Raw genomic sequence first — 56,980 nt, 5'->3', positions numbered from 1 at the left:
GCTCTCGTTGCCCATTCGCTCGGCCGCATTGATGTAGTCGGCAAGACCTTCGACGCACACAGGTCAACACTCGACGCGCTCGGCACCGTCACCTACCTCGGTGCGGACCATGGCCTGACGTCCCTGTACGACGTGGCCGGCCTGGCGATGATGTGGAGCGTCCTCAACGCCTGGCTCCAAGGCACTGCCCTGCTCAGCACGGCCGGCGTTGATACCTCGACGTATGCGCCGTTCACGCGGCAGATCGCGGCCGGGGTGGCCGAGTGGCTGCCTGGGTACGCCAAGCAGATCGACAGCGGTTTGTTCCCGGCCGATGTGTCGGCCCTGGAGACCGACGTACGGGCCATGGCGCACCTGATCGAGGAGAGCGAGGCGGTGGGTGTCAACGCCGAACTGCCAAAGTTGATCAAGGCGATGGCCGACCGCTCGATCGCCGCCGGACACGGTGAAGAGCAATATCCCGTGCTGATCGAAGAGTTCGGCAGACCCCGTAACGACTGACAGTCCCGGCACCGCGATCCGTGCCGGTCGAACTGATCGTAGGTTCATGTCATGACGACCGTTGACGACCTGGACTACGAGTTCCGTGTGCCGCAGGTGCCCCGGCCTCCCGTGGGACGGGCGCTTCGACGACCACTGACGGCTGAGCGGTGGCCGTACGGCCGGTCGGGCGGGCGTGGAATCGGTGGGAACCCTCGAGCGTTGAGGAGGGTGGGCTTGGACGCCGGCGGTGTGCGAGCGGAGTAGCCCGAGTGACCGAGCTGAGAGATATGGGAGGGTCGTAATGGCTGCGCAGACGCAGAGGGCCGTGCTGGCCGGCGGATGTTTCTGGGGGATGGAGGAGCTGATCCGCCGCCTTCCGGGCGTGACGGCGACCCGGGTCGGATACACCGGGGGTGACGTGCCGAACGCGACGTACCGCAACCACGGCACGCACGCGGAGGCCATCGAGATCCTTTTCGACCCGGCGAAGACCGACTTCCGCGCGCTCCTGGAGTTCTTCTTCCAGATCCACGACCCGAGCACGAAGAACCGCCAGGGCAACGACATCGGCCTCAGCTACCGCTCGGCGATCTACTACGTGGACGACGAGCAGAAGCGGATCGCCGAGGACACGATCGCGGATGTGGACGCCTCTGGCCTGTGGCCGGGCAAGGTCGTCACCGAGGTGGAGCCGGTGGGCCCCTTCTGGGAGGCCGAGCCCGAGCATCAGGACTACCTCCAGCGCTACCCCGAGGGCTACACCTGCCACTTCCCGCGCCCGGGATGGAAGCTGCCCGCCCGCGCCGAGGGCTGACGGCGAGGCGGCCCGGCACACGGAGCGGGCCGACCGGCAAGCCTCCGCGGCCGGGCCGTGTACGCGGCGCACCCATGGAGAGATCCGTCAGCGTGCGTCGCGTAGCCGAAGAAGGTACGTCGCGGTCAGCGCGACGGCACGGTCGCCGTCCTGCGACAGCTCCCTGAGGGCACGTGAAGCCGTGCCCCCGGGGATGTCCGCCAGGGCCTGGGTCAGCCGTGCGCGGGCCGGCGCTTCGGTGGTGTCGTCGACGAGGCGGTCCACGAGTCCGGTGGCGATCCGGTCCGCCGTCGCGGTGTCGCTCGCCAGCACGCCCAGCGCATCGGCTGCGTCGGTGTCGTTCCTTCCGTCCACGATCATGTCGATGAGCGACGGGACCGCCTCGGCCACCTCCCGCGTGCCGAGCGCCAGAGCCGCATGGCCGCGGACCACGGCATCGGGGCTCGCCAGGGCGTCCCGCAGCAGGGCGGTGGCCTCGTCGCCGGGCATCCCGGCCAGGGACCGGGCGGCACGTTCCCGTACCGCGGCCTCCGGTGAGCCGAGGCCCTTGGCCAGCAGTGCCGTGCCGTCGTCGCCCGATCGCGCCAGGGCCCATCGAAGGGCTCCGGCGACGTTCGGCTCGCTCTCCCTGAGCACCGCCTCGACCAGGGCCTCCACCGGCACCGGAACCTCGTCGGCCGAGGACAGCGCCGCGCGCTGACGTGCGGCAGCGCTCTTCGATCCCAGCGCCTGGAGAACTGCGACGGCCTGGAGGACGTCCTCCCAGCCGGCGGGTTCCACAGCGTCGATCCGGCGGAGCCTCGTCAGCAGATCGGTCTCGGCCGCGATGCGTTCGCGCGTCTGCCGGATGAGGTCGTCGACGAGCGCCGAGGGCGTGAAGCCGGGATCGTCGAGCGCGCGTCCGATCTCACGCAGCGACAGGCCCAGTGACCTCAGGCTCTCGATGTGGAAGATCCGCCGGATGTCCTCACCGGAGTACTCCCGGTAGCCGGAGCCCGTGCGACCCGACGGCCGCAGCAGGCCGAGCGACTCGTAGTGCCTGAGCATGCGGGCACTGACCCCGGACCGTCGCGCCACCTCACCGATCAGCACTTCCTACTGTCCCTCCCGGCCGGACCCGCCGAGGGCCACGGCGCGCTTCGCCTCTTCGATCGCGAACTCGAATCCGGCATCCGGATCCCGCAGCAGCCGCTGCGTGGCGAGCGCGTGCGTGCGCACACGCCGGTCGGGGGCCGTCGCCGCAGCGCGCAGGGCCGGCAGCACGACCTCGCCCAGCGCGACCAGCGCCCGGCTGAGACTCAACTGAGTGTCCCGCTCACCGCGCCCGAGCTGTGTCGCCAGTACAGCGGCCAAGTCGAGCTCCTCGCCTTCCGGTACGAGCACGACCGCGGCCCGCCAGGCGCTTCGCGCCGTCTCGTCGTCGGCGTCGGACAGAAGCGACCGGGTGATCGCCGGCCACGCCCGCCGGTCCCCGATCTTGGACAAGGTGTGCAGGGCCTGACTGCGTGCCTGCGCATGCTCCGAGCGCACTTGGCGGAGCAACTCGGGGAGCGTCACGGACACCGGGTGACGGGTGAGCGCCCAGGTCAGCATGTCGCGGACAAAGAAGTCGGGCTCGACCCCGCATCTCTCGACGAGCTTGCCTACGAAGCCCGGGTCCGGCGTCGTGCCGACTTCCAGAGCCGACCGCAGCCGCACCGACGAACGGCCGTCCTCCAAGCCCTGGAGCGCGCGTATCGCATCCGCGTCCTGTCTCGTGGTCATCGGGACCACCTCCTCGACGAGCAGTGAACGCCTTGTCACCGTGTCAAGGTCAAAGCCCCGCCGGCCGACTTCGCGCCCGCGCCGGCCGTCACTGCGGCAGCCGCTTGACGACGAGGTCAAACGGCGCCTGGTCCCCTACGGCGCCGCGCGCGGCGTACGTTTCGCGGAGCAGCTACGCCTGGGCGCCGCCGAACTCCGCATGGCGGACGTACGTCAGCAGGTCGCCCCCCTGCGATCGACGGCGGCCGCGTGGCTCAGTGCGGCAGGGTCGCAGGGCTTCCGCCGTTCGCCTCGTAACCTGCCACCGCCAGTGCGCGGTAGACCGCGAACTCCGCGGCGGGGTCGGCGGAGAGCGTCCACGGGAGGGCGCCCACATGGCCGTCGACGTGTATGAGCTGGTCCATGGCCTCCGCCCAGCGCTCGCCGCGGACCAGGAAGAAGACCAGCAGGTGGCGTACGTGCGCCAGCATCGGGTCGCCGGGGCGGGCCGCGTGCGCCGCGAACAGTGCGCCGTGGATCGCCTTCGTCACGACCTCGCTCTGGTAGAAGCCGCTGACCAGGTTCACCTCGGGCAGGTGCTCGAAGACTGCGAAGAGCGGCATGGCGGCGAGGAGGGAGCCCTGGGGCGCGCGGGCCGCCGCCGCTTCCGCGAACTCGTTGGCCAGCTCGCGGGAGCCGTGCCACTTCTCGCACCAGTAGTGCAGGGCCGCCAGGTGGGCGCCCATGTGGGCAGGGGCGCGGTCCAGGATCTTCAGCCAGAGCTGCTCGAACTCCGGACGGGGGTAGGCCAGTCCGCGGGCCACCGACAGCTCGATGATGTACGGGATCGGGTCACCGGGGGCCAGGAGGGCCGCCTCGCCGCACGCCGACCTCGCCTCCTCCATGATGATCCGGAACTCGTCCGTGCCCGGCGTCGCCGTACGCCACGCCTGCTGGACCAGGAACTCCGCGTGCACGGCCGCTCCGCCCGCGTCCTTGGGCTGCTCGGTCCGCCACACCCGCAGCCACTGCCCGCCGGGCGCCTCACTGACGCCGCCCGGGCGCTGCTGCAACTCCAGCGCGGCGGCGCCGGCGAAGGCCTGGACGCGCTGCCAGCGCTTCTCGCCCTCCGCCTCGGTGCCGGCCAGGAGCTGCGAGGCCGCGCGGTAGTCCTGGGTGCGCTGCACCAGGTCCAGGACGTCCAGCAGGTCCTGATCGGGGCCGGGCATGCGGATGTCCAGCTCCTCCTGCAGTACGAAGCCGTAGTTCGCCGGGTCCGCGGCGTCGGGGTGGCCCGGCGGGACCTGCTCGATCATGCCTCGCCTGCGGCGCATGAACGGCACCAGCACGAAGCCGATCATGAGCACCGCGACCAGGACCCAGAGAATCTCCATGCCTCCAGCGTTCCAGACGCCACCGACAAATGGCCAACGAGGTCGGCGACCTGTGGAGAAAGGGTTCTGTGGGGACCGGCGGCGCCTGCGGAAGGAGGGGTTGGCCGAGGTCGCGCCAAAGGTGTCCGTACTCCGTCCGGCATCAGGACCGTTCGCGCACTACGCTCGGTGCCCATGAGCGACAGGCACATCAGTCAGCACTTCGAGACCCTCGCGATCCACGCGGGCAACACCGCCGATCCCCTCACCGGCGCGGTCGTCCCGCCGATCTACCAGGTCTCGACCTACAAGCAGGACGGCGTCGGCGGCCTGCGTGGCGGCTACGAGTACAGCCGTAGCGCCAATCCGACCAGGACCGCCCTGGAGGAGAACCTCGCCGCCCTGGAGGGCGGCCGTCGCGGGCTTGCGTTCGCGTCCGGACTGGCGGCCGAGGACTGCCTGTTGCGTACGCTGCTCAGCCCGGGAGACCACGTGGTCATCCCCAATGACGCTTACGGCGGCACGTTCCGGCTGTTCGCGAAGGTCGTCGCCCGGTGGGGGGTGGAGTGGTCGGTCGCCGACACCAGCGACCCCTCCGCCGTGCGGGCCGCCATCACCCCGAAGACCAAGGTGGTCTGGGTGGAGACCCCCTCCAACCCGCTGCTCGGCATCACCGACATCGCCGCCGTCGCGCAGATCGCCCGGGACGCGGGCGCGAAGCTCGTCGTCGACAACACCTTCGCCACGCCCTACCTTCAGCAGCCGCTGTCGCTGGGCGCCGACGTCGTCGTGCACTCGCTGACCAAGTACATGGGCGGGCACTCGGACGTCGTCGGCGGTGCGCTGATCGTCAGCGACCCGGATCTGGGCGACGAACTGGCCTTCCACCAGAACGCCATGGGCGCGGTCGCCGGGCCCTTCGACTCCTGGCTGGTGCTGCGCGGCACCAAGACGCTGTCGGTGCGCATGGACCGGCACAGCGAGAACGCGACGAAGATCGCCGACATGCTGACCCGGCACGCGCGCGTGACGCGCGTTCTGTACCCGGGCCTGCCCGAGCACCCCGGTCACGAGGCCGCCGCCAAGCAGATGAAGGCGTTCGGCGGCATGGTGTCCTTCCAGGTCACGGGTGGCGAGGAAGCCGCTGTCGAGGTCTGCAACCGCGCCAAGCTGTTCACACTCGGCGAGTCCCTGGGCGGCGTCGAGTCCCTCATCGAGCACCCGGGCCGCATGACCCACGCCTCGGTGACCGGCTCGGCCCTGGAGGTGCCCGCCGACCTCGTCCGCCTCTCCGTGGGCATCGAGAACGTCGACGATCTGCTGGATGACCTCCAGCAGGCTCTCGCCTAGGCCGGGGCCCCGGACGAAGGGCTCACCAGCCGGTCAGGGGTGGAGTCGTCTCCGACGGCGGCTCCACCCACGGCTGGACCATCAGCGCCCACACCACGAACGCCACCGCCGCCGCGAACAGCAGCAGGTACGTCAGCCGCAGAGTGATCTTCCTGCGGCGCAGCATGTGGCCGCCGCGCCGTACGACCTCCGGGTACAGCTCGGGTGGCACCGGCGGCGGCGTGCGCTCCATGATCCGTCGGGCGGCCGCTTCCCGTTGGACGCGGTTCACGGTGACACCGCCTTCGCTCCCAGCACGGCCGGTGCGGGTCCGCGCGGCGGATGCAGCAGCGTCGCCGTCGCCCGGTCGCAGATCGCGTGGACGCGTTCCCTGGGCAGGCCGAGCAGCGCGGCCGTCTGCTCCTCGGCCACGCCCTCGTACAGCCGCAGGACCAGGATCAGGCGTTCCTGCGGGGAGAGGCTCGCGAGCGGGCCGGTGGCGTGCGTGCGGGCCCGGCCGAGGGCGCCCAGGCCGCCGTACTGGTGCCAGGCGGCGCGCGAGAAGCGGGTGGCCAGGTACTGGCGGGTGCGGTCGTAGGGGTCCTCGCCGCGCAGTCGGTCCCAACACGCGTACGTGTGCGCGAGGGACAGCGTCAGCAGGCGCCGCGCGCGCGGGTTGTCGTCCCGCGGCTCCGCGGTGAGCAGCGTGGCGGCATGCAGCAGCCGCCCGGCCGCGCCCGCGACGAAGGCCTCGAACTCCCGATCCCGGCGGGCGTCCTGGACCGCCTTGCGTCGTCCCACCGCCCCTCCCGCCTGACCGCGCCCTGAGGAACCGGCCCCGGCCCCGCGCGTGACGCGACGGTCGCGCACGAGGAGGACCCGGTTTCATATGAGGCCAGCGACGGCCCGGGGTCAAGAGCCGGGAGCGGATCATCCGTACACGCGTACGTGCCGGACGTGTATCGCCGGAGCGCGGGCCACGTCCCCCCGCCCGATCCGGTCTCCGGGCCCGGCGGTGTGTGCCGGCCGGCCCGGCTCAGGACCCCGAGTTCGGCTCCGTGCCGGTGATCCCCTGGGCCGCCATGCGCGTGGACAGCGCGACGTTGAAGCGGGTGAGGAGCGCGCAGAACGTCTCGCGCTCCTCGGGCGCCCAGTCGTGCGTCAGCTCGGCCATCAACTGACGCCGCGACGAGCGCACTTCCTCCAGTCGCGACTGCCCGCGGGGCGAGAGCTGGAGCACCACCGCCCGTCCGTCCTCGGGGTGCGAGGTCCGCTTGACGAGCCCCGTGTCGACAAGGGGTGCCACCTGCCGGGTGACGGTCGAAGAGTCGATCCCCATGCTCGCGGCGAGCGCCTTGACCCCCATGGGGCCTTCCTTGTCGAGGCGGTTGAGCAGCAGATATGCGGCGCGGTCCATGGAGTTGCGCACCTGCCCGACCCCACCGAGCCGGGTCTGTTCGGCACGGCGGGCGAACACCGCCACCTCGTGCTGCAGCGTGTCGAGGAGACCGCTGTCAGCGACGGTCGTCATGTCCATCGACATTTCAGGTGTTGTGGGCATGGCCGGGGGCTCACTTCATGAAGGGGGTGCTGGGTTGGGGGACAGGGTACGCGGCCCGGAGGCGGGGTGTACCGGCGCTGCGGAAACCCATCTCGGTGCTTGGTCACACCCGGGCCTTGAGCCTGTGAACTGCGAGACTTGTGTCATGAGCTACAGCACGGCTGACTCCTTGCCTCCCGTCACGCTCGACGACGTACGCGGCGCCCAGAAGATGCTCACGGGCGTGGCGCGGGTGACGGCGATGGAGGGCAGCAGGCACCTGTCCCAGCTCGTGGGCGCGCCGGTGCACCTCAAGTGCGAGAACCTCCAGCGCACGGGATCATTCAAGCTGCGCGGCGCCTATGTCCGGATCGCCGGACTTCTCCCCGAGGAGCGCGCGGCGGGCGTCGTGGCGGCGAGCGCCGGCAACCACGCGCAGGGTGTCGCGCTCGCGTCGTCGCTGCTCGGCGTGCGTTCGACGGTGTTCATGCCGAAGGGCGCGCCGCTGCCGAAGATCAGTGCGACGCAGGACTACGGCGCCGAGGTCCGCCTGCACGGGCAGGTGGTCGACGAGACGCTGGCCGCGGCGCAGGAGTATGCGGACGAGACCGGCGCGGTGTTCATCCACCCCTTCGACCATCCGGACGTCATCGCAGGTCAGGGCACGGTCGGCCTGGAAATCCTCGAACAGTGCCCGGAGGTGCGCACGATCGTCGTCGGCATCGGCGGGGGAGGGCTCGCGGCGGGCATCGCGATGGCGGTGAAGTCGCTGCGGCCCGACGTGCGCATCGTGGGCGTGCAGGCGGCGGGCGCGGCGGCGTACCCGCCCTCGCTCGCGGCCGGGCACCCGGTCGCCGTCGAAAACCCGGCGACGATGGCCGACGGCATCAGGGTCGGCCGGCCCGGTGACGTGCCGTTCCGGATCATCGGCGATCTGGTGGACGAGGTCCGCACGGTCTCCGAGGACGAGCTGGCCACCGCCCTGCTGCTGTGCCTGGAGCGGGCCAAGCTGGTCGTCGAGCCGGCCGGGGCGAGCCCGGTCGCGGCGCTGCTCAGCGACCCGGGAGCCTTCGACGGCCCGGTCGTCGCCGTGCTGTCCGGCGGGAACGTCGATCCGGTGCTGCTCCAGCGCGTCCTGCGGCACGGAATGGCCGCGCAGGGCCGCTACCTGGCCGTACGTCTGCGGCTGACGGACCGGCCGGGCGCGCTCGCGACACTTCTCGGGGTGTTGTCAGTGGTGGACGCTAACGTCCTCGATGTGAGCCACGTACGGACCGACCCGCGGCTCGGGCTCACGGAGGCGGAGGTCGAGCTGCACCTGGAGACGAAGGGTCCCGTGCACTGCGTCGAGGTCGGCCAGGCCCTGCGCGAGGCGGGCTACACCGTCATCGACTGAGGCGCGAGCGGTCGCGCCGAGGGGCGATGCGGAGGGCGAAAGTCCAGGTCGGAGGCTCTTTGTCACTCATTCGGGTAACTGTATTGAGAGACGCGATACATCGCGTTATGGTGTGTCTCGAAAATCCACCGCTGAGACGAACGAAAAGTGCCAACCTAGTTTTTCCGAAGCTTCCCCCATGACGTGGAGACTCATATGCCAGGCGCCATCTATGCCGAAGGCCTGGTGAAGACCTTCGGCGACGTAAGGGCTCTGGACGGTGTGGACCTCGATGTACCCGAGGGCACCGTCCTGGGTCTGCTCGGGCCGAATGGCGCGGGCAAGACGACGGCCGTCCGCTGCCTGACGACCCTGCTGCGGCCGGACAGCGGCTCGGCGGTCGTCGCCGGCATCGATGTCCTGAAGAACCCCGACGCCGTCCGCCGCTCCATCGGCCTGTCCGGCCAGTTCGCGGCGGTCGACGAGTACCTCACCGGCCGCGAGAACCTCCAGATGGTCGGCCAGCTCTACCAGATGAAGGCGAAGGCGGCGAAGGCCCGCGCGGGCGAGCTGCTGGAGCAGTTCGATCTCGCCGACGCCGCGGACCGGCCCGCGAAGACCTACTCCGGAGGCATGCGCCGCCGGCTCGACCTCGCCGCGGCCCTGGTGGTCTCACCTCCCGTGATGTTCATGGACGAGCCGACCACCGGCCTCGACCCGCGCAACCGCCAACTGCTGTGGGAGGTCATAAAGCGGCTCGTCTCGGGTGGCACGACGCTGCTGCTGACCACCCAGTACCTCGAAGAGGCCGACCATCTCGCGCACGACATCGCCGTCGTCGACCACGGCCATGTCATCGCCACGGGCACCTCCGACCAGCTCAAGGCCCGCACCGGCGGCGAGCGCGTCGAGGTCGTGGTGCACGAGCGCGACGACATGCAGACCGCTTCGGAGGTGCTGCGCGGCTTCGGCAAGGGCGAGACCACGGTCGAGGACCACATGCGCAAGCTCACCGTGCCCGTGACCGGCGGCGCCAAGCTACTCGCCGAGGTCATCCGCGAGCTCGACACCCGCGGCATCGAGATCGACGACATCGGGCTGCGCCGGCCCACCCTCGACGACGTGTTCCTGTCCCTGACGGGCCACCTGGCGGAGGTCAAGAACGGGGAGAGCGACAAGAAGGAGGCCGCGAAGTGAGCGCCATCAACGATTCCGCGGTCATCGCCCGCAGGAATTTGATTCGTATGGGCCGGATTCCCGAGATGCTCATTTTTGGGCTGATCCAGCCAATTATGTTCGTGGTGCTGTTCACCTACGTGTTCGGTGGCTCGATCCAGGTCGGCTCGTCCAGCTCCACCCAGGCTTACCGAGAGTTCCTGATGGCCGGCATCTTCGCGCAGACTGTCACGTTCGCCACGGCGGGTGCGGGTGCGGGCATCGCCGACGACATGCACAAGGGCCTCATCGACCGCTTCCGCTCCCTGCCGATGGCACGTGGCGCGGTGCTGACCGGGCGCACCTTCGCCGACCTGGTGCAGACGGCGCTCACCCTCGTCGTGCTGGCGGTCGTCGCCGTGATCGTCGGCTGGCGCACGCACGAGAACCTCGGCAAGGTACTCGCCGGGTTCGGGCTGCTGCTGCTTCTCGGTTACGCGTTCTCGTGGATCGGCGCCCTCATCGGCCTGTCCGTGCGCACTCCTGAGGCAGCGACCTCGGGCGGCCTGATCTGGCTGTTTCCGCTGACGTTCATCTCGAACGCCTTCGTGGACGCGAACCAGATGCCCACCTTCCTGCGGCACATCGCGGAATGGAACCCGTTCAGTGCCACCGTGCAGGCGTGCCGCGAGCTGTTCGGCAACCTTCCCCCGGGCTTCCAGACGCCAGACGCCTGGCCGATGCAGCACCCCGTGTGGGCCTCGCTGATCTGGTCGGTCGTGATCATCCTGACCTTCCGCACGCTCGCGGTCCGCAAGTACCGCCGGGCGACGGGCTGACGGCTTCCCGATCCTTTTGGTCAAGGTCGGCGACCGCATGACGAGGCCCCCGGCGCCGGGAGGCGGCCGGGGGCTGAAGGAAGTCCGGTGCTGAAGGTCCGGGGCGCGGGGTCAGCCGTTGTAGGGCTCGGCCTTGAGGATCTTCACCGAGGCCGACTTGCCGTTCGGCAGCTCGTACTGGGCGTCCTCGCCGACCTTGTGGCCGATCACGCCGGAGCCCAGCGGGGACTGCGGCGAGTACGTCTCGATGTCGGAACTCGCGTACTCGCGCGAGGCGAGCAGGAACGTCATCGTGTCGTCCTCGTCGCCGTCGAAGGCGATCGTCACGACCATGCCGGGCGCCACCGCACCGTCCGCGGACGTCGGCGTCTCGCCGACCTTGGCGTTCTCCAGGAGCTGGGTGAGCTGCCGAACACGGAGCTCCTGCTTGCCCTGCTCCTCCTTGGCGGCGTGGTACCCGCCGTTCTCGCGCAGGTCGCCCTCCTCGCGCGCGGCCGCGATCTTGGCGGCGATCTCCGTGCGCGCAGGACCAGACAGGTACTCCAGCTCGGCCTTGAGCTGGTTGTACGCCTCCTGGGTCAGCCAGGTGACGTTCTCGCTGGTCTGGGTCACAGGTGCTCCTCGTCGGTACTGGGAATACAAAGCATCGCCCTACCCAGAAGGATGTTCCTTCATGGAAGGGCGAAACCACGAGCCTAACAATTCAAAGCCCGAAGGGGGAGGACATAAGCCATCAGAATCACATCAACGCAGGTCAGCGCCTACGTATTACGGACCGATCCGGTCGGAGTCGACCAATGTCGGTCGGATTCGCGCGGTTGGATCAGTCGGAGTGGCAGCCGAGCAGTTCGGCCGTCGTCCCCTGGGACGTCGTACGGAGCGTGACGACCTTGTCGATCCGGGTGGTGTCGCCGTCGAAGCGGAAGTCGGCCCGGCCCACCTCGGCACCGCTCTCCGCCTGGGAGCGCAGGGTGCAGTAGCCGGAGGCGCCGGCGTCCTTGCGGACCTCCAGATGCACCTTCACCGCGTCCTTCTGGGCGTCGAACTCGATGACCTCGGCGCTGATCTTGTTCTGGCCGACGTAGTAGTAGGCGAAATAGCCGATCAGTGCCAGGAGCAGCGCGCCGAGGGCGGTGCCGACGACCTTGAGCGTGCGGTCGGCGCGCGCGTCCGAGGAGCGGCCGTAGCGGCCCTCGGGCAGCCGCGTGCTCGCCGTACTCATGATCGTCCTCTCCGCCGGGGCGGGACGGATGTCCCGAAAGAGGGCCCGCGGGCAGTACCGCGGAATTATCCGCCCCCCGATTCGGTCACTATAGAAGCCGCCGATCGCGCCGGTTGACACCGGGCGCCGACTACGAGGATTGAGTCTTGACTGACCAGTTGCGACTGATGGCCGTGCACGCCCACCCCGACGACGAGTCGAGCAAGGGCGCGGCCACCATGGCGAAGTACGTGTCCGAGGGGGTGGACGTGCTGGTCGTGACCTGCACGGGCGGGGAGCGCGGCTCCATCCTCAATCCGAAGCTTCAGGGCGACAAGTACATCGAGGAGCACATCCACGAGGTACGCAAGAAGGAGATGGACGAGGCCCGCGAGATCCTCGGGGTGAAGCAGGAGTGGCTCGGCTTCGTCGACTCCGGCCTGCCCGAGGGTGACCCGCTGCCGCCGCTGCCCGACGGCTGCTTCGCCCTCGAGGACGTCGACAAGGCGGCCGGTGAGCTGGTGAAGCAGATCCGTTCGTTCCGTCCCCAGGTGATCACCACCTATGACGAGAACGGCGGCTACCCGCACCCCGACCACATCATGACCCACAAGATCTCGATGGTGGCCTTCGAGGGCGCGGCGGACGCCGAGAAGTACCCGGAGGCGGAGTTCGGCCCGGCCTACCAGGCGCAGAAGCTCTACTACAACCAGGGCTTCAACCGCCCCCGCACCGAGGCGCTGCACAACGCGATGCTGGAGCGGGGCCTTGAGTCGCCGTACGGGGACTGGCTCAAGCGCTGGGACGAGTTCGAGCGCACCGAGCGCACGATCACCACGCATGTCCCGTGCGCGGACTTCTATGAGATCCGCGACAAGGCGCTGATCGCGCACGCCACGCAGATCGACCCCGACGGGGGCTGGTTCCGCGTCCCGATGGAGCTCCAGAAGAAGGTCTGGCCGACCGAGGAGTACGAGCTCGCGAAGTCCCTCGTCGATACCTCCCTCCCCGAGGACGACCTCTTTGCGGGCATCCGCGACAATGCCTGACATGAGCGCAAGCGCAAGCCTGGCAATGACACAGCTCGCCACCCTCGCCAAGGAGGTGGACGAGAACAAGGTCACCCCCGGCGTCCTCGGTTTCATCGTCTTCGCGGTGATGGCACTGGCGGTCTGGGGCCTGATGAAGTCCATGAACCGCCACATGAACCGGGTCGAGTTCATGGAGACCCCGGACCCGAAGGCGGATTCCGGGGACTCCGCCGAAGCGGCCGGCGCGGCGAAGCCGTAGCAGGGCTGAGGGCGAAGCTCCCCGGGGGCCCGGCACACCTCAGTGCCGGGCGGCTGTGGCCACCCCCATGACTTCGCGTGCGTGGCGGTTCGGCACCATGCCGAGCCGCCAGGCCTGCCAGCCCTCCTCCAGGTTCACGCCGCGTTCGAGCAGCAGCTCGTACGCCTCGACGTAACCGTCCAGCTTCGCGTCGCGCAGGGCGTGGCCGGTGCGGGAGAGCCGGGCCAGTTCCTCCTGGGCCACCGCCGTGCCGACCTCCACCCCGCCGGGGGCCGCGTACGGCAGCAGGGTGCAGCGCAGGAAGCGGGCCCAGTCCTCGCCGCGCCGGTCGCCGTAGGACGCGAAGAGGCCGATCGCGTCGTCGCACAGGGTCAGCGCCTGCTGGGTGCGGGTGTTCCCGGCGTCCACCACCGCCAGCTCCAGGCATGTCCATGCCTCGCCGTGCGCGACGCCGATGCGCTGGAAGTCGGCCCGGGCGTCCACCAGGAGCTGACGGGCGAATCCGGAGTTGCGCAGGGAGCCCGTCTGGGCGGCCCGCTGGTCGCGGGTCACCCGCGCCGAGTGGTGCCGGGCGCACGCGAGCCCGTACACGTCGCGCATCCGCGAGAACATCGTCCGCGAGCGCTCCAGCTCCCGTACCGCGAGGTCGAGGTTGCCCGTCTCCTCCAGGGCCTGGCCCAGGTAGTAGAGGGACCACGCCTCGCCGCGCGCGTCCTCGTTGTCGCGGTGGCGGGAGGCCGCCCGGCGCAGGCCGTCGACTGCCGGGGACGGGTCGCCGGCGACCAGGCGGGCCCGGGACAACTGGGTCAGGGCCCAGGCCTCGCCGCGGGCGTCGCGCGTGCGGCCGTACAGGTCCAGGGCCGCCCGCAGATCCTCGTCCGCCCGCGGTACGTCGCCCATCCGCAGGCCGAGCTGGCCGAGCTGGAAGTGGGCCCACGCCTCGCCGTGCAGGGACTCGCCGGCCCGGTGCAGGGACAGGGACTCGGTCAGCAGGTCCAGGGACTCGGCGACATGGCCCCGGTCGCGTTCCACCGCCGCCAGCGCGTGCATGGTCCAGGCGCGGTCCGTCGCCAGCTCGGGCGCCGACTGGAGGTCCAGGGCCTCACGGAGTTTCGTCGCCGCCTCGGTGAGGTTGCCCTGGTGGTGCAGGGTGATGCCGAGGGAGCACAGGGCACGGGCCGCGCCCGCGTCGTGCTGGGCCTCCATGTAGAGCTCGACCACCGAGGTCAGGGTCGTGCGGGCCTTGTCCAGTTCGCCGAGCTGACGGGCCGCGATGCCGGTGCGCCACTGCACCGAGCGGACCAGCAGGCCGTTGTCCTCCTCTCCCGCACCCGACTCCGTCTGAGCGGGGGACCCGCCACGTGCCAGCTCGCTGATCTCACCGAGGCGGTAGAGGTCGCCGCGCAGCAGGCAGTAGTCGCACAGGGCGCCCAGCAGGTTCAGCACGGCCGCCTGGTTGGCGTCCTCCGCGTGCCGGAGCGCCGCCGTGATGAAGCTCGACTCGTCGTCCAGCCAGCGCAGCGCGTCGTCCAGCGAGGAGAAGCCGTGCGGGCTGAAGCGGTCCGAACGGGTCGACATGTTGCCGTCGACCAGCCGCAGCACCGAGTCGGCCAGCTCGGCGTAGTTCACGATCAGCCGTTCCTGCGCCGCCGTGCGCTCCGCGGGCTCCTCCTCGTCGAGCAGGCGGGCCTGGGCGAAGGCGCGGACCAGGTCGTGCAGGCGGTAGCGGTTGCCGCGGACATGGTCGATCAGGCCCGACCGGGACAGTGCCTCCAGCAGACGGGTCGCCTCCGCCTGGTCCGTGGCCAGCAGGGATGCCGCCGCTGCCGCGCCGAGCGAGGCCCGGCCCGCCAGCGCCAGCCTGCGCAGCAGCCGCCGCGCCGCCTCCGACTGGTCGGTGTAGCGCAGCCACAGCACCCGCTCGATCGGCTCCACCGGGCCGTACGCGCTCAGATCCGTCGCCAGTGTGCGCGGTGAGCGCGGGCCGAGCGAGGAGCCCGCGATGCGCAGCGCCAGCGGCAGGCCGCCGCACAACTGCCGGATCAGGTCGGCCGATTCGGCGTCGTAGGGGCCCGAGGAATCCTCCGCCGACACGGTCAGCAGCTCCTCGGCGCCCGCCGCGTCCAGTGCCGCAACCGGGAGCTGGTGCACCCAGGCGGCGAGGTCGGAGGGCAGGTCGAGGGGCTTGCGGGAGGTGACCAGGACCAGACTGTCGGAGCGCTCGGGGACGAGGGTGCGGACCTGCTCCGGGTCCGCGGCGTCGTCCAGGACGACGGTGACCGGGAGGCCGGTGAGGTGCTGGTGGTAGAGCTCGCTGAGCCGTTTGACCTGCTGGTCCACCGACGAGCGCTCGCGGAACAGGAGCTGCTCGCGCGGGGCGCCCAAACGGTTCAGCAGATGCAGCAGCGCGTCTCTCGTCGACAGCGGCGGCTCCTGAGCGGTGTCGCCGCGCAGGTCCACCACGCACGCGCCGCGGAACTGGTCCTTCAGCCCGTGGGCCGCGCGGATCGCCAGCGCGGTACGGCCGCTGCCGGGCGGGCCGTGCAGGACGACGACCGTCGGCCTGGTCTCCGTACTGGCGCGGGCCGCCTGCACCCACTGCCCGATGCGGGCCATCTCCTGCCGCCGTCCCGCGAACGGACCCATCGGCTCCGGCAGTTGGGCGAAGGACTGCTCCAGCACGTTGCGGCCGCGCGCGGCGGCGCTCTTGTCCGCGCCCCTGAGCCGCGGCCCTGTCTTCTTCGGGCCGGTGGACGCGCTGAGCATCCGCTGCTGGTCGAGGAAGGGGCGGATGCCGCGGACCTCCAGCGCCGTCAGCCATTGCAGGCGGAGCTGTTGCGGGCCGCCGGGCTGGCCGACGGCACCGGCGCGCTGGTGTGCGGCGGGCAGGTGGGTGCCGGCCACCTTCGCGACGGTGGCCGCCGCGCCGACGACGCCGACGGTGACGCCCGCGCCCACCGCGGTGCTCGCGCCGGTGCCGAGCGCCAGGTCGGACACGACGGCCGCGAGCGCGGCGACGCCGGCCACCATCAGCGGTGTGGCACCGCCCTCGCGCGCGAAGCGCTGCCCGAACGTGAGCCGGCCGGCCTCCGCCTCGTCCAGCGCCCGGGTGTACGCCTCGTACTCCTCGGCCGCCGCCTCCGCCAGGGCGTCCAGCGCGCCACGCGCCCGCGACAGCAGCACCTGCCCCTCGATGCGGCCGCCCGAGCGCCGCACCTCCTCCTCCACGGCCCGGGCCAACAGCCTCTCGGCCTCAGTCCGATGGCTGTCCCGCATGTCACGTCCCCCTCCGGCGGCAACGGCGTTCTTGGTCAAGTGTGCTGCGGACGGGGCGTTGTGGGGAGAGGGCAGGGGGACGGGTGCCGAAGGTCGCGGGGAGGGACGGCGGCCCGCGCCACGCAGAAGGCCGTACCGCCTGTCCGTGCGCCGATCCGGGGGGACGGAGGACTCGAGGTCGCCGTCGGGTGGATGCCTGACGCGTGACGGCGGGGGTACTGCGGCAGGATGGACCCCATGCCGAACCGACTGGCTCACGAGACGTCCCCCTATCTTCTCCAGCACGCGGACAACCCGGTCGACTGGTGGCCGTGGTCGGCCGAGGCCTTCGAGGAGGCCCGCAAGAGCGACAAACCGGTCCTGCTCAGCGTCGGTTACAGCAGTTGTCACTGGTGCCATGTGATGGCGCACGAGTCCTTCGAGGACCAGGAGACCGCCGACTACCTCAACGCCCACTTCGTCAGCGTCAAGGTCGACCGCGAGGAGCGGCCCGACGTGGACGCCGTCTACATGGAGGCCGTGCAGGCGGCCACCGGGCAGGGCGGCTGGCCCATGACGGTGTTCCTCACCCCGGACGCCGAGCCCTTCTACTTCGGCACCTACTTCCCGCCCGCGCCCCGCCAGGGCATGCCGTCCTTCCGCCAGGTCCTGGAGGGCGTGCGCGGCGCCTGGACCGACCGGCGCGAGGAGGTCGCCGACGTCGCCGGGAAGATCGTGCGCGACCTCGCCGGGCGCGAGATCTCCTACGGCGGCCCCGAGGCCCCCGGTGAGCAGGAGCTCTCGGCGGCGCTGCTCGGGCTCACCCGGGAGTACGACCCGCAGCGCGGCGGATTCGGGGGCGCGCCCAAGTTCCCGCCGTCCATGGTGATCGAGTTCCTGCTGCGCCACCATGCGCGCACGGGCGCCGAGGGCGCGCTCCAGATGGCTCAGGACACCTGCGAGCGGATGGCCCGGGGCGGTCTCTACGACCAGCTCGGCGGCGGGTTCGCGCGCTACTCCGTCGACCGTGACTGGGTGGTGCCGCACTTCGAGAAGATGCTGTACGACAACGCCCTGCTGTGCCGTGCCTACGCCCACCTCTGGCGCGCCACGGGCTCCGAGCTGGCACGCCGCGTCGCCCTGGAGACGGCGGACTTCATGGTGCGCGAACTGCGCACGAACGAGGGCGGGTTCGCCTCCGCGCTCGACGCCGACAGCGACGACGGGACCGGCAGGCACGTCGAGGGCGCGTACTACGTGTGGACGCCGGACCAACTGCGCGAGGTCCTCGGCGGCGACGACGCCGACCTCGCCGTGCGGTACTTCGGCGTGACGGAAGAGGGCACGTTCGAGCACGGCTCCTCCGTCCTCCAGCTCCCGCAGCAGGACGAACTGTTCGACGCCGAGAAGATCACCTCGATCCGTGAGCGCCTCCTGCGGCAGCGCGCGACACGCCCCGCCCCCGGCCGGGACGACAAGATCGTCGCCGCCTGGAACGGCCTCGCCATCGCCGCCCTGGCCGAGACCGGCGCCTACTTCGACCGTCCGGACCTGGTGGACGCGGCCCTCGGCGCCGCCGACCTGCTGGTCCGGCTGCACCTGGACGATCATGCCCGTATCGCCCGTACCAGCAAGGACGGCCAGGTCGGCGCGAACGCGGGCGTGCTGGAGGACTACGCCGACGTCGCCGAGGGCTTCCTCGCGCTCGCGTCCGTCACCGGCGAGGGCGTCTGGCTGGAGTTCGCCGGGTTCCTGCTCGACCACGTGATCGCCCGCTTCGTCGACGAGGAGTCCGGTGGTCTGTACGACACGGCCGCCGACGCCGAGCGGCTGATCCGCCGTCCGCAGGACCCCACCGACAACGCCGCCCCCTCCGGCTGGAGCGCCGCGGCCGGCGCGTTGCTGAGCTACGCGGCGCAGACCGGCGCCGAGCCCCACCGCCGCGCCGCCGAGCGGGCGTTGGGGGTTGTGAAGGCCCTCGGCCCGCGCGTCCCCCGCTTCATCGGGTGGGGGCTCGCGGTGGCCGAGGCCGCTCTCGACGGGCCGCGAGAAGTCGCGGTGGTCGGGCCGTCCCTGGCCGACGAGGGCACAAAGGCGCTGCACCGTACGGCACTTCTGGGCACCGCTCCGGGCGCGGTCGTGGCCGTGGGAACTCCGGAGAGTGACGAGTTCCCGCTCCTCGCCGACCGTCCCCTTCAGCAGGGCGAACCCGCCGCATACGTCTGCCGTAACTTCACCTGCGATGCCCCGACCACGGACCCGGACCGTCTCAGAGCCGCGCTGAGCGGCTGAAACGGCTGCCATAACGGGGCACTTACGCAACCTGTGTTCGAATCGTTCACTCTCGGGGCTCGTTGTGATGAAACGCGCTCTTCATCGAAACAGCCTGCGGACTTCACAGATCCCCCCTAATCTCTCCACAGTGCCGCGGCAGGTGTGACTCACCGTCGCGACAGGGGGCATTGGGGATCTGGGGGGATCTGTTGCTGACGTCTGTCTTCATAGCCGTCGTCTCGCTGGCCTTGTTCTGGATGGCGGCTTTCACTCTGTGGTGGCAGATGCACGCGTGGCGTACGCCCGAAGTGCTCGCCTCCACCCGGTTCAGCAGACCGGACGGCGGCGAGCACCTGTCGTTCTCGCTGCTGCTTCCGGCACGGCACGAACAGGCCGTGCTGGACCACACCATCCAGCGGCTGCTGGAGTCCACACACACCGACTTCGAGATCATCGTCATCGTCGGACACGACGACCCGGAGACCACGGAGGTGGCCGAGAACGCCGCCTCGCGTGATCCACGCGTCCGCGTGGTCGTCGACACCCACGAGAAGAAGAACAAACCGAAGGCCATGAACACGGCGCTGCCGCACTGCCGCGGCGACGTCGTCGGGGTCTTCGACGCCGAGGACCAGGTCCACCCGGAGCTCCTCGCGCACGTCGACCACGCGTTCCGGACCACCGGCGCCGACGTGGTCCAGGGCGGGGTCCAGTTGATCAACTTCCACTCGAGCTGGTACAGCCTGCGCAACTGCCTGGAGTACTTCTTCTGGTTCCGTTCCCGGCTGCACCTGCACGCGCAGAAGGGGTTCATCCCGCTCGGCGGCAACACCGTCTTCGTGCGTACGGACGTGCTCAGGGAAGCCGAAGGCTGGGATCCCAACTGCCTCGCCGAGGACTGCGACCTGGGTGTCCGTCTCTCCAGCGTCGGCAAGAAGGTCGTCGTCGCCTACGACTCCGACATGGTGACCAAGGAGGAGACGCCGGGCAGCCTGATGTCGCTGCTGAAGCAGCGCACCCGCTGGAACCAGGGCTTCCTCCAGGTGTACCGGAAGAAGGACTGGAAGCAACTGCCCACCTTCGGGCAGCGGTTGCTCGCCCGGTACACCCTCATGACGCCGTTCATGCAGGCCTTCACCGGGCTCATCATCCCGCTCAACGTCGCGATCGCGGTCTTCCTCGACGTCTCCGTGACCGTCGCCTTCATCACCTTCCTGCCGGCCGTCACCGCGCTCGTCACCTTCGTCTTCGAGATCGTCGGACTGCACGACTTCGGCAAGCAGTACGGGCTGCGCGTCCGCTTCGTCCACTACCTGAAGCTCATCGTGGGCGGTCCCTTCTACCAGGTGCTCCTCGCCGGGGCCGCCGTCCGCGCCGTATGGCGTGAGCAGCGCGGCCAGAACGACTGGGAGCTGACCACCCACGTAGGCGCGCATCTCGCCGACGCCGAAGTGACCCGAGACCTCCGAGAGGACGTCCCTGCGTGACCTCCACCCTTCCCGCGGTGACCACTCCGAAGGTCCCCGCGCAGCGGCAGCCTGCGCCTGCAGCGCGTCCGACCGGTCGAACAACCCCTCCGATACGGCTGCGTTCGTCCCGGTCCGACCTGATCCTGTGCGGCGTACTCCTCGTCGCGATCCTCGTCGTACAGGGCTGGAACATCGCCGACTACCCGACCCTCAGTGACGACGAGGGCACCTACCTCGCCCAGGCCTGGGCCGTGCAGGACGGCCGGGGCCTCGCCCACTACACGTACTGGTACGACCACCCGCCGCTCGGCTGGATCCAGCTCGCCCTGCTGACCTGGATACCGGCGGCGCTCAGCCCCGAGTCGATGACCGTCGGCAGCATGCGCGCCGCGATGCTCGTGATCAGCGCCGTCAGCGCGGTCCTCGTCTATGTGATCGGGCGGCGGCTGTCGCTGCCGCGCTGGGCCGCCGGGCTCGGCATGGCCCTGTTCGGCCTGTCGCCCCTGTCGGTCGTGCTCCAGCGGGAGATCTTCCTCGACAACCTCGCGGTGATGTGGACGCTGGTCGCGTTCGCGCTCGCCGCCTCGCCCAGCCGTCACCTGTGGCACCACTTCGGCGCCGGGATCGCGGCCGCGACCGCCGTGCTGACCAAGGAGACGATGCTCTTCGTCCTCCCCGCGGTCCTCATCACCATGTGGCGGCACAGCCACCGCGACACCCGCAAGTTCGCCCTCACCGGCGCGGTCACGGCCTGCACGCTGATCGGCCTGTCCTACCCGCTGTTCGCCCTGCTGAAGGGCGAGCTGTTCCCGGGCAGCGGGCACGTCTCCCTGTGGGACGGCATCAAGTACCAGATGACCAGACCCGGTTCGGGCTTCATCCTCGACCAGGGATCCGGCTCCTGGGGCGTCCTGCAGTCGTGGCTCTACTACGACCGCGTCCTCATCGTCGGTGGCCTCGCGGGCGGCCTGCTGCTCCTGGTCACCTGGCGCTGGTCGGTCACCGCCCGGGCGCTGGCCGGCCCGTCGTTCGCGGTGGTCATCCTCGCCCTGGTGGCCATGCGCCCCAGCGGCTACCTGCCCGCCATGTACGTCATCCAGGCCCTGCCGTTCCTCGCCCTCGTCCTCGCCGGCGGCACCGCCTCCGTCGCCCACGCCGTACTGCGGCGATGGCGGTCCGAGGCCGAGCACCGGTACCTGACCGGCGGACGGTACGCCCTCGCGGCCGTACTCGCGATCTCGGCCGGCGCCTATGTCGTCCCGCGCTGGTACGACGGCGACCGCACCGCGGTCACCGCCGACGCCAACGCGCCCTACCAGGCCGCCTCCAAGTGGCTGTCCACCGAGGTGGAGGACCCGAAGGACACCCGGGTCCTGGTCGACGACGCGCTCTGGCTGGACCTGGTGCACGCCGGGTACAAGCCCGGGCTCGGCGTCATCTGGTTCTACAAGGCCGACCTCGACCCGGCCGTGACCAAGACGATGCCGCGCGGCTGGAAGGACCTCGACTACGTCGTCGCCTCCCCGACGGTCCGTCGCGACGCGGTCGACCTGCCCAACGTCAAGGCGGCCATCGAGCACTCGAAGCCGGTCGCCGTCTTCGGCCGCGGCGAGGACCGCATCGAGATCCGCCAGATCCAGACAGCCGCCGGAGGCGTGCGATGACCCAGGAATACACCGCCCCGGGAGAGCTGGGCGATCCGTCCGTCGAAGCCGTCGAGGTGCCCGAGCCGGGTGCCGTCACCATCGTCGTGCCGACCTTCAACGAGTCGGCGAACGTACGGCAACTGCTGCACCAGATCACCGAGTCGGTGCCGTCCCGGCTGCCCTGCGAGGTCGTCTTCGTGGACGACTCCAGCGACGACACCCCGCAGGTCATCAAGGAGGCCGCGCAGGACTGCCCGTTCCCGGTCACCGTCATCCACCGCGACGAACCCGTCGGCGGGCTCGGCGGCGCGGTCGTCGAGGGGATGAAGGCGGCCGGCTCGGACTGGATCGTCGTCATGGACGGCGACTGCCAGCATCCGCCGTCCCTGGTGCCGGAGCTGGTGGCCACCGGCGAGCGTGCGAACGCCGGGCTCGTCGTCGCCTCCCGGTACATCAAGGGCGGCAGCCGGGCCGGGCTCGCGGGCAGCTACCGCGTGGCCGTGTCGCGCATGGCGACCTGGCTGACCAAGTCCCTCTTCCCGCGCCGGCTGCACGGCATCAGCGACCCGATGAGCGGCTTCTTCGCGATCCGCCGCAGCGACATCACCGCCGAGGCGCTCAAGCCGCTCGGCTACAAGATCCTGCTGGAGCTGGCGGTCCGCAGCCGCCCGCGCACGGTCACCGAGGTGCCGTTCGTGTTCCAGGAGCGGTTCGCGGGGGAGTCCAAGTCCACGGCGGCGGAGGGCCGGCGCTTCCTGCGGCATCTCGCCGGACTGCGTACGGCCGACCCGCTGTCCCGGATGGTGGTGTTCGGGCTGATCGGGCTCACCGGGTTCGTGCCGAACCTGGCCGCGCTGTGGGCGATGACGCAGATGGGGCTGCACTACCTCCCCGCGGAGATAGTCGCCAACCAGTTCGGCGTGGCCTGGAACTTCCTGCTCATCGAGAAGCTGCTGTTCCGCGACCGGCGGCAGCACCGCCACTGGGCCGACCGCACCGTCCGGTTCGCGCTGCTCGCCAACGCCGACCTGGTGCTGCGCATCCCGCTGATCGCGCTGCTGGTGGGCCAGTTCGGGCTGGCCGTGCTGCCCGCGACCGCGCTGGCCCTGGTCATCACCTTCGTCCTGCGCTTCGCCGGTACCGAAGCGCTGGTCTATCTGCCGAGCCGCCGTACCGGTCGGCGGCCCGGGAGCCGCACCGCAAGGAGAGCCGCATGAACAAGCGCCTCGTCGGCAAACACCGAAGAAGGACCGCACTGGTCGGGGTGGGCGCCCTGACCGCCGGTCTGCTCCTCACCTCGCCCCAGTCCGCCTCCGCCGCCAACCTCGTCAAGAACCCCGGCTTCGAGACCGCCGGCACCGACGACATGCCCTACTGCTGGAAGAAGTCCGGCTGGGGCGACAACGACTTCACCTTCGAGACGACGGCGGACGCCCACAGCGGCTCCAAGGCGATGAAGGTGTCGCTCACCCGCCGTGTCGAGGGCGACCGCAAGGCGCTGATCACCGAGTCCGCCCAGTGCGCGCCGGTCGTCACGCCGGGCAAGCAGTACGACCTGGGGCTCTGGTACAAGTCGACCACCCCGGACACCTCGCTCACCCTCTTCCGGCACGACGCCACGGCGGGCTGGCAGTACTGGACCGACCTCAAGACGCTGGAGATGGCGGCCAACTGGACCGAGGCGACGGTCCGCACGCCCGAGGTGCCCGCCGGCACCGACCGGATCGCCTGGGGCGTCTCCGTCTACGGCACCGGCTCCGTGACCACCGACGACTACACGATGGACCAGGTCGCCGACGCCGTCCCGGACCCGGTGTGCACGGGCACCGCCGAGCAGTGCGCGAACGGCCGCTGGGACGTGCTGCCCACCCAGAACCCGGTCCGCTCCATGCACTCCGTCGTCCTGAACAACGGCAAGGTGCTGCTGATCGCCGGTTCCGGCAACAGTGAGCAGATGTTCGAGGCGGGCACGTTCACCAGCGCGGTCTACGACCCGCAGAACGGCACGTACAAGCAGATCCCCACGCCCAAGGACATGTTCTGCGCCGGTCACGTCCAGCTCGACGACGGGCGTGTGCTCGTGATGAGCGGCAACAAGGCGTATCCGGTGCCGGGCGGGCACGGCTACGAGGGCTACAAGGACTCGTACGTCTTCGACCCGGTCACCGAGACGTACAGCAAGACCAACGACATGAACGACGGCCACTGGTACCCGTCGGCCACCGTCCTCGGCAACGGTGACGTGATCTCCTTCGGCGGTCTGCGCGAGGACTCGACGGGCTCGGTGACCGCCGAGCTGTGGTCGGACGCCGAGCAGAAGTGGCTGGAGCTCTGGAAGGTCAACCAGACCTGGTCGTACTGGGGCCTGTACCCGTCGATGATCCTCATGCAGGACGGCCGCCTCTTCTACTCCGGCAGCCACGTCTTCGGCAACAACATCCCCGGCACCGGTTCGGCGGTCTACGACTACGGCGCCAACACGGTCACCCAGATCCCGGGCCTGCAGAACAAGGACGAGCGCGACCAGTCCGCGAGCGTGCTGCTGCCCCCGGCCCAGGACCAGAAGGTCCTCACCATCGGCGGCGGCAACATCGACTCCAACCCGGACGCGAACCGCCTCACCGACGTCATCGACCTCAAGCAGCCCAACCCGTCCTACGTCGCGGGACCGCCGCTTCCGCAGGGCACCGTCGACCTCGGGAACGGCAAGGTCCCGCAGACCGGCAACCAGGGCAAGATGTACGTCTCCGCCGTGCTCCTGCCCGACGGCAAGGTCCTGGAGACCGGCGGTGGGCTGCACAACCGGGCCGACCCGGTGTACGAGTCGTCGATCTACGACCCGGCGACCAACACCTTCGACCCGGTGGCGGCGGACCCGGAGGAGCGCGGCTACCACTCCTCGGCTTTCCTCCTGCCCGACGGCCGTGTCATGGCGACGGGCGACAACCCGGGCAACGGCTCCTGGAACCACGACGTGTCGATCTACACCCCGCCTTATCTCCTCAAGGGGCCGCGCCCGGCGATCACTTCGGTGATCGACACCGAGTGGACGTACGGCGACACCCAGCGGATCACCGTCGACCGCCCCATCGCCAAGGCCGAGCTGATCCGCCCGGCCGCCGTCACCCACTCCTCGGACCCGAACCAGCGGTTCGTGGATCTGCCCCTGTCGGTGGACGGCAACAACGTCGACCTGAACGTGACGAGCAACCCGAACCTGGCCCCGCCCGGCTGGTACATGCTCTTCGCGGTCGACGCCAACGGCGTACCGTCCGTGGCCAAGTGGGTCCACCTGCAAGGTCCTTCGGCCCTGAGCGCCGCGGACTCCTCCGCCCACGTCCACGACTTCGCCGACAACCTCAAGGGCAAGGTCACGGGCCCCGGCAAGAAGCGCACCTCACAGAAGGTCAGCCCGACCGTCTCCGGCTGCGACCGCCACTACGGCTCCGTCAACGTCTGCGTCCCGACGGACTTCCCGCCGACCGTGAAGGCCACGACGAAGTCCCGCTGCGCCTGGCTGAAGCAGAACGACTACGGCCGCCTGAAGGTCAACGGCAAGGACGACCCGCTGAAGCTGGACCCGAACAAGGACGGGATCGCATGCGGAAAGGGTGACGTGAGCAGGCGTTAGCCTCAGCTCGCGTAGTCCGCGAGGGCGCGCTCCACGATGGCGACGAGCTGTTCGTGGTGCGCGCCCTTCCAGTACGCGCGCTTGCACTCGGTGCACTGCGCGAAGACGTCGTACGACCGCTGCGTCCCGCCCTCCAACTGCTCGGCGACCTCCTCCTTCGTGGCCTCCTTCAGCAGGCCGTTGCAGGCGGTGCACCGGGTCCAGGGCCGCAGTTCGGGGCGGAACCGGTCGAGGACGTCGCGGAGTTGGTCCTCGGGGCGGGTGCTGTACACATAGCCGCCGGCCCACAGCTCACGGCGTCGCAGCAGCCCCCGGTCACGGCTCAGCATGACCCGTTTCTCCGCGGCCGAGAGCGCCGCCAGCGCCGGGTCGCCGATGTCCGTCGACTCGTACGCCGTGTCCACGCCGAGCAGCCGCATCCGCCGGGCCAGCGTGCCGAGGTGGACGTCGAGCAGGAAGCGCAGGGGAGCGCCGGGCACCCGCTGGGGGCGCGCGACGGGCCGTACGGACACGGACCCCCCGCCCGCCAGGACGTACGACACCGGCATCTCACGGCCGTCCACGACCACGGCGCCGACCTCCGTCAGCGGGACGCCGAGGGACTCCACGACATGGCCGAGGGTCGAGACACCGTCGGTGGTGACCCGGGCGGCGCCGTCCTGGCGTCGGCCGTTGGGCAGGAACACCCTCAGTTCGGGGGCGAACTCGACGTGGATCTCGGGACCGTTCACCCGGCCAGGATGACACGGCCCGGGGCTCGCTCCTCAGCTCTTTTTCGCGGGGAGCCCGTGCTCGATGACGTCCAGCGCGCGGTCGAGCAGGTCGTGCAGGTCGTCCCGGAAGTCGTTCTCGGCCCAGTACATGGAGATCTCCGCGAGGCCGCCGATGAGGGACATCGTGTAGACCCGCGCCTCCAGGCTGTCCTGCGGCAGGCCGGTGCGCTCGGCGACGGCATCGGCGAGCATCCGGCCGGTGACCGACATGCTCTCCAGCATCCGCGAGCGCACCGCGGGGACCTGGACCAGCAGGTGCGAGCGCAGCCGGACGGCCTCGGGATCGTCCTCCGCCGCGGCGGTGACGGCCAGCCGCATGACGTACCGCAGGGACTTGATCATGGGCTCGTCGGCCGGCCGCTTGCGCATCTCCGCCAGGAGGATCGGGTCGTACTCGTCCGTGAGGACGATGTCCTCCTTCGTCGGGAAGTAGCGGAAGACCGTGGACGGCGACACCTCGGCGCGCTCGGCGATCTGCTCGACCGTGGTGGCGTCGTAGCCCTGCTCCTTGATCAGCGCGTACGTCGCGTCGCGGATCGCCGTCCGGGTCTTGATCTTCTTCCGCTCACGAAGTCCCAGTTGGGGGCGGTCGGCCAGGGGAGAGGAGTGTGCGGGGGTCATGGGTGTCATTGTCGGGCATCGGCCCGCTCGGCAGCCATGTCAGAGACCTCGGACTTGTGCGCCTCGGGTGTGCCCGGCAGGAACGCCGCCGCCAGCAGGGCGGAGACGAGGGCCGCGATCCCGCACACCAGGAGCACGATCCCCATGCCGTGGACGTACGCGCTGTTCGCGGAGGCCGCGAGCTCCGCCGAGCCCGCCCGCTCGGCGACGAGGTGCGCCGCGACCACGGACTCCCCGGCGGTGTCCGCGGCACGCGCGGGCAGCCCGGTGACGTCGAGCCGGTCCCGGAAGGCGCCGGCGAGCAGGCTGCCGAGCAGGGCGATACCGATCGCGCCGCCGACCTGACGCAGGGTCATCAGCAGCCCGGAGCCGCTTCCGGCACGGTCCCGGGGAAGGGCGCTCAGGCCGCCGTTCATGGCGGGGATGAGCGAGAGGCCGAAGCCGAGGCCGGTGATGGTGAGCCACAGCGCGACGAATCCGTAGCCGGAGTCCACCGTCGTACGGCTGCCGAGGACCCCGGCGAAGGCCAGTACCACCAGGCCCGCGCTCACCGCGGCACGCGCCCCGAAGCGGGCGACGACCTTCGGCGCGAGGCGGGAGGCGACCAGCAGCCCGCCCATCATCGGCAGCAGCCGCACGCCGGTGCCCAGGGCGTCGTGGCCGAGGACGGCCTGGAGGTAGGGCGGCAGCACGAACAGCAGGCCGGTCAGGATGAACGTCACCAGGGTGGCGGCGACGGTGTTGAACAGGAAGCCGCGGTGGGCGAGCAGGGTCATGTCGAGCATGGGGCGCTCGACCCGGCGTTCGCGCACCACGAGCGCGGCGATCAGGAGCACTGCCGCCCCGAGCATGCCCAGCACCAGGGGGTCGCCCCAGCCCCGGGTGGGCGCCTCGATGATCCCGTAGACCAAGGCGCCGAGCCCGCTCGCGGCGAGCGCCGTGGAGACGGTGTCGACCTTGGGGGAGGCGGGGTCCTTCGTCTCGGGGAGCAGGAAGAGGCAGGCGGCGATGCCGATCGCGGCCATCGGGACGTTGATCAGGAAGACCGAGCCCCACCAGAAGTGGTTCAGCAGCCAGCCGCCGATGATCGGGCCGAGCGGCAGGCCGAGCGCGGAGGCGGCGGAGGTGATGCCGACGGCCTTGGTGCGCTCCTCGGGGCCGAAGAGGGTGGGCAGCACGGAGAGCGAGAGCGGAGTGACCAGGGCCGCGCCGACGCCCATCACGGCACGCGCGACGATCACCGCGTTCACGTCGCCGGCCAGCACTCCGACCAGCGATCCGGCGAGGAAGATCCCGAGTCCGGTGATCAGCATCCGCCGCCGCCCGAACCGGTCGCCGAGCAGGCCCGCGGGGAGCATCAGGGCGGCGAAGACGACGACGTACGAGTCCGCCATCCACTGCTGCTGGCCCGTGGAGGCGCCTAGATCGGCGGCCATCGTCGGCAGCGCCACATTGAGGATCGTCATGTCGAAGCCGAGCGTGAGCATGCTCGCGACGAGGGCACCGAGCGCCCACCAGCGGCGGGCGTCTGTAGTGACAGTAACCATGAAATGAGAGTAACTCTCAAAAGAGTGCAACTGTCAATGTTGGAGGGCGCGAAAAAGGGCCACGGCTCGTAAGCCGTGGCCCTCGAAGAGGCGGTGCGGTGGGCTACGCGTGCTGGTAGGCCACCAGTGAGATCCCCACGTAGTGCACGACGAACGCGGCGAGGGTGAAGGAGTGGAACACCTCGTGGAAGCCGAACCAGCGCGGTGACGGGTTGGGGCGCTTGATGCCGTAGATCACACCGCCGGCGCTGTACAGGACACCGCCGACGATCACCAGGACCAGCACCGCGATGCCGCCGGCGCGCATGAAGTCCGGCAGGAAGAAGACGGCGGCCCAGCCCATCGCGATGTAGCAGGGGGTGTAGAGCCAGCGCGGGGCGCCGACCCAGAACACCCGGAAGACGATGCCCGCCGCCGCGGCGCCCCAGATGCCCCACAGCAGCCACTGGCCCTTGGTCTGCGGCAGGAGCAGCATCGTCAGCGGCGTGTACGTGCCCGCGATGATCAGGAAGATGTTGGCGTGATCCAGCCGGCGCAGGATGCCGTCCATGCGCGGGCTCCAGTTGCCCCGGTGGTACAGCGCGCTCACCCCGAACAGCAGGCAGGCCGTGAGGGCGTAGATCCCGCAGGCGAGTCTGCCCCGGGGTGAGTCCGCGAGGGCCGTGAGCACCAGGCCGGCGACGAGCACCGCCGGGAACATTCCGAGATGCAGCCAGCCGCGGAGCTTGGGCTTGATCTCCTCCGAGAGCTGCTGGGCGTGGTGCGCGATCTGGTGCGGCAGCGAGGGCGCGGCGGAACCGCGGTTGGTGGCCGGCGTGTCCGTTGGCGCGTCGGGGACGGGCGCAGTCATGCCCGGCATCGTACCTACGGAACCGTAAGTTACGCGTGAGGGCGGCCAGATGGGCGTCCTTAAGTGGCCATCGTCTCACGGGGTACCCGCGGTGGGCGCACCCGGGGTGAAGGGGTGGTGACGCATCGAAAACATCTGGATGAGTGGCGATGCTCACGCCGCTCACCTGTGACGCCCTCTGGACATATGCGCGGACCCGTCGGATGATCAAATGAGTGCGGTCGGCACCGGATGAGCGCGGAAGATCGGAAAAGCCGATCCGATCCGCGAAGCATCCGGGTCGCGGCCCCCACGGGGCATACAAGGGCATATTCAGGACAAAATCCCTCATTTAGGAGCAACCGTGGCGCGCGACATCGCGGCTCCCCCCGTCGTTCCCACCAACCACCGCGAACTGGTCTCGTGGGTGAACGAGATCGCAGAACTGACGCAGCCGGACAGCGTGGTCTGGTGCGACGGATCCGAGGCCGAGTACGAGCGTCTGAGCGAGGAACTGGTCGCGAAGGGCACGTTCCGCAAGCTCGACCCGATCAAGCGCCCCAACTCCTACTACGCGGCCTCCGACCCGACCGACGTCGCGCGCGTCGAGGACCGGACCTTCATCTGCTCCGAGAAGGAGGAGGACGCCGGCCCCACGAACCACTGGAAGGACCCCGCCGAGATGCGGGAGATCTTCGCCGGTGACAAGGGCGTCTTCCGCGGCTCGATGCGCGGCCGGACCATGTACGTCGTCCCGTTCTGCATGGGCCCCCTCGGCTCCGACCTCTCCGCGATCGGCGTGGAGATCACCGACTCCGCCTACGTCGCCGTCTCGATGCGCACCATGACCCGCATGGGTCAGCCGGTCCTCGACGAACTCGGCGACGACGGCTTCTTCGTGAAGGCCGTGCACTCCGTCGGCGCCCCGCTGGAGGAGGGCCAGGAGGACGTCCCCTGGCCGTGCAACCAGACCAAGTACATCTCCCACTTCCCGGAGAGCCGCGAGATCTGGTCCTTCGGCTCCGGCTACGGCGGCAACGCCCTGCTCGGCAAGAAGTGCTACGCCCTGCGCATCGCCTCCGTCATGGCCCGTGACGAGGGCTGGCTCGCCGAGCACATGCTGATCCTCAAGCTGACGCCGCCGCAGGGCGAGTCGAAGTACGTCGCCGCCGCCTTCCCGAGCGCCTGCGGCAAGACCAACCTCGCCATGCTGGAGCCCACGATCTCCGGCTGGACCGTCGAGACGATCGGCGACGACATCGCCTGGATGCGCTTCGGCGAGGACGGCCGGCTGTACGCCATCAACCCCGAGGCCGGCTTCTTCGGCGTCGCGCCCGGCACCGGCGAGCACACCAACGCCAACGCGATGAAGACCCTGTGGGGCAACTCCGTCTTCACCAACGTCGCCCTCACCGACGACAACGACATCTGGTGGGAGGGCATGACGGAGGAGACCCCGGCCCACCTGACGGACTGGAAGGGCAACGACTGGACGCCCTCGTCCGCGACGCCGGCCGCCCACCCCAACGCCCGCTTCACCGTCCCCGCCTCGCAGTGCCCGATCATCGCGCCCGAGTGGGAGGACCCCAAGGGCGTGCCGATCTCGGCGATCCTCTTCGGCGGCCGCCGCGCCACCGCCGTACCGCTGGTGACGGAGTCCTTCGACTGGAACCACGGCGTGTTCCTCGGCGCCAACGTGGCCTCCGAGAAGACCGCCGCCGCCGAGGGCAAGGTCGGCGAGCTGCGCCGCGACCCGTTCGCGATGCTGCCGTTCTGCGGCTACAACATGGGCGACTACATGGCCCACTGGGTCGACGTGGCCAAGGACAAGGACCAGGCCAAGCTGCCGAAGATCTACTACGTCAACTGGTTCCGCAAGAACGACGAGGGCAAGTTCGTCTGGCCCGGCTTCGGTGAGAACAGCCGCGTGCTGAAGTGGGTCGTCGAGCGCCTCGAGGGCAAGGCCGAGGGCGTCGAGACCCCGATCGGCATCCTGCCGGCCAAGGGCGCGCTGGACACCAACGGCCTCGAACTGGCCGACGCCGACCTCGACTTCCTCCTCACCGTCGACAAGGAAGTCTGGCGCGAGGAGGCCGCACTCGTCCCCGACCACCTCAACACCTTCGGCGACCACACGCCGAAGGAGCTGTGGGACGAGTACCACGCGCTGGTGCAGCGCCTGGGCTGAGCACAGCCCCTCCAGACGCCGCGGCCGGCTCCGATCGTGCCCTGACCAGCAGTATCGTCACGGCCGGCCGCGGTGACAGCACCACAGACCGGCGAGGTTCCGTACAACGGCGTACGGGGCTGTGGGCCTGTCGCGGTCGTCCCGTCCGCCCCGACGGGAAGGCTGCGGCAGGCCCTCGCCTGTATTCGCTCGCCCGTACGGTCGCGCCGCCTTGATCGCGATGTACGCACCGCTGTTACATGGTCTCCACAGGAGCGTCACCGATACCGGTGGACGCTCAATTCAGCCTGTGGGGGGCACAGTTGAATACTGCACACCGTTCCAGACGTCTCGCGGCCACGCTGCTCGCCGCCGCACTCGCCGGGACCGGCCTGACCGTCGCGGCCGCGCCCGCGGCGCACGCGGCGGCCTCCGAGGCGGTGGCCAAGCTGCCGATCACCTCGTACTCCGCACTCGCGGTGGACTCCGCGCACCAGCGGGTCTACATCGCCGACAGCAACATGGGCAGCTACAGCAACCCCGGCCAGATCGCCGTCTACAACTTCCAGGGCGAGCGGATCACCACGATCCCGACCACCCAGCACATCTCCGGCCTCGCGCTGAACGCCGACGGCTCCACGCTCTACGCCGGCGGCCGCGAGGTCATCTGGCGCTACGACACCAGCACCTACACCTCGAACGGCCTGTACGTCTCCACCGACACCTGCGGCCGCAGCCTCGCCTTCTCGGGCGGCCAGGTGTACTACACGACGCCGTACTCGTACTACACCTCGCAGTGCGACACCACGCTGACCTACCTGGACGCCTACGCGCCGGCCGCCAACACCGTGGCGCGCACCGACTGGCAGGACTTCGGCAAGCTCCAGCTCGAGGCCGGTCCCGGCGACCGGATGCTGATGGGCCAGCCGCTCAACTCCTCCGCCACCGACCCGTTCCTGACGGTGTACGACGCCGGTGGCGGCTCGCTCGTACGCAACGCGGCCCGGCGCTTCGCCGACGCCGACGGCAAGGGCGCCCTGAACCTGAAGGACATGGCGTTCTCCGCCGACGGCAGCAAGGTCGCCGTCGCCGACGCGAGCGCGGGGACGCGGCTGCTGAACACCGGTGACCTGTCCGACGCGGCCGTGGGCTACCGGGCGCTGCCCGACGGTGCCTCGGCCACCGCGGTCGCCTTCGGCGGCGACGGCAAGTACATCGCGCGCGGCGCCTCGGCCACCGGCTCCACGCCGGACCTGCTGGTGCAGCCCGCCGACCCGGCCGATGCCACCGCCCCGCTGGAGTTCGCCTTCGAGGGCAGCCTCGACGGCGACCGGGTAGCGCCGCGTGGCCTGGAGTGGGCGGCGGACGGCTCAAGGCTGTTCGCGGTCACCACCAACGCGGCCGGCAACCAGTACTGGCTGCACATCATCCAGCCCCCGGCGATCCAGTACGACACCCGCTTCACCGGTGGCCTCACCCACAGCCCCGCCCAGGCCGCCGCCGGCGAACCGCTCGCCGTGCGCGGCAGGCTGGAGCAGGACGGCCCGGCGCCCGCCGAGCCCCTGAAGGTCAAGGCGACCCGCACCGACGCGAGCGGCACCCACGAGCTGGGCACCTTCACCGTCAAGGACGACGGCACCTTCACCGTCCTCGACGAGCCCGGCCTCGTCGGCGACGCCACCTACAAGGTCTCCTACCTCGGCGACCTGACCCACCGCCCCGCCGAGGACGTCACCACCACGGTGTCCGTCGGCAAGGCGCCCACCTCGATCGCGCTCACCGCGCCCGAGGAGGGCTCCCTGAGCACGGGCGTCGAGATCACCGGCACGTTCACCGCACAGGGCAAGGCGCTGCCGGACCGCGCGGTCCTCAAGGTCACCCGCAAGGACCGGCTCGGCACCGGGACGCTGTCGTCGGTGACGGTCGCCGCCGACGGCACCTTCACGATCAACGACCTGCCGCGCACCCGGGGCGACGCGGACTACACGGTCTCCTGGCCGGGCGACGACCTGCACCAGGCGTCGACGGCCGCGGCGACGGTCTACGTCAGGCGCTGATCGCGGTCCGTCCCGCCCCGGTCCTCCAGATACCGGGTGTGGGACTCCTGGCGGCGGGCCTGCGTCTCGCGAAGGCCCGCCGCCAGCTTCTCGGCGTCCTTCTTCAACAGGCCGAGCTGCCGCTCCAGATGCAGCTCAGGCGAGTCGGCGCCGGGCGACATCCGCGTCCACCACCGCGTCCGTACGAAACTGTCGACGGCCTCGGGCAGATCGCGCCGCACGATCCGGGAGAGCACATGCACGCCCTCGGGATCGTGCGCAAGCAGCTCGGCGACCCAGCCCCGGTCGAGCAACGCGGTCAGCAGCTCGGTGAGTTCACGCAGCCGGGCGGCGGCCGTGACGGACAGCTCCACGTCCGTGAGATAGCCGCGCAGCTTCTCGAAGTCGCCCCGCAGCTCGTCCAACTGGGCCGAGGGGTCCGGGAAGTCGGGCGGTGCGGGCCGCTCCGGCGGGGCGATCAGCGCACCCGCGCCGTACAGTCCCACGACCACGACGGGCCAGTACGGTCCCGCCACCCCCGTGAAGGTCAGCACCAGGCCGACCAGCCCGCTCGCGCTCCCGGCGATGTTCTTGCGGGACTCCAGGTACGCCAGCGCCCTGCCCGGGGCCGTTCTACTGGTAGCCACGGATCTCCTCGAAGGCGCCGTCCAGCGAGCCCTTCTGGGCGTCGAAGAGCCGGCCGCCGGTCAGTTCGGCGATGTTCTCCAGCTCGGACCTGCTGGAGTCGCCGAAGAGGATGGGGAAGACGGGCGTCGCGCGCCGCTCGCGGTCCAGGCCGACGTAGAAGGCGTGGAAGCCGGCCGAGTCGGCGCCCGCGGTGTTCTCGCCGTCCGTCATCAGCACGATCGACGTGAACGTGTCCCGTCCGGAGCCCAGATGCTGGTAGGCCGCCTCCAGCGAGGTGTAGATCGCGGTGTCGCCCTCGGCGGTGAGCGCGTCGGTGTCCCTGCGGATCCCCGCCAGCCCGGACTTCGGGTCGGACGGCTCCACGACATGGGTGCGCACGCTCTTCACCCCCGACCCGAACGGCATCAGCGTGACCTCCTCGCGCTCGCGGAAGTCACCGGTGAGGTCGGTCAGCGCCTTCTTGAGCTGCTCCAGGCGGTCGCCCTCCATCGAACCGGAGGTGTCGAGGACGTAGACCGTCCTGGACGGGCGGCGTAGCTCGTTCTCGTACGAGTCCAGCAGGCCGTCGGCGACGGAACGGGTGCCCGGGAAGGGCAGTTCGCGCCGCCGGCCGGTGTCCAGGCCGGGCGCCGGCTCCACGGAGGTGACGACCGGGCGGCGATGGGTGCGCTCGGTGATCAGCCGCTGGATGCCGTCGGTGCGCAAGGCCTCGGTGAGGCGGCGGACGTCCTCGCGGGTCGCCGTGTTCGTCGACGCGAGGGAGGAGAGCGGGTAGTCGGCGGTGACGACGCCGTCCTTGGGGCGGATCACGGTCAGGCCCGGGATGCCCTTGAGGACGGACTCGTAGTTGAGCAGCGCGTCGACGTTCCCGCGCCGCTTGTACGCCGTCGCCAGCCAGCCCGACGAACCGGACGTCAGCTTCTGCCCCTTGAAGAACTCCTTCAGCCGGGGCGCGGCCTTGTCGACGTCCGCGTCGGTGAGGGCGGACTGGGCGCCGGACAGGGCCGAGGCGACGGAGACGAGGGTGGCGAAACCGGAGTTGGAGCGGGCCGGGTCGGTCATGCCGTAGGTGAGCTTGCCGTCCTGGACGGCCTGCTCGATCTGCGACCAGGTGACGTTCCCGGGGTCGAAGCCGAGCTTGCCGAGCTGCGTCGACCTGATGCCGACGGCGACCGGGCTCGACATGACCGGCGTCTCCGAGACGACCTTCCTCGCCGCCTCGGGCCGCAGCCGCAGATAGTCGTTGGAGGACAGCCACAGCGCGTCGTACTGCCCGTCCGCCTTGCCCTTCGCCAGCAGTTCCACGGCGTCGAGGGTGCCCATGTAGGTGGGCCGGACCTCGATGCCGGTGTCGTCGGCGATCTTGTCCAGGACCGGGGTCATGTCGCTGAGCTCGCTGGAGGCGAGGATGCGCAGAGAGCCGGGTCTCGGGGCGTTGTCGGGCTCGTCGGCCGCCTTCTGCGAGGTGCAGGCGGTCAGAAGCGCCAGGGCGGCGAGCGCCGGCGCGAGTATCCGTGCTCTCATCCGAGGCCGCCTTCCAGCGCGCCCTGCGAGCGGCTGCGCTCCAGGTAGCCGCTCGCCTGCTCCAGTTCGGCGGTGAGGTTCTCCACCGTCGCCGCCATCGCCTCGGTCGCCTGGACCTTGTAGGAGTCGATGGCGTCGAGCGTGCGGTAGATCTGCTGGAAGGCGCTGCGCAGGGTCTCCGCTCCCACCGCCGGGTCGGCCGCGATGCGCTGGATCTCCCCGCTCTGCGTGGCGAGCATCTCCGCGTTGCCGCGGATGAGGTCCTCGGTGGTCCCGCGCAGGGCGTTGACCTGCTCGATGACCTTCTTCTGGTTGTCGAGCGCGGAGGCCAGCATCACGGAGATCCGCAGCGCCGAGACGGTGGTCGTGGCCGCCCGGTCGACGCCCTTGATGAGCTCCTCGTTGTTGCGCCGTACGACGTCCATGGCGAGGTACCCCTGCGCGCACACCGCGAGCTGGGTGAGCAGGTCCTGGTGCTTCTGCCGGACCGGGAAGAGGATGTCGGCGCGCAGACCGTCGGCCTGCTGCGGGTCGACGACCTGCGCGATGTGCTGCTCGACCGCCGTGTCCAGGGCCTCCGTCAGCACGACGTACTCCTGGAGCTTGCCCATGGTCTCCCACAGCCGCACCCGCTCGGTCTGCAGCGCGGCGTTGTCGCGCCGCAGCTCGTCCTGCCCGCCCCGCAGCGACCCCACGATCTTGTTCAGGGTGCCTTGCGCGGAGGCGTACTTGGCGACGTGGTCACGCAGCTTGTTGCCACCGGGCAGCCTGGAGAGGAACTTGCGCCCCTTGGAGGCGGGCAGGTCTCGCGGGTCCAGGTCCTCCACCACCCGGCGCAGCTCGACCAGCGAGCCCGCGACCTGCGACTGGGCGTCCCCGCCCTTGTCGGGCAGGCTGCGGATCGTGCGCTCCAGCATGCGGTTGGACTGCGCGGCGGCCGTCCGCATCTCCCCGCGCCGAGCGCGGTGATCTCACCGACCTTGCCGGCGAACTCGGGCGAGCGGGCGTCGAGTCCGGCGAGCCCCTCCACATAGGCGGTCGCCTTGCCCGCCATGTCGCTGCGGACGCCGTCGTCGACCGGGACGAGTCCGCCGGCCTTCTCGCGCGGCACCGCGGCCACGGGCTCCGGCGGGGTGAGGACGAACGTGTCGTCGTTGGTGCTCATGTGCTGTTGCCCCCCTTATCCGCGCGCCCGTCGCGCCAGCTCGTGCAGCACCTTGGAGGTGGGCACGGCGGCCTGGTGGACGCCGGTCAGTTCCTGCTTGAGGTAAGTGGTGTCCGAGGCGAACCCGGCGATCTCGCCCTGCGGGCGGAACCCGTGCCTGACCTCCAGCTTGCGCAACGCCGGGTCCGAGGAGAGGAGTTCGGCGACGGCCTTGCCGTCCTCGGTCAGCGGCACGACGGTGTGGTCGCTGTTGACCGTGGTGTCCGGGTAGAGGACGACCAGGTCGTCGGGCTGCTCTCCCCGGGCCAGCAGGGAGGCGACCTGGGACTCGTAGACCACGACGAGCGGGTTGCCGGCGCCGCTGACGAAGTCCCGGAACACCGCGTCGCTGCCGGACTGCTGGGCGCCCTGCACGCTGACCAGTTGGTGCAGCAGCGGGGCGGTGCGGTCGACCTCGGCCGCGCCGGCGACGACCTTGCCGCCGTTCTCGACATAGGAGGCGGCGGCCAGATACAGCGCGCCGGAGTTGGAGGTCTCGGGGTCGGTACTGGACAGGTAGAGGGTGCCCGTCAACTCGCCGTACTTCTTGGCGCCCTTGAGCTGCTGCCAGGTGCGGTCCGCGCGGGCCGCGTCCAGATAGGCCCCCATCTTCAGGATGCCGCGGTGGGCCTCGTCCAGCGTGGCCAGCCCGTTGCCCGCGAGCACCTCGGCGGCGTTCTTGTGCGCCACTACGACGAGGGGCGAGTAGAAGGGGCGCGGGAGTGTCCCCGTCACCTTGTACTTCGCGGCGAGTTCACGGGCGGGCGCCTGGCTCGACGGGAGCGCGAGGTCGTACCCGTCGAGGTCCAGCCCTTCCATGGCCCAGGACCCGGAGGTCTCGGCCTTCACGGTGTAGCCCTTGGCGGCCAGGGCCTTCACCACGTCGGGATCGGCGAAGAACTCGGCCTTCTCCGATCCGATCACCGCCTGCACGGTCTTCGTTGCCGTGCCGTTGTCCCCATTGCTGCGGCCTGCGACGACGGCGGCCACCACGCCACCGATCAGCACCACCGCGAGGATGATTCCAGCGATACGTCTCACGCGGTGGAGAGTGCTCGCGGAATCCAACGTTCCCTGTCAAAGGGGATGAACGGCAGGTGTCATACCGGTCCCGTTACAACACGGGTGACTTTCATGGGGGCGCGGGGCTCTGTCGATTTGCGGCTCCGCCGCGGGGCGCGACAAGCCACAGCGAACGGGCAGCCGCGCGAACAACGCGAACCCTTACGGCGAGAGCGAACGTCGGCCAAGGTCAACGCAGTGCTGTGGCACCCGGTCCGCGCGTCGCTGCGGGTGCACGCGGACCGGGGCCGTTCAAAGGGGGTTCAGCCGACGCCGGTAAGTTCCTGCGGCTCAGCCTGCGCAGCAGCGTGCGCGTCCATCCGCTCGGCGGCGAGAATCGCGGCGGCGGTGTCGGCACGGGACGCGGCAACCACCAGCGCCCGCCCGGCAAGGGCATGCGCACGCCGGTGCAGTGCCGCAATCTTCGGCTGACCGCCGGAAGCCACCGCACGGGCCGGCTTCCGGCCGTCCCGCAGCCGGGCCACCTGGTCAGCGAGCCGGTCGGCCGCGATGTCCAGGTCCTCCGAGGGTGCCGTCGCACGCAGCTCGTCCGTGACGGCGAGCAGCGCGGCGAGATGGCCGGCGAGCTGGATGTCCAGCTCCTCCTCGCGCGAGCGGTGGGGGAAGTCGGTGGTGGTGCCGGCCATCGTGCTGTGGACCGACTTGGTTCGGATCGGTTCGTACATGGGGATGGCCTCCTGTGCGCTGACAGGAAACCATCCTAGCTTAGATTCTGTCTAAAGTTGAGCAGTTCACAAAAGCGGACCGCCTGTACACGCAGGGTCACGGCTGGCCGTAGCCGTCGAGGAACCGCCCGATCCGCCCCACCGCGTCCCGCAGGTCGGTGACCGTCGGCAGGGTCACCACCCGGAAGTGATCCGGCTCCGGCCAGTTGAAGCCCGAGCCCTGGACGACCATGATCTTCTCGCGTCGCAGCAGGTCCAGGACCATCTGCCGGTCGTCCTTGATCTTGAAAACCTTGGGGTCGAGGCGCGGGAAGAGATACAGCGCCCCCTTCGGCCTAACGCAGGTCACACCGGGGATCTGCGTCAGCAGCTCGTAGGCGACATCCATCTGCTCCTTCAGCCGCCCGCCGGGCAGTACCAGGTCGTTGATGGTCTGCCGGCCGCTGAGCGCGGCCACGACCCCGTGCTGGCCGGGCATGTTCGCGCACAGCCGCATGTTCGCGAGGATGGTGAGGCCCTCGATGTAGGAGTCGGCGTGGGCGCGCGGGCCCGAGATCGACATCCAGCCCACCCGGTACCCGGCGACGCGGTACGCCTTCGACATGCCGTTGAAGGTGAGCGTGAGCAGGTCGGGGGCGACGGAGGCGGTCGGGGTGTGCGTGGCGCCGTCGTAGAGGATCTTGTCGTAGATCTCGTCGGAGCAGACGAGGAGGTTGTGCCGCCGGGCGATGTCCGTCAGCCCGCGGAGTATGGCCTCGTCGTACACCGCACCCGTGGGGTTGTTGGGGTTGATGATGACGATGGCCTTGGTGCGGTCGGTGACCTTGCGCTCGATGTCCGCGAGGTCGGGCATCCAGTCGGACTGCTCGTCGCAGCGGTAGTGGACGGCGGTGCCGCCGGACAGTGACACGGCGGCGGTCCACAGCGGGTAGTCGGGGGCCGGGACCAGCACCTCGTCCCCGTCGTCGAGCAGGCCCTGCATGGCCATGACGATCAGCTCGGAGACGCCGTTGCCGATGAAGACGTGCTCGACGTCGGTCTCGACGCCCAGGGTCTGGTTGTGCATGACGACGGCCCGGCGTGCCGCGAGCAGCCCCTTCGCGTCGCCGTACCCGTGGGCCGACGACACGTTACGGAGGATGTCCTCCAGGATCTCGGGCGGGCACTCGAAGCCGAACGCGGCCGGGTTGCCGGTGTTCAGCTTGAGGATCCGATGCCCCGCCGACTCGAGCCGCATCGCCTCCTCGAGCACCGGGCCCCGGATCTCGTAACAGACGTTGGCGAGCTTCGTCGACTGGATCACCTGCATGTCAAGGAGCTTACGGCCCGGTAACGGAGCCTGGGCCGTGTTTTCCGACACGTGAGACGCGGAGGTTTGAGCTGTTATCGACGGTAACTGTCCCAGGGGGCTCTCTCGTCTCTAGAATGCGCGGCCATGTCCAGGCCTTCTGAGCACGAAAACGGGATGTACGGAGCGAACGGTGTGAATCACTCCGCCGCCACTCCTCCCGTTCAGGGTGTGCACCGGGAGGATGACGGGTCCAAGGCTCCACCGAACGTGTATCACCCGGATGCCGGGCCGTCTCCCGTGTACGAGGAGTACACCGATCCCGCGGTCGCCCACGGCTGGCAGAACGCCTACGACGAGACGACCGAGCTGCCTCCGGTGGTCGATGGGGCGGATGACGCCCATGAGGTAGCCGACCGCGTCCACGGTGCCCGAGGCGTCCGCGCGTCCGGCGGTGGCCACCGTGCCGGCGAGGGTTACGACTACGTCTACGAGGACGGCTACGACTACGCCGACAACCCGAACAGGGGGCGCGGCCGCCGCCGGGCCCGGCGCAAGCCCGGCGTCTGGCGTTCGCCCCGCTTCGCGGTGGCCGCCGGTGCGGTGGGGGCGGTGTCGGTGGCGGCGCTGATAGCCGGGTTCTCCCTGTCCGGGTCCTCCTCGGAGGGCGGCACGCGGACCAGGGGCGACCGGACGAGCACGACGCCCGCCGACTTGCTGACCCCGGGAGGGTCCTCCGCGGGCGCGTCGGCCGGCGCCCGCGCGTCCGAAAGTGCCGACCCCTCCCGAAGCCCCTCTCCGGGCGACTCGGCGAGCCCGTCCGCGTCGGACGGCGACGGCTCCGACGGTGAGACGGCCCAGCCCTCGACCGAACCGACTGCCACCGGTACCGACCCGTCCGCACCGACGGTCGCCCCTACCGCGACCGGCCCGGGCAACTCGGGCAACAATCCGGGGCGCGGGCAGGGCGGTACGAAGAAGCCCGGTTGAAGGCAGGGCGGGGGAGGCTAGCGCTCGGGGCGTGACGTGCTGCGCGGCTGCTCTCGCGAGCGGCTGTTGAGGCGCGAGCGCCGACTGTGGTGATCTCATCGCCCTCTCGTGAACGTCCTGCGCCGCCCGCCCGGAACCCCTCGCTCCCCGTGATAGGGAAACCCCTACGGCCCGAACTCACCGGTAATCAACTCCTTGTCCGCACCCCCCTCTTGCGTGACAATGCGCATGACAAAAGTGCGGGTGGCCGGAGATTCTTCGGTCACCCTCCTCGTATGAGGGGACCCCCACATGAGAAAACCGCTCGGCGCCGCCCTCCTCGCCCTGGCGATAGCCGGGGCCGGCGCCGCACCCGCGGCCGCGGCTGACGTGGACACGGCCCAGTCCTTCGGCAAGGGTGCCGACACGAGCTCGGTCACCTCGGTGGTCCGGGACACCGTCACCTCCGCCACGGAGAGCCTCGGTCAGGTCCTGAACCCCCAGGTAAGGGCCGTCAACTTCGCGGGTACCGTCTCGCTCAGCAACTGCTCCGGCTCGGTCGTCCGGTTCTCGGACTCGGAGGACGACGACCCGGCGCTGGTCATGTCCAACGGCCACTGTCTGGAGACCGGCATGCCGGGACCCGGCGAGGTCGTCGTCGACCGGGCCTCCAGCCGGACCTTCGGTCTGCTCAACGCCTCCGGCAGCCGGGTCGCGACCCTGCGCGCCAACAGGATGGTCTACGGGACGATGACCGACACCGACGTGTCGTTCTATCGGCTCACCACCACGTACGCGCAGATCAAGAGCTCGTACGGGATCAACGCGCTGACCGTGGCCGACACCCACCCGGCCGCCGGCACGGCCATCACGGTCGCCTCCGGCTACTGGAAGCGGCTGTACAACTGCAACATCGACGGGTTCGCCTACCGCCTGAAGGAAGGCGACTGGACCTTCAAGGACTCGGTCCGCTACACCTCCGCCTGCAACACCATCGGCGGCACCTCCGGCTCCCCCGTCATCGACCAGGCCACCAACAAGGTCGTCGCCGTCAACAACACCGGCAACGAGGACGGCCAGCGCTGCACGGTCAACAACCCGTGCGAGGTCGACGAGAGCGGCAACGTCACCGTTCGCCAGGGCATCAACTACGCCCAGGAGATCTACCAGATCCCCGCCTGCTTCGGCGTCGACAACAAGCTCGACCTGAGCGCGAGCGGGTGCGTGCTGCCCAAGCCGTAACACCGCGCGGCGGGCGGTCGGCAAGTCACCGAGTCGTCCTGCGGACCGCCCGCCCCGCCAGTACGTCCGTCCTGCGGCCGTCCTCGATCACGAAACGGCCGTCGACGAGGACGTACGGGATGCCCGTCGGGAGTCTGCGCGGTTCCTCGAACGTCGAACCCGCCGCCACCGTCCGCGGGTCGAACAGCACCAGGTCCGCCCGGTGACCCTCGCGGACCAGGCCCCGGTCCGGCAGCCGCAGCCGCGCCGCCGGGCGCGAGGTCAGATGGGCCACGCACTCCTCCAGGGACAGCACCCCCAACTCCCGTACGTAGTGGCCGAGATAGTGCGGGAACGTGCCGTACGCCCGTGGATGGGGCTTCGTGCCCTGAAGGATGCCGTCCGAGCCGCCCGTGTGGACGCGGTGCCGCATGATCGTGCGCACGTTCTCCTCGTGGCCGACGTGCTGGAGGATCGTCGAGCCCAGTCGGTCCTGAAGGAGCAGCCGGCGAGCGGTCACCCAGGGGGCCTCGCCGCGGGCGTCCGCCGACTGCCGGACCGTGCGGCCGACGTGGTCCACGAGATCCGGGTCGCTCACCCCCGAGATCTCGATCGTGTCCCACTCGATGGGCACGCCGTGACAGCCGTCGGCGCCGATGACCTCCATGTGATGGCAGATGCGCTCGGCGGTGTCGTCGTCCGACAGCCGGGCCAGGATCGCCTCCGGACCGCCCTCGCTCGCCCAGCTCGGCAGCATGGCGACGAGGGTCGTGCAGCCGGGCGTGTAGGGGTAGGTGTCCAGGCTGATGTCGGCGCCGTCGGCGAGCGCCTTGTCCAGCAGGGCCAGCAGCTCCGGCGCCCGGCCCTTGTTCACGCCGAAGTTCATGGTGGCGTGGGCGAGGTGGAGCGCGCAGCCCGCCTCCCTCGTCAGGGCCACCATCTCCTCGTACGCCTCGAGCGCCCCGGCCCCGTAGGAGCGGTGGTGCGGGCAGTAGTAGCCGCCGTACGACGCCACCACCCGGCACAGCTCGGTCAGTTCCGCGTCCTTGGCGTACATGCCCGGCGTGTACGTCAGCCCTGACGACAGGCCCACCGCGCCCTGCTCCAGGCCCTCGGCGACGAGCTGCCGCATCCGGTCGAGCTCGGCCGGTGTGGCCTCCCTGTCCTCCCAGCCGACGGCGAGCGCGCGGACCGTGCCCTGCGGGATCAGATACGCCGCGTTGACCGCGATGCCCCGGTCGAGGCGGTCCAGGTACTCACCCACCGTCCGCCAGTCGAAGTCGATGTCGTCGCCGGAGCCGTTCCAGCCGGTGATCGCGCGACGGACCTCGGCGAGGGTGCGGTCGTCGACCGGCGCGTACGACAGGCCGTCCTGGCCGATGACCTCCAGGGTGACGCCCTGCGCGGCCTTCGCGCTGTGGTCGGGGTCGCGCAGCAGCGCCAGATCGCTGTGGGCGTGCATGTCGATGAAGCCGGGGGCGAGGACCAGGCCCTCCGCGTCCAGCTCCCGGCGCGCCTTCGGCCGCTGGCAGCCGGCCGCCGACGCCTCCTGCACGATCGACACGATCCTGCCGCCGTCGACGACGACATCGGCGCGGTAGGACGGGCCGCCGCTGCCGTCCACGACCTCCGCGTCCCGGATGACGAGCTCTTCCACGCCGCCCCCTCCTAGAAGAACGTGCGGATGTAGTCGACGACCGTCCCGTCCGCCTCCGCGACCGGGATGAGCTGCCACTTGTCGAACGACGTGCACGGGTGCGACAGCCCCATCCCGAGCCAGTCCCCGACCTCCAGGTCCGCCTCCCCGGTCGTCGCCAGCCACGCGTGCTGGTCGGACAGGCCGGTCACCGAGATGCCGGTCGCCGGACGCTCGGCGCCGTCGCGCCGCACCACCTGCGCGAACGGCAGGTCGAGGTCGTAGGCCGCGTCCCGCTTGCCCGCGTTGACGAAGGCCTGCTCGTCGGAGGGACGGGAGACGACCTGGGCCCACAGCCGGAAGGCGGGTTCGAGGGCGCCCTCCTCGGGGACCCGGTTGAAGGGGGTCAGCTTGCGGTAGTGGCCGTCGTCGTGCGAGACGTACGCGCCCGAGCGCAGCAACTTCAGCACGGGCACGGAGAGTTCGGGGATCTCTGCGAACACGTCCGCCACCGCGTCGAACCAGGCGCTGCCGCCCGCGCTGACGACGATCTCCTCCAGCCCCGCGAACCGGCCCGCCTTGTCGAACTCGACGGCCAGCGATACCAGCCGGCGCAGCCACGCGTGCACCCGCTCGGGGTCCGCCCGCGGGACCTCGCCCTCGTAGCCCGCGACACCGACCAGCCGCAGCGTCGTCACGCCCGCCACCGCGTCCGCGACGGCGGCGCACTCCGCCTCCGTACGGACCCCGGTCCGGGCGCCCTCACCGGCCGCCAGCTCGACCACGACGTCCACCGGGCGCGTGGCCCCGGCGTCGCGCAGCGCCGCGTCCATCAGCTCCACGCCGCGCACGGAGTCGACGTAACAGACGAGACGGAAGGCCGGGTCGGCGGTGAGCTCGGCCGCGATCCAGCGCAGGGCCGCGGCGTCCACCAGTTCGTTCGCCAGGAAGATCCGCTCGGTGCCGTACGCCCGCGCCACCCGCACCTGGTGCGGCACGGCGAGCGTGATGCCCCACGCGCCGTGCTCGATCTGCCGCTGGAAGAGCTGCGGCGCCATGGAGGTCTTGCCGTGCGGCGCGAAGGCGAGGCCGTGCCGGGTGGCGTACGTCTCCATGAGGTCGAGGTTGTGCTCCAGGCGCTCGGCGGAGAGCGCGAGCACGGGCGTGGCGAAGCCGTCCGTGAAGAGGTTGCGGCGCTGGGCCGTCAGCTCGGCGACGGTCAGTCCGTCGGCGTCCGGGGGGAGGCCCTTGAAGCGGTGGTCGACGCGTTCCTCGGCCAGACGGGCGAGCGCCTCGTTGCTCATGGAACCTCCCTGATCTGTGGTGTTGCATTGACTGCAACGACCATTGCGTATATCGCTTACCGCTGTCTAACATCTCGGCCAACCGCGGGTCAACGGAGCCGCCGAGCCACCCGCACAAGCCCTGGAGCTACGACGATCGTGACCATCACCGGACCCCGCAATGCTCCCGACGGCGTGGATGTCGTCGCGCTCGGCGAGTCCATGGTCACGTTCCTGCCCTCACGCCCGGGACGCCTCGCCGACGTGCCGTCGTTCGAGCGCGCGATCGGGGGCGCGGAGTCCAACGTCGCGTGCGGACTCGCCGCAGCGGGGCACTCCGTGCGGTGGGTGAGCAGGGTCGGGGCCGATGGGTTCGGGGACCATCTGGTGGAGGCGATCGGGGGATACGGCGTCGATGTCTCGGCGGTGGGGAGGGATCGCGCGCGGCCGACCGGCGTGTACTTCCGCACGGCGGGGGACCGGGCGACGGACGCGCACGAGGTGGCGTACTACAGGGCCGGGTCGGCGGCATCGGCGATGTCGGTGACCAACGTGGACCTGGACGCGGCGCGTTCGGGCCGGGTGCTGCACCTGTCAGGGATCACGGCGGCGTTGTCGGAGGACTGTCTCGGCCTGATGCGGGAGCTGACGGCTCCGCGTGCGGGGCGCCCGCTCGTGTCCTTCGACGTGAATCACCGATCGGGGCTGTGGCGTGACGCCGACGGTCCGCGGGTGCTGCTGGAACTGGCGCGTGGTGCCGATGTCGTGTTCGTGGGGCAGGACGAGGCGGAGGAGGCCTGGGGGATCACGGGGGGACCGGACGCGGTGCGTGATGCGTTGCCCGAGCCGCATGTGCTGGTGGTGAAGCAAGGGGGAGTGGGGGCTACGGCATTCGTCTCGGCCGCGGGTGGTGGGGGGCTGGTCGCGCCCACGCGGCAGAGCCGCACATGTCACGGCCCCGCGCCCCTCGGGTCGGCTCAAGCTGCGGGCAATCGTGCCGCTGGGGCGGCACCCGTCCCACAGAAGGGCGGCACCCCGCAAGCGCGGGCGAGCGAAACTCATCCCCGGCCGGCCCCCGCCCGGGGCGCTTTCGAACCCGCCCTCGCCGTTGACGTCGTAGCGAGCACTGGCGCAGGCGACGCTTTCGCCGCCGGGTTCCTCTCCGCCACCCTGCGCGGCCTCCCCCCGCGCGACCAACTGCGCCACGGCCACCTGTGGGCCGCCGCCACCCTCACCGCCCCCGGCGACCTCGCCGCGCCCCCCGCCCGCGACACCGCCGACCGCCTGGCCGCCCTCGACGACGCCGGGTGGGAGAAACTTCGACTCGGCCCCGGCTGGACGCAAGCCATCGAGCGGGCCGACGAGGAGGTACGTACGCCATGAGCCAGACCGTCGACCGTGCGCTCAGCATCCTGCCGCTGCTCGCCGAGGGCCCCGCAGACCTGGGCCAGGTCGCCGACCGCCTCGGCGTCCACAAGTCCACCGCGCTGCGCCTGCTGCGCACCCTGCACGAGCACGGCATGGTCTACCGCCAGTCCGACCTGCGCTACCGCCTCGGCGCCCGCCTCATCGCCCTCGCCCAGGAGGCGATGGAGAACCTCGACATCCGCGAGATCGCCCACCCGCATCTCGTCCGGCTGAACGAGAGCTGCGGGCACACCGTCCACCTCGCCGTGTACGAGGAGGAAGAGGTGCTGTACATCGACAAGGTCGAGAGCCGCTACCCGGTGCGGATGTACTCACGGATCGGCAAGCCCGTCGCCATCACCGTCGCCGCCGTGGCGAAACTGCTGCTCGCCGACCTGCCCGAGCGCGAGCGCCGCCCCCTCGCCGAGAAGCTCGACTACCCCATGTACACGGCCCGTTCGACACCGAACCCGGAGGCCTTCCTCAGGGAACTGGCCAAGGTACGCGAACAGGGCTGGGCCACCGACCTCGGTGGCCACGAGGAGTCCATCAACTGCATCGCCGCGCCGATCCGCGGCGCCGACGGCCGTGTCGTCGCCGCGATGTCGGTCTCCGCCCCGAACGTCGTCGTCACCGCCGACGAACTCCTCACCCTGCTCCCGCTGGTGCGCCGTACGGCGGACGACATCAGCGGCGAGTACTCCGGCAGAAACTCAGCGAAGGGCACCGCATGACCGAGAAGACCGCACTCACCCCGAAGACCCACACCACGCCGCCGGCGAAGTTCTCCCACGGAGTGAAGAAGGGCAACATCCTCCAGGTGGCGGGGCAGGTCGGCTTCCTCCCCGCGGTCGAGGGGCAGCCCCCGACACCCGCCGGACCGACCCTGCGCGAACAGACCCTCCAGACCCTCGCCAACGTCGAGGCGATCCTTCAGGAGGGCGGTGCCTCCTGGGACGACGCGATGATGATCCGCGTCTATCTGACGGACGTCGCCCACTTCGCCGAGATGAACGAGATCTACAACACCTACTTCGAGGAGCAGGGGCTGACCCAGCCGCCCGCCGCCCGTACGACCGTCTACGTCGGTCTGCCCGCGGGTCTGCTCATCGAGATCGACGCGCTGGCCGTACTCGGCTGACGTCTCCTCAACCCCCGCACGTCGTATACGGCATGGTGTCCAGCCCCCTGGGGACGCCATGCCGCGATCCCCCCTGCCCGAAAGCAGCATGCATTTACCCCGAGGACCCCCTGATGTCCCCTTCGTTCGTCCCGCTCGCCGCATCGGCCCCCGCCGAGACCCCACCCCACACCGGCGGACTGCTCCTCCTCATCGACGGCACGGCCGGTCTGCTCACGGTCGCCGCCCTCGGCATCGCGCTCCTGCTGTTCCTCATCATCAAGACGCGCCTTCAGCCCTTCGTGGCGCTCCTCGCCGTCTCCATAGTCGTCGGCCTGATGGCCGGCCTTTCCGTCACCGAACTCTTCGGCACCGTCCAGCGCTCGGACGCCGTGTCCACCATCGAATCCGGCATGGGCGGCATCCTCGGCCATGTCGCGATCATCATCGGCCTGGGCACCATGCTCGGCGCGATCCTCGAAGTCAGCGGCGGCGCAGAGGTGTTGGCGTCCCGCCTGCTCAACCTCTTCGGCGAGAAGCGCGCCCCGCTCGCGATGGGCCTCACCGGCCTCATCTTCGGCATCCCGGTCTTCTTCGACGTCGGCATCTTCGTCCTCGCGCCGCTCGTGTACGCCGCCGCCAAGCGCTCCGGCAAGTCCGTCCTGCTCTACTGCCTGCCGCTGCTGGCGGGCCTGTCGATGACCCACGCCTTCCTGCCCCCGCACCCCGGTCCGGTCGCGGCGGCCGGCCTGCTCCACGTCGAGCTGGGCTGGGTCATCCTCATGGGCATCGTGTGCGGCATCCCGGCCGTGCTGGCCGCGTGGGTGTTCTCGGCCTGGATCGGCAAGCGCATCTTCGTCGCCGTGCCGCAGGACATGGTCGAGGCGGCCGCCGAGGCGAGGCTCGCGGTCATCAACGAGCAGCGGGAGGCCGGGGTCGAGCCCCAGGAGAAGCCGGTCCCGCTCGGCACGGTCCTCGGCATCATCGGTACGCCGCTGGTGCTGATCCTGGCCGCCACGTTCTCCTCGATCGCCCTGGACCCCTCCACCCCCCGCTCGGTGATCGAGTTCTTCGGCAACCCGTTCGTGGCCCTGACGATCGCCCTGCTCCTCGCCTACTACCTGCTGGGCATCCGCCGCGGCTGGTCCCGCAAGTCCCTGGAGACGGTGTCCACGTCCTCCCTGAAGCCCGTCGGCAACATCCTGCTGGTGGTCGGCGCGGGCGGCATCTTCGGCGCCGTCCTCAAGGCCAGCGGCGTTGCCCAGGCCCTGTCGGACACCTTCAACGACGTGGGCCTGCCCGTCATCGTGCTGTCGTACCTGATCTCGGTGGTCCTGCGGGTCGCCCAGGGCTCGGCGACGGTCGCCATCGTCACGACGGCCGGCATCGTGGCCCCCCTGCTCACCGGGGGCGACCACTCCCAGGCCTTCGTCGCCCTGGTCATCATGGCCATCTCGGCCGGCTCGATCTTCGCCTCGCACGTCAACGACGGCGGATTCTGGATAGTCGCCAAGTACTTCGGCATCAGCGAGCGTGACACGTTGAAGACGTGGACCGTGCTGGAAAGTGTCCTGTCGGTGGCCGGGTTCGTGGTGGCGGCGGTGTTGAGCCTGTTCGTATAACGATGCGGGGGCTGGTTGCGCGGGACACAGGGTTGTCGACCATACTGCTCGGCTGTGGAGCAGCGCATAGGTTCAGGCAGCCAGCCCCTGGAGGGCGCCGGGTTCGACCCGGCCTTCATCCCCGGTCTCACCTCGCCCGCGTCCGTCGCGCCGAAGAGCGCGAAGAAGGAGGACGCGGCCGAGGAGGGCGACGCGGAGCAGACCGCCCTCGACGACGCCGACGAGCCCGCAACGGAGGCCGCCGACGCCGTCGACGACGACGCGGAGGACGTCGTCGACGAGGCCGAGGAGGAGGGCGAGGACGACGGCGACGACGAGCCCGAGGACGAGGCCCCGGTCGACGGCCCCGTCTTCGAGGCCGCCGACCGCCGGGCCAGAATCGTCGCCGACCACAAGGGCGTTCGGCTCGCCCTGGACGACCAGGAGTGCGAATTCCGCTGGGACGAGATCGGCGCGGTCGAGACCGAGGCGCCGCGCTTCGGGAAGCGCTACACCGTCACGGTGCACACCCCTGACCGCCGCTGGTACCCGATCGAGATCGAGGCGACGGCCAGGGCGCGCTTCACGGAATGGGACGAGCAGTTGGACGCGGTCCTCGACGCCTACTTCGAGGAAAACGCCTCCTAAGGGGCGCACCTAGCTGCAGTACTGGGCTTCCTTCCCGATCGACCGGTACATGCAGTCCGCGTTCTCCAGCAACTGCAACACCGCATCCCTGTTCCGGGACGTCTCCCGCTCGATCACCTCGTCGGGCGGGTAGAACCCGCCGCCCCCGGACCTCGGGTACATCTCGAAGGTGTACGAGAAGATCTTCTGGTTGCCCCACAGCCAGTCGTCGATCGACCCGTCCGTGATGTACAGATCGCTGGACTGCTCCGGGGTGTAGCCGTTGCTCGCGGCCATCTTCTGCCCGACCGCGGCGAACGCGTTGCGGTCGTCGGCCGTCATCCCGGTCGTGGTGTCCGAGTAGGTGTAGCCGAACGGCCACAGCACCAGTTCGCTGTACGTGTGGAAGTCGATCCCGGCCGTGATCTGCTGTTTGCCGCCGACGACCCGGCCGCGCACGAAGTTCGCGACCACCTTCACCTCGGGCGCCGACTCGGCGGACGCGCCGCGATACGTATCCGAGGACGTCGACCCCGAGGACCCGCCGCAGCAGCCCCACCGGTAGTTCCAGTTCCGGTTGAGGTCGGTCCCGACGGCCGACGAACCGGAGTTGGGCTGCCGGTTCTTGCGCCACGACCGGTAGGACCCGGTGGCGATGTCGTACTCGCCGCCGTCCGGGTTCAGGTCGGGCACGATCCAGATCTCACGGTTGTTCACCAAGGACGTGACCCGGGAGTCGCTGCCGTAGTCGGAGGTCAGCTCGCGCAGCAGATACAGCGCCATCTCGACGGTGAGGTGCTCACGGGCGTGCTGGTGATGGGTGAACAGCACCTCGGGCTCGGCCTCGTCGGTGCCGACGTTGTCGCTGATCTTGATGGCGACGATGTTGCGGCCCTGGTACGACGTACCGATGACGCGCTGGCTCGCGATGGAGGAGTTGGCCGAGACGATCGAGTTGATCTCGCTCGTCATCTCCGCGTAGTTGTGATACCGCGAGTCGCCGGACGGGAAGTCGTAGAGCCGGACGTCGTCCTTCTCGGCGGACCGGTCGGGGACCGCGCCGAGCGGGGTGACGTCGTAGCCGAGCGACCTCAGCTTCTTGATCTGGCCGGGCCGGCCGGAGACGACGACACCGTGGTCGTCGGTGGCGTCCACGGTCACGCCGGCCCGCTGAAGTGCCGTGCGGTCCTCGGCGGTCGAGTGCAGCCGGACCTCGTACTGGCGGATGTCGTCGGCCGAGGAGGCGGACTTGGCGGCGCTGTCGGCGTTCGCGGACACATTCGCCGAGAGCGGTGCCGCCAGGGCGAGGGCGAGCAGGCCGGCGAGGGCGGCGGTACGTCTGGCGCTCCGGGTGCCTGAGCCGCGTATGCGAAGTCGCATGAATTCTCCTTGTGGGAGTGGGGGGTGGGGTTCAGTGCGACGTACGAACGTGGTGCGGGTGTGGCGCTCATCGTGCGGTGCTGGCATGGACCGGTCAAGGGCGACACGGCCTTCGTCGGCGTAAACCATCCGAAATTCAGCCGCGCAGTGTACGCGGGCGGCCTCTGTGCCGAGCGGTCCCCGGGGAAGTCCACCCGGCGGTGTGATCCGGGCGTGCGGGACCGGGCCGGGCGGGGGAGTGTGGTGATCCGCGCAAGGGGGAGCGGCGGGAGCGGCGGCGTGGCGGGGACCGGCGCACCGCCGCCTCTTCGGCCGTGGACTTTCCGGCTCCCCGCGACATCACCCCGGAGGAACGGCTGATCATGGGCGGATCAGCGCCAGGACGGGATCGGCAACTGCCGGTCGAGACGACCAGTTTCGTCGACCGGCGCGGCGAGCTCGCCGCCGGCCGCGAGCTGCTGGCCAGAGCCCGGCTCGTCACGCTGACCGGGCCCGGCGGTGTCGGAAAGACCCGCCTCGCCACCCGCCTGGCGGCAGGCGTACGGCGCACCTTCCCGGACGGCCTGTGCCTGGTGCCCCTCTCCGGCCTGGACGACCCGGCGCTCGTGCCGCTCGCCGCCGCCGACGCGCTCGACCTGCACGACCACTCCGCGCGGCCGCCGCTCCAGGCGCTGGTGGAGCAGCTCAGGGACCGCCGGCTGCTCCTGCTGATCGACAACTGCGAGCACCTGCCCACCGCTTGCGCCGAACTCGCCGCGGCCCTGCTGCACGGCACGACCGGCGTACGGATCCTCGCCACCAGCCGCCATCGCCTCGGCCTCACCGAGGAACACCTCCTGGACGTACGGCCCCTGCCGGTCCCCGACCCGGACGGCGACCTGTCCTCGCCCGAGGGCTCTCCGGCACTCGCCCTGTTCGCCGACCGGGCCGCCGCGGTGGTTCCCGGCTTCCGCCTCACCGCCGCCAACCGGGCCGCCGTCGCCCGCCTGTGCCACCGCCTCGACGGCCTCCCCCTCGCCATCGAACTCGCCGCCGTCCGGATGCGCGTCCTCGACGTCGACCAGCTCCTCGACCGCCTCGACGACCGCTACCGCCTCCTCACCGGCGGCAGCCCCGCGTCCCTGCCCCGCCACCAGACGCTGCGCGCCGCGGTCGACTGGAGCCACGAACTGTGCACCGACCGCGAGCGGTTGGTGTGGGCACGGCTGTCGGTGCTGGCGGGCGGCTTCGACCTGGAGACGGCCGAGGCGGTGTGCGCGGAGGGGACGCCCACGGGCCCGGCCGGCGGGGGCGCGGAAGCGCAGGCGGCCATCCACCCCCGCGACGTCCTCGACGCCGTCACCGGTCTCGTCGACAAGTCCGTACTGTCCCGGGAGTCCGGCCCCGACGGCATCCGCTACCGCCTCCTCGACACCCTGCGCCACTACGGCCTGGACCGCCTGCGCGCACTTCCCGGCGAGGAGCACGCCGCACGCCGGCGCCAGCGCGACTGGATGCTGCGCCGGGCCGCCGCCTGCGAGCGGGCCTGGTTCGGGCCGGGGCAGCGCGAGATCGTCGCCCGGCTGCGGGCCGACCAGGACAACCTGCGCACCGCACTCGACTTCAGCCTCACCACCCCGGACGAACGCCTGGCGGGCCTGCGCCTCGCCGGCACCCTCTGGTTCTACTGGCACGCCTGCGGCGCCCCGCGCGAGGGCCGCCACTGGCTCGACCGCGCCCTCGCCGCCAACCCCGAACCCACCCCGGAGAGGGCCCGCGGCCTGTGGATCGCGGGCCTCCTCGCCGCCGCCACCCACGCCCTCACCGCGGGCCTGGCCCTCGCCCACGACGCCCGCGCCCTGGCCCAGGATCTCGACGACGCGGCGGAGACGGCGCACGCGCAGTACGTCATCGGTGTCATCACCCTGTTCATGGACGACCTGCCGACCGCGCTGAGGCACTTCGAGGCGAGCGTCGCGCGCGGCCCCGTCCCCGGCCAGCACCTCAGCCTGCACGGGCTCGACCAGGTCGAACTCGCCTGCGCCCTGGGCTTTTTGGGCGATGCCGACCGAGCCGTCGAGGTCTGCGAACGCACCCGCCGGATGTGCGAGCGGCACGGCGAGGAGTGGGTGCACTCCTACGTCCTGCGGATGCTCGCCCTCGCCCGCGCCGTGCAGCGCGACTGGCCCCGCGCCGAGCAGCACGCCCGGCAGGCCCTGCGCCTGAAGATCGCCATGCACGACGTCATCGGCATCGCCCTCACCCTCGACCTCCTGGCCCGCACCGCCGTCGAGCAGGGCACCCACGAGCGCGCGGCCACCCTGCTCGGCGCCGCCGACCGCACCTGGACCGCCATCGACCGGGACCGCTGGGGATCGGCGACCCTCAAGTCCGCCCGCCGCGACAGCGAGGCCCGGGCACGTGCGGGACTGGACCCCTCCGACTACCGGCGGGCGTACGAGCACGGCGCCACGCTCGACCTCGCCCGGACCGTCGAGTACGCCGTCGGCGACGCGACCCCGCCCCGCCGGCCCACGCCCGGCCGCAAGACGAACGGCCGCCACAGATCCGCCCTGTCGACGACCGGGGTCCGCCTCACCCGCCGGGAGAGCGAGGTCGCCGAACTCGTCGCCCAGGGACTCGCCAACCAGCAGATCGCCGACCGCCTCGTCATCGCCCGCCGCACCGCGGAGGGCCACGTCGAACGCGTCCTGCGCAAGCTCGGCTTCAACAACCGCAGCCAGATCGCCGCCTGGGTGGCGGCGCAGCGCTGACACCCACGGCCCACAGCGCCGTTCCACCGCCATCGACTCGTATCCGAGGGGAGTCCGTACCGATGACCACCCGACCCGCCCCGTCCACCCCGCCACAGGACTGCTTCGACCACCGCATGGCGGTCTTCCACAGCGACGACGAGTTCCTCGCCGCCGCCCTGCCGTTCCTCACCGAGGCCCTCGGAGCGCCCGGCGAGCCCCCGCCCGTGGCCATCGCCGCGCCCGGCAACCTCGGCCTCCTGCGTGAGGCTCTCGGCGACGGCGTGAAGGACGTCGTCCTCGTCCCGCACACCGAGTGGTACACCGGCTCCGCCGCCAACGCCGTCGCCCGCAGCGCCGGTTACCTCGCCGCCAACGCCGGCCCCGGCGGCCGTATCCATCTCCTCATGGAACCCGTCTGGGGCGGGCGCGCCGGCCGCTCGCCGCGCGAGACCGCCGAGTGGATCCGCTACGAGGCGCTCGCCAACCTCCTCTTCGCCCCGTTCGCCACGACCGCCCTGTGCGCCTACGACTCCCGGGTCGCGGGCCACGCCATCGTCGCCGCCGCCCGCCGGGCCCACCCCGACTCCGGCGTGTACGTGGACCCGGTCGGTCTCGCCGCCGAACTCGACGCGGTGCCGCTGCCGGCGCCGCCCGCCGACGCCGTGCGCCTGCCCGGTCCGGTCCCCGCGGCCGACGCCGTGCGCACCTGGGCCACCGTCCAGGGACTGCCCGCCGCGGACGTGGAGTTGTTCGCCACCGCCGTCACCGAGGCGGCCTGCGCGCTCGGCCCGCTCGACGGCACCCTGCTGTGGGGCGACGGCCCGGCGAGCCTCTGCGAGCTGCACACCGCACGCCGCGTCGACGACCCGCTGGCCGGCTTCGTACCGCCGCCGCGCGTGGAACCGGAACCCGGGCAGGGGCTGTGGTTCGCCCGCCAGGTGTGCGCGTATGTCGACGTCCGCGACGAGCGGGAGGGGGCGAGCATCCGGCTCCAGTACGGGTAGCGGAGTGGGCGCGCAGGTATGGAATCGGGTATTTCTCCCCTGCGACCGCACCGCGGCACCCGTCACTGTGGACCCATGCTGTACGGCTCATATCCCCAACCGCCCCTGGGGGCAGGTCACAGGAGCGTCGAATACGACCCCCGTCCGGCCGCGGTCGGCGAGGCCCGCGCGGAGGTCCGCCGGCAGTTGGAGGGATGGGGGCTCGCGGACCTGGACGACCTGGCGGACATGGCGGAGCGCCTGGTGAGCGACCTCGCCGCGAACGCGCTGCGGCAGGCGGCGAGCCGGTTCCGGCTCACCCTGTCCGCCGCGCACGGGATCCTGCGCTGCGAGGTGCGCGACGGGGTGGGCAAGACGGTGTGGTTCGAGCTCGGCACGTGCCGGTGTGCGCCGGGGCTGGTCGTCGGCGGGTCGTTCCGCGGTGCGGACTGATCCGCTCCCGCCCCCTTGCCGGGTCCGCCTCTTTACGCTTTCTTGATCTGCATGGCGGACACCACAGGAAACCCCACGGACACTGAGGCATCCTCCGACAGCAACCCCCCATTCGATAAGTCCCGTTGGCGCTACATCGGGCCCGGCATCGTCGTCGCCGCGACCGGCGTGGGCGCCGGCGACCTGGTCGCCACCCTCATCGCGGGCAGCAACTTCGGCTACACCCTGCTGTGGGCCGCCGTCATCGGCTGCCTGGTCAAGATCTCCCTCGCCGAGGCGGCCGGACGCTGGCATCTGTCCACCGGCCGCACCCTGTTCGACGGCTGGGCCAGCCTCGGCCGCTGGACCTCCTGGTTCTTCGCCGTCTACGCCGTGATCTGGGGCTTCGTCTACGGCGCGGCCGCCATGTCCTCCAGCGCGCTGCCGTTGCAGGCCCTGTTCCCGGACGTGATGGACCTTGAGTGGTGGGCCATCGCCTGCGGTCTGGTCGGGCTGGTCTTCGTCTGGTTCAACAAGTACGCGGTCTTCGAGAAGGTCATGACGGTCCTGGTGGGCGTCATGTTCGTGGTGACGGTGTACCTCGCGATCCGTGTCACGCCGAACCTCGGAGACGCCTTCGCCGGACTGCTGCCGGTCCTGCCCGACGAGAAGGACTCCATCCTCAACACCCTCGGCCTGATCGGCGGCGTCGGCGGCACCATCACGCTTGCCGCGTACGGCTACTGGGTCAACGCCAAGGGCTGGACGAACACCGGCTGGATGAAGGTGATGCGGCTCGACAACCGCGTCGCGTACGCCACCACCGGCATCTTCGTGATCGCGATGCTCTTCGTCGGCGCGGAACTGCTGCACTCGGCGAACGTGGCCATCGCGAGCGGCGACAAGGGCCTCCTCCAGCTCAGCGACATCCTGGAGGAGGAGTACGGCACGGCGACGGCCAAGTTCTTCCTGATCGGCTTCTTCGCCACCTCCTACACCTCCCTGATCGGCGTCTGGCACGGCGTGAGCCTGATGTTCGCGGACTTCGTGGCCCGGCAGCGGGGCCGGGGGGACGCGGGCAAGGGCGAGGAGGTCGCCTCCGGCGCACGCGAACGCTCCTGGCCGTTCCGCGCGTACCTGCTGTGGCTGACCTTCCCGCCCATCGTCCTGCTCTTCCAGGGCGAACCCTTCCGCCTGATCATCATCTACGGCGTCCTGGGCGCGGCCTTCCTGCCCTTCCTGGCCGGCACCCTGATCTGGCTCCTCAACTCCTCCCGCACGCCCGCCCAGTGGCGCAACGGCACGCTCAGCAACGTGATGCTGGCGGTCGCCGGACTGCTGTTCCTGGTGCTGTGCGTGAAGCAGGTCTGGGACCAGCCGTGGTCGGAGTTCTTCTAGCGGTACCGGTCCCACTCGGGGCTCAGGGCGATCTCCCGGAGCTGCTCCTTGGTCAGGGCGGGCGTCTCACGGGTCGGGGCGTCGTGCTGGGTCCCGGCGTTGAGGGCGCTGATGACGACACGGAAGCCGTCGGTGCGCAGGGTGTCGACGGTCCACATCACGGCGCCCTCCACGCCCTTGTCGCCGCCGCTCTCACGGAAGGCGGCCTTCGTACCGTCGGGCAGCCGGCTGGAGACGCGGTTGTCGTGCGGGACCAGCGCCTTGTCCGGGCAGTCCGTCGTCTCACGGGCCCGGTCGCTGCCGGGCTCGATACGGTCCAGGCCGACGCCGACGGCCGCCGGGCCCTTCCCGTCGTCGTACACGAGATGGACGTACGGCGTCATCAG

The 56,980-nt window shown here is 70.5% G+C and carries 48 protein-coding genes and 1 pseudogene (2 of these 49 cut by a window edge); 26 read left to right on the top strand and 23 right to left on the bottom strand.

Features of this window, described 5'->3' with window-relative positions; translation table 11 throughout:
* Positions 1 to 501 carry the 3' portion of an imine reductase family protein gene (locus ACZ69Q_RS40755; protein WP_471052718.1) on the top strand. 3 nt of this gene lie to the left of the window's left edge, so 501 of the gene's 504 nt are visible here — the last part of the coding sequence; its start codon lies off the left edge, out of view; it ends in the stop codon at positions 499 to 501.
* 283 nt (positions 502 to 784) lie between these two features.
* Entirely contained in the window at positions 785 to 1,297 is a 513-nt protein-coding gene (msrA, locus tag ACZ69Q_RS40750) for a peptide-methionine (S)-S-oxide reductase MsrA (RefSeq protein ID WP_471052715.1), read from the top strand.
* An 87-nt stretch (positions 1,298 to 1,384) separates the two neighbouring features.
* Here msrA and ACZ69Q_RS40745 read toward each other — a convergent pair whose 3' ends face one another.
* The 3 genes from ACZ69Q_RS40745 to ACZ69Q_RS40735 all read right to left on the bottom strand — a co-directional run bounded on the left by ACZ69Q_RS40745 (position 1,385) and on the right by ACZ69Q_RS40735 (position 4,434).
* The gene (locus tag ACZ69Q_RS40745) at positions 1,385 to 2,389 is read right to left on the bottom strand and encodes a MerR family transcriptional regulator (RefSeq protein WP_471052713.1); all 1,005 of its coding nucleotides are present in this window, start codon (positions 2,387 to 2,389) and stop codon (positions 1,385 to 1,387) included.
* Positions 2,390 to 2,392: 3 nt separating this feature from the next.
* Positions 2,393 to 3,061 (bottom strand): HEAT repeat domain-containing protein, encoded by a 669-nt coding sequence (locus ACZ69Q_RS40740; RefSeq protein ID WP_471052710.1) that lies wholly within the window; start codon positions 3,059 to 3,061, stop codon positions 2,393 to 2,395.
* Between the two features lie 254 nt (positions 3,062 to 3,315).
* Positions 3,316 to 4,434 (bottom strand): hypothetical protein, encoded by a 1,119-nt coding sequence (locus ACZ69Q_RS40735; RefSeq protein ID WP_471052708.1) that lies wholly within the window; start codon positions 4,432 to 4,434, stop codon positions 3,316 to 3,318.
* A 174-nt stretch (positions 4,435 to 4,608) separates the two neighbouring features.
* On the opposite strand from ACZ69Q_RS40735, the gene ACZ69Q_RS40730 reads away from it, so the two are divergent.
* Positions 4,609 to 5,763 carry a cystathionine gamma-synthase gene (locus tag ACZ69Q_RS40730; RefSeq protein WP_471052705.1) on the top strand — a complete coding sequence of 385 codons (1,155 nt, stop codon included), beginning with the start codon at positions 4,609 to 4,611 and terminating at the stop codon, positions 5,761 to 5,763.
* Positions 5,764 to 5,785: 22 nt separating this feature from the next.
* On the opposite strand, the gene ACZ69Q_RS40725 is transcribed toward ACZ69Q_RS40730, so the two are convergent.
* The 3 genes from ACZ69Q_RS40725 to ACZ69Q_RS40715 form a co-directional block, all read right to left on the bottom strand.
* Positions 5,786 to 6,034 (bottom strand): hypothetical protein, encoded by a 249-nt coding sequence (locus ACZ69Q_RS40725; RefSeq protein ID WP_471052702.1) that lies wholly within the window; start codon positions 6,032 to 6,034, stop codon positions 5,786 to 5,788.
* Positions 6,031 to 6,543 (bottom strand): sigma factor-like helix-turn-helix DNA-binding protein, encoded by a 513-nt coding sequence (locus ACZ69Q_RS40720; protein WP_471052699.1) that lies wholly within the window; start codon positions 6,541 to 6,543, stop codon positions 6,031 to 6,033. Before ACZ69Q_RS40720 ends, ACZ69Q_RS40725 begins: the two co-directional genes overlap by 4 nt.
* 235 nt (positions 6,544 to 6,778) lie before the next feature.
* Complete coding sequence (locus tag ACZ69Q_RS40715; RefSeq protein ID WP_471052696.1) at positions 6,779 to 7,285, bottom strand: MarR family winged helix-turn-helix transcriptional regulator; 507 nt, start codon at positions 7,283 to 7,285, stop codon at positions 6,779 to 6,781.
* 163 nt (positions 7,286 to 7,448) lie between these two features.
* Between ACZ69Q_RS40715 and ilvA the strand changes: the two genes are divergently transcribed.
* From ilvA to ACZ69Q_RS40700, 3 genes are all read left to right on the top strand, one after another.
* A complete protein-coding gene (gene ilvA, locus ACZ69Q_RS40710) occupies positions 7,449 to 8,678 on the top strand; it encodes a threonine ammonia-lyase (RefSeq protein ID WP_471052693.1) in 1,230 nt (409 codons plus the stop codon).
* Positions 8,679 to 8,873: 195 nt separating this feature from the next.
* Positions 8,874 to 9,854, top strand: a complete 981-nt coding sequence (locus tag ACZ69Q_RS40705; RefSeq protein ID WP_471052690.1) for an ATP-binding cassette domain-containing protein — start codon at positions 8,874 to 8,876, stop codon at positions 9,852 to 9,854.
* The gene (locus tag ACZ69Q_RS40700; RefSeq protein WP_471052687.1) at positions 9,851 to 10,651 is read left to right on the top strand and encodes an ABC transporter permease; all 801 of its coding nucleotides are present in this window, start codon (positions 9,851 to 9,853) and stop codon (positions 10,649 to 10,651) included. The genes ACZ69Q_RS40705 and ACZ69Q_RS40700 overlap by 4 nt, the downstream gene beginning before the upstream one ends.
* Before the next feature lie 111 nt (positions 10,652 to 10,762).
* On the opposite strand, the gene greA is transcribed toward ACZ69Q_RS40700, so the two are convergent.
* Positions 10,763 to 11,263 (bottom strand): transcription elongation factor GreA, encoded by a 501-nt coding sequence (gene greA / locus ACZ69Q_RS40695; RefSeq protein WP_471052684.1) that lies wholly within the window; start codon positions 11,261 to 11,263, stop codon positions 10,763 to 10,765.
* 211 nt (positions 11,264 to 11,474) lie between these two features.
* Entirely contained in the window at positions 11,475 to 11,873 is a 399-nt protein-coding gene (locus ACZ69Q_RS40690) for a DUF4307 domain-containing protein (RefSeq protein WP_471052681.1), read from the bottom strand.
* A 167-nt stretch (positions 11,874 to 12,040) separates the two neighbouring features.
* Between ACZ69Q_RS40690 and mca the strand changes: the two genes are divergently transcribed.
* Both mca and ACZ69Q_RS40680 read left to right on the top strand, forming a co-directional pair.
* The gene (gene mca, locus ACZ69Q_RS40685; RefSeq protein WP_471052865.1) at positions 12,041 to 12,901 is read left to right on the top strand and encodes a mycothiol conjugate amidase Mca; all 861 of its coding nucleotides are present in this window, start codon (positions 12,041 to 12,043) and stop codon (positions 12,899 to 12,901) included.
* Positions 12,894 to 13,142, top strand: coding sequence for a hypothetical protein (locus ACZ69Q_RS40680; protein ID WP_471052678.1), 249 nt, complete (start codon positions 12,894 to 12,896; stop codon positions 13,140 to 13,142). Before mca ends, ACZ69Q_RS40680 begins: the two co-directional genes overlap by 8 nt.
* A gap of 39 nt (positions 13,143 to 13,181) precedes the next feature.
* Here ACZ69Q_RS40680 and ACZ69Q_RS40675 read toward each other — a convergent pair whose 3' ends face one another.
* Positions 13,182 to 16,418, bottom strand: coding sequence for a tetratricopeptide repeat protein (locus ACZ69Q_RS40675; protein ID WP_471052675.1), 3,237 nt, complete (start codon positions 16,416 to 16,418; stop codon positions 13,182 to 13,184).
* Between the two features lie 237 nt (positions 16,419 to 16,655).
* On the opposite strand from ACZ69Q_RS40675, the gene ACZ69Q_RS40670 reads away from it, so the two are divergent.
* From ACZ69Q_RS40670 to ACZ69Q_RS40650, 5 genes are all read left to right on the top strand, one after another.
* The gene (locus ACZ69Q_RS40670) at positions 16,656 to 18,689 is read left to right on the top strand and encodes a thioredoxin domain-containing protein (protein WP_471052673.1); all 2,034 of its coding nucleotides are present in this window, start codon (positions 16,656 to 16,658) and stop codon (positions 18,687 to 18,689) included.
* A 191-nt stretch (positions 18,690 to 18,880) separates the two neighbouring features.
* On the top strand, positions 18,881 to 20,158 hold the full coding sequence (locus ACZ69Q_RS40665; protein WP_471052670.1) for a glycosyltransferase: 1,278 nt from the start codon (positions 18,881 to 18,883) through the stop codon (positions 20,156 to 20,158).
* Positions 20,155 to 21,804 carry an ArnT family glycosyltransferase gene (locus ACZ69Q_RS40660; RefSeq protein WP_471052667.1) on the top strand — a complete coding sequence of 550 codons (1,650 nt, stop codon included), beginning with the start codon at positions 20,155 to 20,157 and terminating at the stop codon, positions 21,802 to 21,804. Before ACZ69Q_RS40665 ends, ACZ69Q_RS40660 begins: the two co-directional genes overlap by 4 nt.
* Positions 21,801 to 23,003 (top strand): glycosyltransferase, encoded by a 1,203-nt coding sequence (locus tag ACZ69Q_RS40655; RefSeq protein WP_471052664.1) that lies wholly within the window; start codon positions 21,801 to 21,803, stop codon positions 23,001 to 23,003. Before ACZ69Q_RS40660 ends, ACZ69Q_RS40655 begins: the two co-directional genes overlap by 4 nt.
* Positions 23,000 to 25,417, top strand: coding sequence for a galactose oxidase-like domain-containing protein (locus ACZ69Q_RS40650; RefSeq protein ID WP_471052661.1), 2,418 nt, complete (start codon positions 23,000 to 23,002; stop codon positions 25,415 to 25,417). The genes ACZ69Q_RS40655 and ACZ69Q_RS40650 overlap by 4 nt, the downstream gene beginning before the upstream one ends.
* 2 nt (positions 25,418 to 25,419) lie before the next feature.
* On the opposite strand, the gene ACZ69Q_RS40645 is transcribed toward ACZ69Q_RS40650, so the two are convergent.
* The 4 genes from ACZ69Q_RS40645 to trhA form a co-directional block, all read right to left on the bottom strand.
* Positions 25,420 to 26,148, bottom strand: a complete 729-nt coding sequence (locus ACZ69Q_RS40645; protein WP_471052657.1) for a Mut7-C RNAse domain-containing protein — start codon at positions 26,146 to 26,148, stop codon at positions 25,420 to 25,422.
* A gap of 33 nt (positions 26,149 to 26,181) precedes the next feature.
* Positions 26,182 to 26,811 carry a TetR/AcrR family transcriptional regulator gene (locus tag ACZ69Q_RS40640; RefSeq protein ID WP_471052656.1) on the bottom strand — a complete coding sequence of 210 codons (630 nt, stop codon included), beginning with the start codon at positions 26,809 to 26,811 and terminating at the stop codon, positions 26,182 to 26,184.
* A gap of 5 nt (positions 26,812 to 26,816) precedes the next feature.
* On the bottom strand, positions 26,817 to 28,358 hold the full coding sequence (locus tag ACZ69Q_RS40635; protein WP_471052654.1) for a DHA2 family efflux MFS transporter permease subunit: 1,542 nt from the start codon (positions 28,356 to 28,358) through the stop codon (positions 26,817 to 26,819).
* A gap of 103 nt (positions 28,359 to 28,461) precedes the next feature.
* Positions 28,462 to 29,208: a PAQR family membrane homeostasis protein TrhA gene (trhA, locus tag ACZ69Q_RS40630; protein WP_471052651.1), complete on the bottom strand. Its 747-nt coding sequence runs from the start codon at positions 29,206 to 29,208 to the stop codon at positions 28,462 to 28,464.
* Between the two features lie 343 nt (positions 29,209 to 29,551).
* On the opposite strand from trhA, the gene ACZ69Q_RS40625 reads away from it, so the two are divergent.
* Together ACZ69Q_RS40625 and ACZ69Q_RS40620 are read left to right on the top strand one after the other, a co-directional pair.
* A complete protein-coding gene (locus ACZ69Q_RS40625; protein WP_471052649.1) occupies positions 29,552 to 31,375 on the top strand; it encodes a phosphoenolpyruvate carboxykinase (GTP) in 1,824 nt (607 codons plus the stop codon).
* Positions 31,376 to 31,677: 302 nt separating this feature from the next.
* Entirely contained in the window at positions 31,678 to 33,411 is a 1,734-nt protein-coding gene (locus ACZ69Q_RS40620) for an Ig-like domain repeat protein (RefSeq protein WP_471052648.1), read from the top strand.
* Here ACZ69Q_RS40620 and ACZ69Q_RS40615 read toward each other — a convergent pair.
* The 6 genes and pseudogenes from ACZ69Q_RS40615 to ACZ69Q_RS40590 all read right to left on the bottom strand — a co-directional run bounded on the left by ACZ69Q_RS40615 (position 33,396) and on the right by ACZ69Q_RS40590 (position 39,823).
* On the bottom strand, positions 33,396 to 34,037 hold the full coding sequence (locus tag ACZ69Q_RS40615) for a hypothetical protein (RefSeq protein WP_471052646.1): 642 nt from the start codon (positions 34,035 to 34,037) through the stop codon (positions 33,396 to 33,398). The two genes, ACZ69Q_RS40620 and ACZ69Q_RS40615, sit on opposite strands and share 16 nt — an antisense overlap.
* Positions 34,024 to 35,562 (bottom strand): vWA domain-containing protein, encoded by a 1,539-nt coding sequence (locus ACZ69Q_RS40610; RefSeq protein WP_471052643.1) that lies wholly within the window; start codon positions 35,560 to 35,562, stop codon positions 34,024 to 34,026. The genes ACZ69Q_RS40615 and ACZ69Q_RS40610 overlap by 14 nt, the downstream gene beginning before the upstream one ends.
* Positions 35,559 to 36,727 (bottom strand): annotated as a pseudogene (locus ACZ69Q_RS40605) (toxic anion resistance protein). Before ACZ69Q_RS40605 ends, ACZ69Q_RS40610 begins: the two are co-directional and overlap by 4 nt.
* Before the next feature lie 15 nt (positions 36,728 to 36,742).
* Complete coding sequence (locus ACZ69Q_RS40600; RefSeq protein WP_471052641.1) at positions 36,743 to 37,807, bottom strand: hypothetical protein; 1,065 nt, start codon at positions 37,805 to 37,807, stop codon at positions 36,743 to 36,745.
* 284 nt (positions 37,808 to 38,091) lie between these two features.
* The gene (locus ACZ69Q_RS40595; protein ID WP_471052638.1) at positions 38,092 to 38,514 is read right to left on the bottom strand and encodes an SCO4983 family protein; all 423 of its coding nucleotides are present in this window, start codon (positions 38,512 to 38,514) and stop codon (positions 38,092 to 38,094) included.
* Positions 38,515 to 38,611: 97 nt separating this feature from the next.
* On the bottom strand, positions 38,612 to 39,823 hold the full coding sequence (locus ACZ69Q_RS40590) for a pyridoxal phosphate-dependent aminotransferase (RefSeq protein ID WP_471052635.1): 1,212 nt from the start codon (positions 39,821 to 39,823) through the stop codon (positions 38,612 to 38,614).
* 249 nt (positions 39,824 to 40,072) lie between these two features.
* On the opposite strand from ACZ69Q_RS40590, the gene ACZ69Q_RS40585 reads away from it, so the two are divergent.
* Both ACZ69Q_RS40585 and ACZ69Q_RS40580 read left to right on the top strand, forming a co-directional pair.
* Positions 40,073 to 40,792 (top strand): hypothetical protein, encoded by a 720-nt coding sequence (locus ACZ69Q_RS40585; RefSeq protein ID WP_471052634.1) that lies wholly within the window; start codon positions 40,073 to 40,075, stop codon positions 40,790 to 40,792.
* A gap of 291 nt (positions 40,793 to 41,083) precedes the next feature.
* A complete protein-coding gene (locus tag ACZ69Q_RS40580; protein ID WP_471052631.1) occupies positions 41,084 to 42,013 on the top strand; it encodes a trypsin-like peptidase domain-containing protein in 930 nt (309 codons plus the stop codon).
* A 25-nt stretch (positions 42,014 to 42,038) separates the two neighbouring features.
* Here ACZ69Q_RS40580 and ACZ69Q_RS40575 read toward each other — a convergent pair whose 3' ends face one another.
* Entirely contained in the window at positions 42,039 to 43,649 is a 1,611-nt protein-coding gene (locus tag ACZ69Q_RS40575) for an N-acyl-D-amino-acid deacylase family protein (protein WP_471052629.1), read from the bottom strand.
* 11 nt (positions 43,650 to 43,660) lie between these two features.
* Positions 43,661 to 44,932: an alanine racemase gene (locus ACZ69Q_RS40570; RefSeq protein WP_471052626.1), complete on the bottom strand. Its 1,272-nt coding sequence runs from the start codon at positions 44,930 to 44,932 to the stop codon at positions 43,661 to 43,663.
* A gap of 138 nt (positions 44,933 to 45,070) precedes the next feature.
* Between ACZ69Q_RS40570 and ACZ69Q_RS40565 the strand changes: the two genes are divergently transcribed.
* The 5 genes from ACZ69Q_RS40565 (at position 45,071) to ACZ69Q_RS40545 (ending at position 49,687) form a co-directional block, all read left to right on the top strand.
* Positions 45,071 to 46,294, top strand: a complete 1,224-nt coding sequence (locus tag ACZ69Q_RS40565) for a sugar kinase (RefSeq protein WP_471052624.1) — start codon at positions 45,071 to 45,073, stop codon at positions 46,292 to 46,294.
* Positions 46,291 to 47,052 (top strand): IclR family transcriptional regulator, encoded by a 762-nt coding sequence (locus tag ACZ69Q_RS40560; protein WP_471052621.1) that lies wholly within the window; start codon positions 46,291 to 46,293, stop codon positions 47,050 to 47,052. Before ACZ69Q_RS40565 ends, ACZ69Q_RS40560 begins: the two co-directional genes overlap by 4 nt.
* On the top strand, positions 47,049 to 47,459 hold the full coding sequence (locus ACZ69Q_RS40555; protein WP_471052618.1) for a RidA family protein: 411 nt from the start codon (positions 47,049 to 47,051) through the stop codon (positions 47,457 to 47,459). Before ACZ69Q_RS40560 ends, ACZ69Q_RS40555 begins: the two co-directional genes overlap by 4 nt.
* Positions 47,460 to 47,572: 113 nt before the next feature.
* Positions 47,573 to 49,060 carry a GntP family permease gene (locus tag ACZ69Q_RS40550; protein ID WP_471052616.1) on the top strand — a complete coding sequence of 496 codons (1,488 nt, stop codon included), beginning with the start codon at positions 47,573 to 47,575 and terminating at the stop codon, positions 49,058 to 49,060.
* 54 nt (positions 49,061 to 49,114) lie between these two features.
* A complete protein-coding gene (locus tag ACZ69Q_RS40545; RefSeq protein WP_471052613.1) occupies positions 49,115 to 49,687 on the top strand; it encodes a hypothetical protein in 573 nt (190 codons plus the stop codon).
* Between the two features lie 9 nt (positions 49,688 to 49,696).
* Here ACZ69Q_RS40545 and ACZ69Q_RS40540 read toward each other — a convergent pair whose 3' ends face one another.
* Entirely contained in the window at positions 49,697 to 51,046 is a 1,350-nt protein-coding gene (locus tag ACZ69Q_RS40540; RefSeq protein ID WP_471052611.1) for a M14 family metallopeptidase, read from the bottom strand.
* 362 nt (positions 51,047 to 51,408) lie between these two features.
* Here ACZ69Q_RS40540 and ACZ69Q_RS40535 point away from each other — a divergent pair, with 362 nt between their 5' ends.
* From ACZ69Q_RS40535 to ACZ69Q_RS40520, 4 genes are all read left to right on the top strand, one after another.
* A complete protein-coding gene (locus tag ACZ69Q_RS40535) occupies positions 51,409 to 53,799 on the top strand; it encodes an ATP-binding protein (RefSeq protein WP_471052863.1) in 2,391 nt (796 codons plus the stop codon).
* 62 nt (positions 53,800 to 53,861) lie between these two features.
* Positions 53,862 to 54,785, top strand: a complete 924-nt coding sequence (locus tag ACZ69Q_RS40530; protein ID WP_471052608.1) for an anti-sigma factor RsbA family regulatory protein — start codon at positions 53,862 to 53,864, stop codon at positions 54,783 to 54,785.
* A 75-nt stretch (positions 54,786 to 54,860) separates the two neighbouring features.
* Complete coding sequence (locus tag ACZ69Q_RS40525; protein ID WP_471052605.1) at positions 54,861 to 55,217, top strand: hypothetical protein; 357 nt, start codon at positions 54,861 to 54,863, stop codon at positions 55,215 to 55,217.
* A gap of 51 nt (positions 55,218 to 55,268) precedes the next feature.
* Positions 55,269 to 56,594 (top strand): Nramp family divalent metal transporter, encoded by a 1,326-nt coding sequence (locus tag ACZ69Q_RS40520; RefSeq protein ID WP_471052602.1) that lies wholly within the window; start codon positions 55,269 to 55,271, stop codon positions 56,592 to 56,594.
* Here ACZ69Q_RS40520 and ACZ69Q_RS40515 read toward each other — a convergent pair.
* A protein-coding gene (locus ACZ69Q_RS40515; RefSeq protein ID WP_471052599.1) for a hypothetical protein crosses the window boundary here: on the bottom strand, positions 56,591 to 56,980 show its 3' portion. 381 nt of this gene lie beyond the right edge of the window; the window shows 390 of its 771 coding nt (coding positions 382–771); its start codon lies off the right edge, out of view; the stop codon is at positions 56,591 to 56,593. The two genes, ACZ69Q_RS40520 and ACZ69Q_RS40515, sit on opposite strands and share 4 nt — an antisense overlap.

The sequence above is a fragment of the Streptomyces sp. NPDC036764 genome (assembly GCF_055609385.1).
This window is presented reverse-complemented; position numbering and strand designations above follow the sequence as displayed.

Bases quoted from the DNA above. Each gene is read 5' to 3' on its own strand.
- ACZ69Q_RS40675 (WP_471052675.1), bottom strand. From the start codon at position 16,418: ATGCGGGACAGCCATCGGACTGAGGCCGAGAGGCTGTTGGCCCGGGCC.
- ACZ69Q_RS40590 (WP_471052635.1), bottom strand. From the start codon at position 39,823: ATGCAGGTGATCCAGTCGACGAAGCTCGCCAACGTCTGTTACGAGATC.
- ilvA (WP_471052693.1), top strand. From the start codon at position 7,449: ATGAGCTACAGCACGGCTGACTCCTTGCCTCCCGTCACGCTCGACGAC.
- ACZ69Q_RS40525 (WP_471052605.1), top strand. From the start codon at position 54,861: ATGCTGTACGGCTCATATCCCCAACCGCCCCTGGGGGCAGGTCACAGG.
- ACZ69Q_RS40560 (WP_471052621.1), top strand. From the start codon at position 46,291: ATGAGCCAGACCGTCGACCGTGCGCTCAGCATCCTGCCGCTGCTCGCC.
- ACZ69Q_RS40670 (WP_471052673.1), top strand. From the start codon at position 16,656: ATGCCGAACCGACTGGCTCACGAGACGTCCCCCTATCTTCTCCAGCAC.
- ACZ69Q_RS40650 (WP_471052661.1), top strand. From the start codon at position 23,000: ATGAACAAGCGCCTCGTCGGCAAACACCGAAGAAGGACCGCACTGGTC.
- ACZ69Q_RS40680 (WP_471052678.1), top strand. From the start codon at position 12,894: ATGCCTGACATGAGCGCAAGCGCAAGCCTGGCAATGACACAGCTCGCC.
- ACZ69Q_RS40530 (WP_471052608.1), top strand. From the start codon at position 53,862: ATGACCACCCGACCCGCCCCGTCCACCCCGCCACAGGACTGCTTCGAC.
- ACZ69Q_RS40740 (WP_471052710.1), bottom strand. From the start codon at position 3,061: ATGACCACGAGACAGGACGCGGATGCGATACGCGCGCTCCAGGGCTTG.
- ACZ69Q_RS40555 (WP_471052618.1), top strand. From the start codon at position 47,049: ATGACCGAGAAGACCGCACTCACCCCGAAGACCCACACCACGCCGCCG.
- ACZ69Q_RS40580 (WP_471052631.1), top strand. From the start codon at position 41,084: ATGAGAAAACCGCTCGGCGCCGCCCTCCTCGCCCTGGCGATAGCCGGG.
- ACZ69Q_RS40705 (WP_471052690.1), top strand. From the start codon at position 8,874: ATGCCAGGCGCCATCTATGCCGAAGGCCTGGTGAAGACCTTCGGCGAC.
- ACZ69Q_RS40635 (WP_471052654.1), bottom strand. From the start codon at position 28,358: ATGGTTACTGTCACTACAGACGCCCGCCGCTGGTGGGCGCTCGGTGCC.
- ACZ69Q_RS40540 (WP_471052611.1), bottom strand. From the start codon at position 51,046: ATGCGACTTCGCATACGCGGCTCAGGCACCCGGAGCGCCAGACGTACC.
- ACZ69Q_RS40730 (WP_471052705.1), top strand. From the start codon at position 4,609: ATGAGCGACAGGCACATCAGTCAGCACTTCGAGACCCTCGCGATCCAC.
- msrA (WP_471052715.1), top strand. From the start codon at position 785: ATGGCTGCGCAGACGCAGAGGGCCGTGCTGGCCGGCGGATGTTTCTGG.
- mca (WP_471052865.1), top strand. From the start codon at position 12,041: ATGGCCGTGCACGCCCACCCCGACGACGAGTCGAGCAAGGGCGCGGCC.
- ACZ69Q_RS40610 (WP_471052643.1), bottom strand. From the start codon at position 35,562: ATGAGAGCACGGATACTCGCGCCGGCGCTCGCCGCCCTGGCGCTTCTG.
- ACZ69Q_RS40735 (WP_471052708.1), bottom strand. From the start codon at position 4,434: ATGGAGATTCTCTGGGTCCTGGTCGCGGTGCTCATGATCGGCTTCGTG.
- trhA (WP_471052651.1), bottom strand. From the start codon at position 29,208: ATGACTGCGCCCGTCCCCGACGCGCCAACGGACACGCCGGCCACCAAC.
- ACZ69Q_RS40535 (WP_471052863.1), top strand. From the start codon at position 51,409: ATGGGCGGATCAGCGCCAGGACGGGATCGGCAACTGCCGGTCGAGACG.
- ACZ69Q_RS40570 (WP_471052626.1), bottom strand. From the start codon at position 44,932: ATGAGCAACGAGGCGCTCGCCCGTCTGGCCGAGGAACGCGTCGACCAC.
- ACZ69Q_RS40690 (WP_471052681.1), bottom strand. From the start codon at position 11,873: ATGAGTACGGCGAGCACGCGGCTGCCCGAGGGCCGCTACGGCCGCTCC.
- ACZ69Q_RS40595 (WP_471052638.1), bottom strand. From the start codon at position 38,514: ATGTACGAACCGATCCGAACCAAGTCGGTCCACAGCACGATGGCCGGC.
- ACZ69Q_RS40520 (WP_471052602.1), top strand. From the start codon at position 55,269: ATGGCGGACACCACAGGAAACCCCACGGACACTGAGGCATCCTCCGAC.
- ACZ69Q_RS40550 (WP_471052616.1), top strand. From the start codon at position 47,573: ATGTCCCCTTCGTTCGTCCCGCTCGCCGCATCGGCCCCCGCCGAGACC.
- ACZ69Q_RS40640 (WP_471052656.1), bottom strand. From the start codon at position 26,811: ATGACCCCCGCACACTCCTCTCCCCTGGCCGACCGCCCCCAACTGGGA.
- ACZ69Q_RS40655 (WP_471052664.1), top strand. From the start codon at position 21,801: ATGACCCAGGAATACACCGCCCCGGGAGAGCTGGGCGATCCGTCCGTC.
- ACZ69Q_RS40715 (WP_471052696.1), bottom strand. From the start codon at position 7,285: ATGTCGATGGACATGACGACCGTCGCTGACAGCGGTCTCCTCGACACG.